Here is a 55782-nt window from a genome sequence, read left to right as displayed (position 1 = left end):
TTCTTATTGAAGGTGTATCAATAATGAGTCACGACATGTTGCATTGTTGAAACAGTTAAGAAGTGAGGGTACGTTATATATGACAGTGTTTTGGGTGTAAAGCCTGAGTAGTTTGCCGAAGACAAAGCTACCGCAGGGTCCCTGTCAGGGAGCCATAAAAAACAAGGATTTCAAAAGTTATCTGGCGAGGCAGCGAAAACGAAAAAACTGCACTTGTATTCTGTACCACCAGGCCATGGGTAGTTATTGACCAGTCTCGACAACCTGTCAAACGTTCCTTGTCAAAAAATATACCTTTTGTCCAATAGTGCTTCTGGCTGTATGCAAGTTGTTGTTTTTTTCAGCAATTTGTTTTCCGTCGGACGGTTTAAACTTTTTCTGGTACTCATAGTCGTGCTCTGGCGAAAGGGTGTGGAGATGAATTCCCCATTAGTGGGTCCGGTAATGACCGCTGGACCCTCTGCTATTGCAACGCTATAACTAATTGCCTGGGATTGGACAAGCGGGACTGCATTATGACCATTCTTGTGACTGGCGCGGCGGGGTTCATCGGGTATCACACCGTCAAACGATTGTGCCTGGAGGGGCGAGAAGTTGTCGGTATCGACAACCTTAACGGTTATTACAGCGTGGAATTGAAATACGCTCGGCTCAAACAGCTGAGCGAGTTGCACGGTTTCCGTTTTCAGACGCTGGATATTGTCGATAAACCGGCCTTGATGGCGTTATTCAAAGACGGTGAGTTCACCGAGGTCGTGCATATGGCGGCGCAAGCGGGGGTTCGTTATTCGCTGGATAACCCGGATGTGTATGCCCAATCGAATCTGGTGGGATTTCTGAACGTGCTGGAAGCCTGCCGACACTATCGGCCTGCGCATCTGATCTATGCGTCGAGCAGTTCGGTGTACGGCGCCAACAGCAAGCTCCCGTTCAGCGTCGATGACCCGGTTGATCAACCGGTTTCGCTGTACGCCGCCAGCAAGCGAGCCAATGAATTGCTTGCCCACAGCTACTGCCATCTTTACGGTCTTCGCGCCAGCGGCCTGCGTTTTTTTACCGTATACGGGCCTTGGGGACGTCCTGACATGGCTCTGTTCACGTTTACCGAAGCGATGCTCAATGGCCGCCCGATTGATATTTACAACCATGGCCAGATGGCGCGCGACTTCACCTATGTCGACGACATTGTCGAAAGCATCGCCCGCTTGCGTACAAAGCCGCCGGTCCCGGACCAGGAGGCTGATGGCGTCAACCGGATTTTCAACATCGGCCGTGGGAAACCGGTTGCGTTGCTGGAATTTGTCGAATGCCTGGAAACGGCGCTGGGCATAAAAGCTCAGCGCAACTATCTGCCGATGCAAAAGGGCGACGTCATCAAGACGTGGGCCGATGTGTCGGCGCTGGCGGACTGGGTCGGCTTCTCGCCCCACATAGAAATTGAAGCAGGCGTGAAGCAATTTGTGACGTGGTATCGCCACTTTTATCAGCGATGAGCCTTACGTTTCAACCCAACAGATTCAAGTGATCGATGGTCTCTATGACTCACCGCTATCGTACTGTGCAGCTGCCGAGCTTGCGAGGCTGCGTTCGGCTGCGCAGCAGTCGTAATCCCGGCTTGCTGGGTCTGACTGATACACCGCGAGTTGTGATTTACGACTGCTGCGCAGCCGGACGCAGCCTTCGCCAGCTGCTACAGGTCGCGGTGTGGCGCGTATTTTTCACAGCGCATCGCCCAGCAATTTTAGATACTCGGGGCTCTCGGAAATGGAATTGTGGCCCACACCCGGTATGACTCGCAGCGTGGCCACGCCTTTGGCGAAGTGCGTGTAGAGCTGCTCCGTGCTGGAGCGCGGTATGACTTCGTCGTGCTCCGCCGCGATCAACAGCGTCGGTATCGTGATGTGCGCTGCATATTTCCATGATTCAAACCGTTCCTGTAGCAGCCACTTCACCGGAAACCACGGGTACTGGCGCACGGCGAGATCTCCCAGGCTGTTGTAAGGCGTGATCAGGATCAGGCGGGAGGCCGGGCGCTGGCTGGCGAGACGCACGGCGACCCCCGAACCAAGGCTGCGCCCGACCACGGCGATGTGCGGATGAGTGTCGTAGACCTTGTCGAACAAGGTCATGGCATCGCGCTGGATGGCCTCCTCGGAAGGCGAGCCGGAGCTTCCCCCGAAGCCTCGATAGTGCAGCAAGTAGATCGCATGCTCCGGGAAGGCCTGCGCGAACCCGGGCAGGTTGCGAGAGACGTCCTCGGCATTGCCGCCGAAATAGATCAACGCCTTCGGTCCGTCGTGGGGCCTGACCGACACCCTTACCTGCGCATCCTCTACCGTCAGCTTGAGCAGCGTATCGGGCGTCTCGATGGCGCTGGGTTGCGGGAAGTAGATGAGCGCGCGCTGAAACACGAACAGCGCCGCACAGAGCGCCAGGTACGACGCTGCCAGGATGACGACGATTAACACCAGGGTTCGTGGCATTCGACTAACTTTAGTGGGCGACATTGACGGCTCTGGGCTGAGGAACCCAATCCACTGGATCGGAGCCAGAGTTTAGTTCATCGGTAGCCGGGCACGCCGATCCCGGCTACAGGGGAGGGCGCCCATGCCCATCGCTGCAAAGTGGCTCAACGTCCAGCCTGGCGAAAGAACTGCGCTGATGCTGGGCTTCGCGTTCCATTTCTGCGTGTTAGCCAGTTATTACCTGGTGCGACCACTGCGCGATGCCTTGGGCCTTGAGGGCGGTGCCGACAAACTGCAGTGGCTGTTCACGGCAACCTTCGTGGTGATGCTGCTGATGGTCCCGGTATTCGGTGCGCTGGTGTCGCGGCTGCCGGCCACGCGTTTCGTGCCGCTGATCTACCGCGTGATCGCCGTGTCGATGCTGGTGTTCGGCGTGTTGATCGCCAATCGCATTGCGCCAGTGGCCGTCGGGCGGGTGTTTTTCGTCTGGATCAGCATCTACAACCTGTTCATCGTCACTATTTTCTGGAGCGTGCTGGTCGACCGGTTTTCCAGTGAACAGGGGCGGCGGCTGTTCGGCTTCATCGCGGCAGGTGGCACCCTGGGCACGTTCATAGGGCCGTTGCTGGCGGCGACCATGGCCACGCGCCTGGGGCCGGTGGCGTTGACCGTCGCGGCCGCGCTGCTGCTGGAAGTCGCAGTGCGCTGCTATCGGGCGCTGCTGTCCCGGACGCAATCACAGTCTGGCAGCCGCTTGCTGGATGATCGGCGTATGGGCGGCAGCATGCTGGCCGGGATCACGCTGATTGTGCGCTCGCCCTATTTGCTGGGTCTGGTGCTGTTCATGCTGCTGCACACCAGCGCCGCGACCTTGTTGTATTTCGAGCAGGGACGGATTGTGGCGGGTAGCTATGCTGATGTGGCCAGTCGGACGCAGTTCTTCGCCGTCGTCGATTTGATCGTGTCGGCACTGACCTTGATCTTTCAGCTGCTGCTGACGGCACCGTTGATTCGTTTGATCGGCGTCGTTGGGGCACTGGCGGCGTTACCCCTGGCGACCATCGTGGCGTTTACCGCCATGGCCCTGGCGCCCGAGCCCGCCACCGTCGCACTGGCGCAGGGGCTGCGTCGTGCGGTCGAGTTCGCCATCGTGCGCCCGGCGCGCGAGGTGTTGTGGACCGTGGTCAGCCGCGAGGAAAAGTACAAGGCCAAGAATGTGATCGAAACCCTGGTGTACCGCGGCGGAGATGCCGCCAGTGGCTGGTTGTCGGTCGGTTTGACGGCCTTGGGCGCGGGTTTTGGTCTGGTGGCGCTGCTGATCGTGCCGTTTGCCGGGCTGTGGGGCTGGTTATGCCTGTGGCTGGCCAGGCGCCAGGAACAAGGGGCTGACCGTAAAAATGTGGAAGGGCAAATTTCATGATCCACACTGATCGGTACACGCGTCGCCAAATACTCACGCTGGCTGCCGGTGCTTCGGCGGTTTTCACCTTCGGCCCAGCCTTTGCTGCCACCACGCCGTCGAAGGAAACAGGAGGCAAGAACATGCAGACCCGCGCCATTCCTTCCAGCTCCGAGCCATTGCCCATCGTAGGGTTGGGTACCTATCGCGGTTTTGATGTCGAGCCTTCGAGTCCCGCCTACAAACAGCTGCCCGCGGTTCTGCGGGCATTGTTCGAGAAGGGCGGGACGGTGATCGACAGCTCGCCCATGTACGGCCGGGCCGAAGAGACGACCGGTGAATTACTGTCGATTCATGAGCCGCGCTCGCCTGCTTTCCTGGCCACCAAGGTCTGGACCCGTGGCCGCGAAGAAGGCATCGCGCAGATGGAGCAGTCCTTCAAACTGCTGCAAACCGACCGTATCGACCTGATGCAGATCCACAACCTGCTGGACTGGCAAATTCATCTGCCGACCTTGCGCAAATGGAAGGAAGAAGGGCGTATCCGCTACATCGGCATCACCCATTACACCGCCTCGGCGTATGAAGAAGTGGAAGCGGTGCTCAAGGCCGAGCCACTGGATTTCTTGCAGATCAACTATGCCCTGGACGATCGCGGCGTCGAGAAACGCATCCTGCCGCTGTGTCGCGAGCGTGGTGTGGCGGTGATCTGCAATCGGCCGTTCGGTGGCGGCAACCTGCTCACCCGCTTGAAGGACAAACCCTTACCGCGCTGGGCGGCGGACGTGAGGGTCAACAGCTGGGCACAAATGGCGCTGAAGTTCCTGCTGTCGCATTCAGCGGTGACCTGCGTGATTCCCGGCACCGGCAACCCGCGTTACATGGCGGACAATGCCGGCGCCGGTTTCGGGCCGATGCTGACCGGCGCACAGCGTGAGCAGTTGATCGATATCGTCGGTTAATGCCCTAGCGAAACCGTTCCGGAATGGCCTCGGCAAACGGATACATCGAGAAATAGGGCCTGGCTTCGTCGAGGACCCGCTGGACAGACGGCCGGGTCATCAACCTCTCGAAATACGCGTTCAAGTGGTGGTAATCGTCGGGGATCGGTTGCAGAGTGCTGGCATAGAACAGCGCCGGGGTCGCCGCACAATCGCCAGGAGTACGAGGCCCGCGGATGGTAGTAAAGCGTCAGCGACATCTTTGAGCTCCTCCTGAAAAGTTGCCTTCAACAGCATAGCCGCCGCCCGAGAATGTCCGGGGCGCAGTGCTAGACTTTTCAGGTGGGATGAGTCTGTTGGAGGTATGACATGACGGCTCAAACGATGGACAAAGAGCACATCGGTGTTGTGGTACGCAATTACGTGGAGGGCATGGTTTTCGCGGACGAAGCGTTGCTGCGGCAGGCTTTTCATCCTGCTTGTCGCATCATCGGTCACTATCAACAAGCGCTGGAATGGTTATCGCTGGAGGACTTCATCAGCGCGATCAAGGCCGAAGGCCCGGCGGCCAAAGAGGTCGAACCGTATTGGCAAACCGTTAGCGTCGACATAACGGGTGATGCTGCCGCTGTAAAAGTGATTGATGATTACGTCGGCATGCGGTTCACGGATTATCTGTCGTTACTGAAAATCAACGAACGCTGGATGATTGTTAACAAGGTGTATTTTTTGAACGAGTAAAGCTCGGTGGCCCGAGAGTCAAAAGACTCCCGGGCCACTGGAGGCGATCAGCGACGATCCAGCCACACCGTCTGCGCATTGCAGAACTCGCGCACCCCGAAGTGCGACAGCTCGCGGCCGAAACCGCTTTTCTTCACGCCGCCAAAGCTGACACGGGGGTCGCTGGCGCAGTAGCCATTGATGAACACGCCACCGGTTTCCAGTTCGCCGGCCATCTGTTGGGCACGTTCCACGTTGCCCGTGTAGAGGGTCGCGGCGAGGCCGAACTCGCTGTCATTCGCCAGTTCCAGTGCATGGGCTGCATCGCGCGCGGTGATGATCGAGGCCACCGGGCCAAACAGCTCCTGCTTGAACGAGGTCATCTGGTCGGTAACATCACCGAATACAGTCAGCTCGTAGAAGTTGCCCGGGCCTTCAGCCTTCTTGCCACCCAGCAACAACGTCGCACCTTCTTCCAGGGTGTCGCGCACCTGTTGATCCAGTTCATCACGCAGATCAAAGCGAGCCATCGGGCCAATGTACGTCTCGGTCGCCAGTGGATCGCCGACCACCAGTTTGCGTGTGGCCTCGACAAACTTGCGGGTGAATGCTTCGACAATGCCTTGCTCGACAATCAAGCGTTTCGCGGCTGCGCAGACTTGCCCGGTGTTTTGATAACGGCCAATCACGGCGGCGTTGACCGCTTCGTCGAGGTCGGCGTCGTTGAGCACGATGAAAGGGTCTGAACCACCCAGTTCCAATACGCATTTCTTCAATGCTGCGCCGGCCTGCGCGCCGATGGCCATGCCGGCGCGCACGCTGCCGGTGAGGGTCACTGCGGCGATGCGTGGATCAGCGATGGCTGTGGAAACACCCTCCGGCGTGACGTTGATGACCTCGAACACGCCTTCAGGGAACTCGGCTTGCTTGAAGGCTTCCAGCAGCAAGTAAGCGCTGCCCATCACGTTCGGCGCATGTTTGAGCACGTAGGTGTTGCCGGCAATCAGCGCAGGAACGGCGCCACGAAGCACCTGCCAGATCGGGAAGTTCCACGGCATCACCGCGAGAATCGGGCCGAGCGGGCGATGTTCAATGCGCGCTTTACCGCCTTCAACCAGGGTCGGCTCGGCGGTCAGCATGGCGGGGCCGTGTTCGGCGTACCACTCGCAGAGCTGCGCACATTTTTCAATTTCACCGCGTGCTTGAGTGATCGGCTTGCCCATCTCCACGGTAATCATCTTCGCCATCGCTGCAGCGTTGTCGCGCAATGCCTGAGCCAGGGTGATCAGGAGCTGCGAGCGTTGTGCAACCGCTGTGCTGCGCCAGACGCGGAACCCGGCAGCGGCGCGGGACAGTGCGGCTTGCAGCGCCGAATCGGATTCAAAAGGGTAGTGGCCGATCTGCTCGCCAGTGGCGGGGTTGATCGAAATGGCGTGGGTGATGCTGGAAACGCTGGTCATGGCATCGTCCTGCAAGGTGGGAATGCGCTCAGGTTACGGTGGCGTTTGTTTTCTGGAAACTGAATAATGCTGAGCATATCGTTCACGTTTGGAGAATGACTTGGATCTGGTTCAGCTGGAAATTTTCAAAGCAGTGGCCGAGCACGGCAGCATTAGCGTGGCTGCCCAGCACATCCATCGGGTGCCGTCGAACCTGACAACCCGAATCAAGCAGCTGGAACAGGACCTCGGCGTGGACCTGTTTATCCGCGAGAAAAGCCGCCTGCGCCTGTCGCCGGCCGGTTGGAGTTTTCTGGATTACGCCCGACGCATTCTCGACCTGGTGCAGGAAGCCCGGGCGACGATGGCCGGTGAAGAACCCCAGGGTGCTTTTGCGCTGGGGTCGCTGGAGAGCACGGCGGCGGTGCGCATCCCCGAGCTGTTGGCCGCCTATAACCAGAAACACGCCAAGGTCGAGCTCGACTTGTCCACCGGACCTTCCGGGACCATGATCGACGGCGTGCTGTCAGGCCGACTGGCCGCTGCGTTTGTCGACGGACCGGTGCTGCACCCTGCACTGGAGGGCGTGCCGGCGTTCGAGGAAGAAATGGTGCTGATCGCGCCGCTCAACCATGCACCGATCCACCGCGCGCGGGACGTCAACGGCGAAAACATCTATGCCTTCCGCTCCAATTGCTCGTACCGACACCACTTCGAAAGCTGGTTCAGCAAGGACGCGGCGGTGCCCGGTAAGATCTTCGAAATGGAGTCCTATCACGGCATGCTGGCCTGCGTCAGCGCCGGTGCCGGCCTGGCGCTGATGCCGCGCAGCATGCTCGAAAGCATGCCGGGCTGCACCACGGTCAGCGTCTGGCCGTTGTCGCAATCCTTCCGGTATTTACGCACCTGGTTGGTGTGGCGCAGAGGCACGGTGTCGCAGAGCCTGACTATGTTTGTGAGGTTGCTGGAAGAGCGGGGCGTGGTGCAGCAAGAAGCCTGAATCCCAAGAACATCACAAATTGAACGTGGGAGCGGGCTTGCTCGCGAATGCGGTGTGTCAGTCGACATCGATGCTGAATGATCCACCGCATTCGCGAGCAAGCCCGCTCCCACAGTGGTTTTCATTTCGACGTCAGTCGGTGTTCTGTTCAGCCTGCCCGGCAAACCATTGCATAACCTGCGCGCACGCCGGATGAGACGCTGCCGACGGTTGCAGGTACAGCGAATAGACGCCCCGCGTCTTCAACGGATCCCCGAACGGAACGACCAACACACCGCGATCAATCGATTCCTGCGCCAGGGTCAAGTCGGTCACCGCCACCCCAAGCCCGCGCGCCGCAGCATCAAGCGCCAATTCATCGAGGTTGAAGGGAATGTGCCGATAGTCCCCCAGCGGCTTGCCGTCATTGGCGGCCAGCCACTCAATCCAGGCTTGTTGGTCGGCCGAACGGTGCAGCAGCGGGAACCGCACCAGATCCTCCATCGACGCCAGCGGCTGGGTGGCGCTGGCCAGGCCGGGCGCACACACCGGCACCAGCGCTTCCTCGAACAGGGTCAGGCAAGCGGGGTCGCTGGACGGTTCGGGCAGGTAGAGAATGTAGGCGTCGCTGTCGCTGGCCGGCTCGACGATCTCGGTCGCCACGGTTTCGATAGACAAGGAAACGTCCGGGTGAGAGCGATAGAAATCGCTCAGTTTCGGCAGCAACCAGCGCACCGCCAACGAGACGTGCATGCGAATACGGAACGGGCGTTTTTGCGGAGACAGCCGATCCTCAAGGGCTTTCAGTTGTTCGAGGATATCGCGCGCGCTGGCCAGCACCTGCTCGCCTTCCGAGGTCAGGCGAATGCTGCGGCTGCTGCGGACGAACATCGGCACGCCGAAATGACTTTCCAGCTGCTGTATTTGCCTGCTGACGGCGCTTTGTGTCAGGCAGAGCTTATGCGCCGCTTGGGTGAAACTGCCGGAATCAGCAACTTCCACCAATGCCTGCATGGCTTGAAGCGAAGGGACGTGACGAATCTTATCCATGCGTTTTATGAATGGCTCAATGAATTTATAACGTTGGTTCTAACACCGAGGACCTAATAGATTCTAGCGCTAGCAGCCGCCATCACACATTGCCTATGCAATTACCGCATGTGCCGGCTAGCAGAACGACAGTCTAGGCAGGTGACGCATGAATAATGAATGTGGCTGGATCGCGCAAGCCGGGAGTGCCCCGGCGCGTGATCGTCTGATCGGCGCGCAACAGGCCGATTGGCTGATCATCGGTGCCGGCATTACCGGCCTGAGTGCCGCCCATGCGCTGGCGCAAATGCACCCGCAGGCGCGCATCGTGGTGGTCGACAGGCAGCGCGCGGCGCAGGGCGCTTCGGCGCGTAATTCCGGATTTGTGGTGGCCCACGAACACCCCGCCAACGATGAATTGATCGGCAAGTCCGGGTTTGCCGGCTTTGAGGTGGACACGACGATTTCACGTGCCGCCAGTGCGGAAGTGCGCAAGGTAATTGCCCGTCATGGCATCGAGTGCGACTTCCGGGACTCGGGCTATTTCTTTGCCGTCAGCGATCCCGGCAAGTTGACCCACATTGACGAGAAGCTGCAAACCTTGCGGACACTCGGCGCGTCCGCGGAGTTTTTCGAAGGTGAGCAACTGAATCAAAAACTTGGCACCCGGCATTACCGCGCCGCGATCTGGTGCGGCAAGGGCAACGCGTTGCTGCAACCGGCGAAGTACGTGAAGGGTTTGCTGGAGGCGCTGCCGGAGGCGGTCACCGTCTACGAAAACACCGACATCACCGGCCTCGAACGTTTGGGTAAAGGGCGTCTGCGGGCCAACGGCATCGATGGCAGCATCGAGGCGAAGCAAGTGTTGATCTGCCTCAACGCCTTCGTGCCTCGCGCCGGCATTCAGGACAGCGGCACCTTTGCCATGGAACTCAGTGCCAGCCTTACGCGGCCGTTGAGTGACGAAGAATTTCGCAACATCGGCAGTGTCGAGCCTTGGGGCGTGCTGTCCACCCGTCCGCTGGGCGCCACGGTGCGGCTGACGCCCGATCGTCGGGTGATGATCCGCAACACGGCGGAGTACCGCTCGCGGGATTTGTCCGGTCATGAACTGGCGATCCGTCGCCAGCACCATGTCGTGGGTTTGCAGCGGCGTTTCCCGTGGCTGACCGAGCAGGATATCCAGTACACCTGGACCGGACACCTGAGCGCCTCGCGCTCCGGGCAGCCGTTTTTTTCCAGGGCGGAAGAGGGCGTGTATGCCGTGGCCGGCTGCAATGGCTCGGGCGTGGCGCGCGGCACTCTTTGGGGGCGACTGCTCGCTGAACTGGCATCGGGTGTTGGCTCGCCGCTGCTCGATTCGGTGATGGACAGAGCCCAACCCGGCTGGCTCCCGCCGCGACCCCTGCTCGACATTGGCGCGATGTTTCGGATGCGCGTCGAAGCCGTCCGGGCCAAGACAGAAATCTAGATTCCGGTTATCACAAAAGAACAAAAAGGTGATTGAACATGCAAGTCAATACGATTTCCCTGATGGTTGCGCTCACGGCGTTTTCGGCGGCCACTCAAGCGGCCGAAGAGGTCAATATTTCCAACTGGAACGGCTACATCGCCGACGACACCTTGAGCAACTTCACCAAGGAAACCGGAATCAAGGCGACGTACGACATCCACGACAGCAACGAAGTCCTGGAATCTAAACTGATGACCGGCAACACCGGTTATGACGTGGTCAGCCCTTCGAACCATTTTCTGTCGCGACTGATCAAGGCTGGCGCGATTCAGAAGCTGGACAAAAGCCAACTGCCCAACTGGAAAAACCTTGATCCGGCGCTGATGAAAAAGCTCGAGGTCAATGACCCGGGCAATCAGTACGGCTATCCGTACATGTGGGGCACGGCCGGTATTGGCTACAACGTCGAGAAAATCAAAGCGATCTTCGGCACCACCGACGTCACCCACTCCTGGAGCCTGATTTTTGATGAGAACAACATCAAGAAGTTGAGTGAATGCGGCGTGGCGATTATCGACAACCCGACGCAAATCCTGCCGATCACCCTCAATTACCTGGGGCTGCCGCCCCACAGTCACGAGCCGGCGGATTACAAGAAAGCCGAGCAGGCGTTGCTCAAGATCAGACCTTACATCCAGTATTTCCACGCCTCCAAGTACGTCAGCGACCTGGCCAACGGTAATATTTGCGCGGTGATCGGCTTCAACGGTGATGTGGTGCAAGCGGCGGCCAGTGCCAAGGAAGCCAAGAACGGCATCGAGATTGCCTATTCGATTCCGGACGAAGGCTCGACCCTGTGGCTCGACATGGTGGTCATGCCCAAGAGCGCGCCCCACGAGAAGGACGGCTACGCCTACATGAACTACCTGTTGAAGCCTGACGTCATCGCCAACATCAGCAACAGCATCCATTACGCCAACCCGAACCTGGCGGCGGACACGCTGGTCAATCCGGCGGTGAAGCAGTACCTGGCGATTTACCCGCCGAAAAACGTGATGGATAAGTTGTTCACCGTCGAGGACCTGCCTGCCGCGATTGCCCGGCTTAGCACACGTCTGTGGACCAAGTTGAAAACCAACACCTGACGGAACGGTATCCGGGTTCCGTGGCTGGAACCCGGGCTTTACCGCGTCATGCTCGCTTCGGCAGTTTCCAGTTCGGCCGAATGAAGTGACAGGTGTAACCGGTCGGCAGTCGTTCGAGGTAATCCTGATGCTCCGGCTCTGCCTCCCAGAACGGGCCGGCGGGTACGATTTCAGTCACGACCCGGCCGGGCCAGAGTTTGGAGGCATCCACATCGGCTGCGGTGTCTTCGGCTACTGCTTGCTGCTCTTCGTTCAGATAGAAAATCGCCGAACGGTAGCTGAGGCCGATGTCATTACCCTGACGATTGGTCGTCGACGGGTCGTGGATCTGGAAGAAAAACTCAAGGATCTGACGGTAGCTGGTGATGGCCGGATCAAACACGACCTCGATCGCTTCGGCGTGAGTGCCATGGTTGCGGTAAGTCGCATTGGGCACATCGCCGCCGGAGTAGCCGACGCGCGTCGACAGCACGCCTTTTTGTTTTCTTATCAGATCCTGCATGCCCCAGAAGCAGCCACCCGCCAGGATTGCGGTTTCAGTTTGCGTGGTCATAGCGCTTACTCCTCAGTGTTCATTGATTTGATCAGGTTGTTGCGCAGGGTCACGATCGTCTTCTGCAGTAGCGTGAACTCGTCTTGCGTCAGGCCTGTCGCGGCGGCGAGGCCGTTTTCCGGTTGGTCTTCGCGCAACGCCTTGCCTTGTTTCGTCAGGTTGATGCGCACCTGGCGCTCGTCTTCAGGATCGCGCTGGCGTTGCAGGAAGCCCATCGCTTCCAGTTTCTTCAGGATCGGCGTGAGCGTGTTCGATTCAAGAAACAGCTTTTCACCGAGGCTGCCGACGGTCTGATTATCCTGCTCCCACAGCGCAACGATGGTGATGTATTGGGTGTAGGTCAGCCCCAGGTGTTCGAGGATCGGCTTGTACGCCTTGCCGAACGCGAGGTTGGTTGAATAGACCGCAAAACACAGGAAGTCGGAGAGCTTCAGGTCTTCGGGTACCGCTTTGTCGGTGGATTTCATGTGTCGCCTCGTTCGTCAAAGACGGCTTTGTCGTCTGCGTGAAATATACCTCGCGTGCGATGGTGTCGTAAGTGCTCTAAGCCGGTGCGTGATAAACGGCAAGGGCGGGTTAGACGTTGGGTGTCGAACCCACCGCGCCGTGCATCATGCCGTGAGGACGTTCAAGTCCACGTCGATGTTGCTTCGCGTTGCCTTCGAGTACGGGCAGATCTGGTCGGCGGTGTGCGCCAGTGTCTTCGCAATGTCATCTGCCAGGCCGGGCACGCGCAGGTCAAACGCATGCCCCGGCAAACAGTTGCTCGGCGGCCGGGTGCGGCTGGGTGGCAGCGAACACGTGCGCAGGCTGGGCATTGCCGGGCGACGAGATGGCGATGTCGAGGCTGCCGATATGGCCGCGCGAAGTGGTCCCAGTGCTGCTCATGGTGGTGTGGTTTTGCCGAAGGCCGGGACTTTTTCGATCTTGCTCATGGGGTGAATCCTCAAAGGTGCATTAGGGCTTGTTTATATATTGTATGCGCTTGTATCGCATGCGATGTAACTAATATTCTCGCAGTCGCCAATCCACATCAAGGGGGAATGGGGACTTGGCGACGAATGGTCGAATGACGGGGGAGGTGGCTTTGGCTCCCGATTCTGCGCAACGAAAAAGCCCGCACAGGGCGGGCTTCAGAATCGAGTAGGTGGCCAGCGCTGGTCTCTGGCTTACAAGGTTTATCAGGCTTCTGACAGAACAGTTTTGTGCTGTCCTGCTTCACACGGCATAAGGGCTGGACCTCACCTCGGAGATCTTTCTAACCGTGTACCCTTAGGAGCGCGCCCCACGCTTCCTCGCTATCCGCTTGCGCATCAGTCTGCGTCTTCACCTACAGCATTTAGAATAGCAAAGGCTGCGCAGCGCAAGCCGTGCTTTTTAGACCGATTTCGTCCTTCCGGAAAAGTGGCAGGATGGAAAACTGCTATCGGGTACAGCCTGGGCCGCAGTAGGTGACCGGATCAGATCAGATTGATCGTGACGTCGATGTTGCCACGGGTCGCTTTGGAGTACGGGCAGGTCTGGTGTGCGGCATCGACCAATGCCCGGGCAACAACAGGATCCAGGCCCGGAAGGCTGACATTGAGGCGTGCCTGGAGGAAAAATGCGTTTTCGGTCTTGCCTAGATCCACTTCGGTATCTACGGCGACATTGGCGGGCACACTCACCTTTAGCGCGGCGGCCGCTTTACCGATCGCGCCGATAAAACAGGCCGACCAGCCTGCGGCCAGAAGCTGTTCGGGATTGGTGCCAGTGCTTGAGGAGCCAGGCGGGGAAAGCTTGATGTCCAGACGTCCGTCCGAACTCTTCGACGCGCCTTCGCGGCCGCCGGTGGTATGGGTCTTGCCGGTATAAAGCACGGTGTCGATTTCATTGATCATGACGGGGTTCCTGCTAAAGGTTGGGGGCCTCACCCGTTCTGCCGCTGGTTTTATGGACGAAGGGGTGAGGTCCCCACTTTTTCACCTTTATGTAGTGCCTGTGTGTCCTGATCCGGTGGTTGTGTAACGCTGTGTAAGATTGCCAGTGAAAATACACACCGATACAAAACCGTTACGCCTGCCAGTTTTCTCTATGAGCCGGTGCACCCAGAGGCGAACGGGTTGCACCGCCATCGACGTCAATTTCTGCGCCCACGACGTTTGAAGAGTCGCTGGAGGCGAGGAACAAGGCGACGGTGGCGACTTCATGAGCTTCACTGATGCGACCGAGCGGGATGGTGGTCTTCAGTTTTTCCTCCAGCGCATCCATTCCAACCTTGGCGGCGTGAGGGTTCCAGACCGGTGTGCGTGCAGCCCCGGGAGTAATCTGATTGACGCGAATGCCACGCGGGGCAAATTCTGCGGCCATCACTCGTGCCGTCATGGTCGACGCAAAGGATCGTCAGCCGATCCGGAAACTGCAATTGGTTTCAACGGACGGACGACGTCTCAAACCAGAAGACATCGTGACCAAACTGGGTGTACCGCACTGACGTACGCCCGCGGTTGTATCCGAACGTATCTCCGATGCTGGTAGTTACCTGCGCATACAAATTCATGCTTTTCTCGACACCTGCGCGATACACAGCGACCTCCTAATGAAGCCACCGCAACCGCGGCATTCATTGGAGAATTGCGATGTCCCGTATCAAATCCCGTCACACCGCAGGCCTGCTCGGCGTCGCCCTGGCTGCCGCCGTTTCATTCAACGCATTCGCGGCTGAAGAAGCAAAAGCTCCCCCGCAAGCCACTCCGGCAAAAAGCTGGCAGACAGGCCTTCACCGCACCGACCTGGTACGCCAGGACCTCGACATTTCCAACGGTGAGGTGATTCAGGTTCGTGTCGATTTCGACCCGGGCGTCGTATCTCCCAAGCATTCGCATCCTGGCGTAGAAGTCGCTTACGTCATCTCGGGCACATTTGAGTATCAGCTCGAAGGGCGGGCGCCGGTCACGCTCAAAGCCGGCGACTCGTTGTACATCCCCGCGGGCACTGCGCATGTCGCGAAGAACGTCGGTGACGGCAAAGCCTCGGAGCTGGCGACCTACCTCGTGAAAAAAGACACGCCGCTGTTGATCCTGGAAAAATAAGCGATAGCCGCCCGATGCAGTGCATCGGGCGTCATCGTTAAACAGCGCCTTCAGATTCCGACGGTTTCCCCTGGCCAACCGGCCTGGCGCAATGCCTTGAGCAGTGTTTTTGGGTCCAGGCCCGGCACCGTGTGGCCGTTACCTTCAGTCGTTTCAGCGGCCAGCAGAGCGTTGATGATTGCTTCCTCCACCGCTTCAGTCGCGGCCAAAAACAACTCGCTGATGTGGTCGTTGTTGACCATGCTCAAGTTGTCGCAGGTCGGCGCACCTTTGCCTTCATAAGCGGCCGGTGGCACGTGTTGGTTGCCGGTGGCGAAGGCGATGAAGATGTCGCCGCTGTGGTCTTCGTTGCCGCCACCGGTACGGGCGAGTCCGAGGCTGGCACGCTGTGCGAGGCGCGTGCATTGATGCGGCAGCAGCGGCGCATCGGTGGCCAGGCAAACGACGATCGAGCCCATCCCAGGATAAGGCAGCGATGCCCTGAGAAACGGTGAGTCAGCCTGTTCCATATAGCGCCCGACCGGGTAACCATCAACGCGCAGCTCATTGCGAATGCCATGATTGGCCTGGACGATGGCGCCGACGGTCCAGCCGCCCTGAGCCTTGCTCAATTGGCGCGAGGACGTGCCGATGCCACCCTTGAATTCGTGACAGATCATCCCGCTGCCGCCGCCCACCGCGCCTTCCGTCACCGGTCCGCCTGCGGCATTGCGCTGGGCCTCGGCCACATGTTCGGGCTTCACATGAAAACCGTTGATGTCGCTGAGCAGGCCGTCGAAGGTTTCCAGCACCACCGGCATGTTCCAGTAAAGTCGCCCGTCATCGGGCTGGGACTCGCGATCCAAAGCAATCAGCGCATCGCGCACCACTCCCAGGCTGTGGGTGTTGGTGAAGGCGATTGGGCTGGTCAGCAAGCCGGCTTCACGAATCCACTCAAGCCCCGTGGCGTCGCCGTTACCGTTGAGCACATGGACACCGGCAAAACACGGTTGCTGATTGGTAGACCCGGCACGCGGTTCGATCAGGGTCACGCCGGTGAAGATGTCGCGGCCACTGGCGGTGCGGCCGCGCACATTGCTGTGGCCGACGCGCACGCCGGGCACATCGGTGATGGCGTTGAGGGGGCCGGGTAGCAATTGGCCGAACTGGATATTCAAATCGCGTGCACGTGGTTTCATCGTTTCTCTCATCTTCAATTCGTGGCAGAAAAAAGGGGGCGCTATTCCGGCAGGTGCAATACCTGTGGGAGCGGGCTTGCTCGCGAAGGCTGTGTGTCAGGCAAAGTAGTGTCGACTGACACTCAGCCTTCGCGAGCAAGCCCGCTCCCACAGGGTTTTTGCATTCAGTTCATTGACCGTTCTTCACCTTGCTCCAGATCCGCGTGCGCACCCGCTCAGTGGCAGGCGGCAAGGGCTGAAGGGTGAACAAAGTAGCCAACGCTTCGGCCGACGGATAAACCGCCGGGTTGTTGCGGGTGGCTTCGGCCACCAGCGGTGTCGCGCTGCGGTTGCCGTTGGGGTAGGACAAATGATCACTGACCGGGGCGATAACTTCGGGGCGCATCAGGTAGTCGATGAAGGCCAGGCCTTGCTTCGGATGCGGTGCGTCCTTGAGCAACACCAGCGTATCGAACCAGACCGGCGCACCTTCCTTCGGCAGGCTGTAAGCGATCTTCACGCCGTTGTTGGCCTGCTCGGCATTTTTCTTGGCTTCGAGCATCGCGCCGGACCAACCCACTGCCACGCAGATGTTGCCGTTGGCCAGGTCGCTGATGAACTTGGAGGAGTTGAAGTAGGCAATGTGCGGGCGCAGTTTGAGCAGCAGCGCTTCGGCCTTTTTGTAGTCCTCGGGATTGGTGCTGTTCGGTGGCAAGCCCAGGTAGTGCAGGGCGACCGGCAGCATTTCCGCCGGCGAGTCAAGCATCGCCACGCCGCACTGGCCGAGCTTGGCCAGGTTCTCTGCGTTGAACACCAGGTCCCAGGAATCCACCGGCGCCTTGTCGCCCAACGCGGCACGCACCTTGTCGATGTTGTAGCCAATGCCGTTGGTGCCCCACAGGTACGGCACGGCGTACTGGTTGCCTGGATCGTTGTTGGCCAGTTTCGCCAGCAGATCGGTGTCCATGTTCTTGAAATCCGGCATCTGTGCGCGGGGCAGTGGCGCCAAGGCACCGGCCTTGATCAGCGTCGGCAGGCTGAAGTTGCTCGCCACCACCACGTCGTACCCACTGCGGCTGGTCAGCAGTTTGCCTTCCAGCACTTCGGCGCTGTCGAAGGTGTCGTAAACCGGCTCGATACCCGTGTCGCGCTTGAAGTCGTGCAGGGTGGTGGGGCCGATGTAGTCATACCAGTTGTAAACATGAACCGTGGGCCCCTCGGCAGCCACCGCCGACAGTGAAACGCACAAGCAGGCGCTCAGTCCAAGATTGATCTGTTGACGGGGACGACTCATGATGCGGCACTCCTGGCCTGCTGCAGGCCGGTGATGAACAGGTGCTTGCAGCGTATCGGCAGGCGGGGTGCTCACCCATTCCCATCATGGGTTACTCGAAAGGGGTAGTGCGTGGACGCGTTGTTGAAAGAGTTGCCGGTGCACCAGGGGCTGGCGCGGGTATTTGGCGCGTTGGGTCAGGACGGTTTCTGGCGCGCGCTGGTCGACACACTGCGGCTGCTGGTGCCGCTGGACAATGCGTTGGTCGCGGTGATGAGGGCGGGGCGGGTGCCACGCTTGCTGATCGACTTCGACTCAAAAGGTGGCGCTACCGAGCATGAAGAACTGGCGGACTACAGCGCCGGCATGTACCTGCTCGATCCGTTTTACCAGGCGGCTTGCGCCGGCATTGCCGATGGCTTGCACAACCTCGATTCGCTGGCCCCCGACCAGTTTCAGCAGAGCGAGTATTACCTGAGCTACTTTCGCTCGGTGGTGGGCGGTGACGAATTGCAGTTCATGGTCAACATCGACGGCGCCGTACTCGGTTTGTCGCTGGGGCGCTCGACGCGGTTCACCCTCGAAGAGCAAGGCAGTCTGCTGTGTGTGCGGGATTGGGTGCTGTCGGCGATGCGCCGACACTTGCAATTGATGCCGCCGGAAGGTCCGGCCGCGGAACCTGTGGCCGGCGACTTGGCGACTCTTTTGGATCGCTTCGACGTGCGCTTGTCAGTGCGGGAAGTCGAAACGGCGCGACTGATTCTCCAGGGCTTTTCCAGCAAAGCCATTGCCCAGCAAATGGGCATCTCCCCGGAGACGGTGAAGGTGCATCGGCGCAATCTCTATCACAAGCTCAACGTGAACGGTCACGGCGAGCTGTTTGCGCTGGTGTTGCAGCCGCGATAACCGGCTCACCCCAATCCCCCTGTAGGAGCGAGCCTGCTCGCGAAAGCGGTGCATCAGGCAAAAAAGTTGTGCTCTGACACTCCGCCTTCGCGAGCAAGCCCGCTCCCACATAAAGCAGGGATCAATTTCCGAGTTTGAACACCAACGCCTTCAACCCGCATTCAACATCGGCATCCGGAAACTCCGGCGGATTCTCCAGCCGTTGCTCAAACCGCAAACCCGGCGCTTCACGCATCACACCGTCGATGAGGAAGTCCGCCCCGAACGCCGGATCGTTCATGCACGCCAGCACCGTCCCCTCGGGGCTGAGCAACTCCGGCAGCCGACGCAACACGCGCTGATAATCCTTGGTCAGCAGAAAACTGCCTTTCTGAAAGGACGGCGGATCGATGATCACCAAGTCGTAAGGCCCCTTGCCGATCACCTTGCCCCAGGACTTGAACAGGTCGTGGCCAAGAAAACTCACCTTGCTCATGTCATGGCCATTGAGCCGATGGTTGTCGCGACCACGGTTCAGGGCCGGGCTGGACATGTCCAGATTGACCACGTGCTCGGCGTCACCCTCGATGGCGGCAACCGAAAAGCCGCAGGTGTAGGCGAACAGATTCAACACGCGCTTGCCATCGGCATTCGCCCGCACCCAGTCGCGGCCATAGCGCATGTCGAGGAACAACCCGGTGTTCTGCTTGCGGCCCAGGTCCACGCGATAGCGCAGGCCGCCCTCGGTGATGGTCATGTCCTCGATCACTTCCCCGATCAGCCATTCGGTAGTGCTTTGCAGCAGATAACGATGCTGCAGCGCCAGGGTGTGTGCGCCAGATTGCGTCCACTCGGGTGACCGGGTGATGTCCATCAGCCGCTGTTTTAACGCATCCAGCTGCGCCGCTTCAGGTTCCTTGAACAGCGACACCAGCACCACGCCTTGCAGCCAGTCGACGGTCAATTGCTCCAGCCCCGGCCAGCAACGGCCCCGGCCATGGAACAACCGACGGGTTTCGGCGGGTGCATCGGCCAGGGCTGTCAGCAAATGGTCGTGAAGGATGGAGAGGGCATCAGCGTTCATCGGGCAGGGGCCAGCAATTGGATGGGGGCGGCATTTTAAACACAATTGTGGGTTGGTGGACGGCCGCGATGGTCGGCATGTACTCACAATATTGAAGACGCTTGTATCAAAAATGAATTTCCGTCGAGTCCGCTGCTCATACCTGTAAGCGGCGGATTTGAGCCCGCGAAATCATTAGGCAATCAGGGAGTGGCAAAGTCATGTGTCCAATATCGATGGCGGGTGAGCGGCTCCCTGGCGGGTTGATTCTTGTGGTTGAAGATGACCCGCTGATTCTGGAGTTTCTCTGCGAAATTCTTCAGGAGGAAGGTTTCAAGGTTGAACCGCATGTCAGTGCGGACGCCGCATCGAAGTATCTTGAATCGCACGCGAACGAAGTGGGTCTGTTGCTCACGGACATCACCATGCCCGGAAAGCGTAACGGCGCTGACCTGGCCAATGAGTTTGGCGATCGCTGGCCAGACAAACCGATCATGATCATGTCCGGTTTTGAAACCCCCGAATCTTCCGGGGTGCGTCATACCGTGTCTTTTATCAAGAAACCCTGGGCGTTGGGGCAACTGCTGGACTGTGTCGATGGGGCGTTCAAGTCGCGACGGTCGCTGTAGGTCGTGTACATTGACGGACCTGCCTGACACTCGAAGGAAGCCTGTCCTTGTCTGCCAATGACTCCGTTTTTAAGACGCCGTATCGCGCGTTCCTGTTCGACATGGACGGTACTGTCCTCAACTCCATCGCCGCCGCCGAGCGGATCTGGACCACCTGGGCCTTGCGCCACGGGGTAGATGTCGAGTCTTTTTTGCCGACCATTCACGGCGCGCGCGCCATCGACACCATCAACCGTCTGGCGTTGCCCGGGGTGGATGCCGAGGCACAAGCGCAGTGGGTTACCGAGGCGGAAATCGAGGACGTGGAGGGAATTGTCGAGGTGTTTGGCGCGGCGAATTTCCTTAGGTCTTTGCCAGCCAATCAATGGGCAATCGTTACCTCCGCGCCGAGGGCGCTGGCGTTGCGCAGGATGGCGGCGGCGGGGATTCCCGAGCCGGGTGTCATGGTCACGGCCGAAGCTGTCAGTGCCGGCAAACCTGATCCTGCGGGCTATCGGCTGGCGGCTCAGCTGTTAGGTTTTGCGGTGACTGAATGCCTGATCTTTGAAGATGCCACTGTAGGGATCCTTGCGGCAGAGGCGGCTGGGGCGGACCTTGTGATAATTACTTCGACGCATGACCATCCGATTCAGACGGCGCATGCCACGCTGGCGAGTTACGACTCGGTTGTCTGTCGTGCAGATGTTGACGGTCTCCTCCTGATCGAAACCTGATTTGTAGGAGCGAGCGGTGCGGCGATCCGACTTGCCCGCGAAGACGTTGGCACTAGCAATAACTGTCTCATGATCGACCGCGATGGCCCCTTCGCGGGCAAGCCTCGCTCCAGGTCGCACATGAGTAATCTCAGTACAAACCGGGAATCAACCGCCAGCTACGAGCGCAGTACGCCTCATACTCACCCCCGAACTGTGCCCTTAACAGCGCTTCTTCCGAGTGAATCCGGGCCATCAGCGGAATCACCGTCAGCGCCGCCAGCAACAGCCCAACCCCAGAACGAAACGCTAGCGCCCAGCCCACAGCAATGACCAACATCCCCAGGTAACTGGGGTTGCGCAAGCTGCGATAAATCCCGTCGGTGACCAGACTGTGGCCCGGCTGAATCGCCACCAATCCGCTAAAACGCTTGCCCAGCACAAACACTGGCCACATCCGTAGCGCGCCGCCGACGATGAACAGCAAAGCCCCCAGCCAGCGCACTCCTTCGCCACCGAAGGTCCAGTAGTCGATGCGGTCGGTGTAGGCTGGCAGATACCCGCTCAACAGTCCGATGACGCCGAACGCCGGCAACACCCAACGGTTGGCCCGGTCTTCACGTTCCCCGGAACTCAGGTTGACCTCGGTAAAAAGCGAGGCAACGGCCATTACCAACGTTGCGACAGCAACGACCACCAGCGGTGCCTGCGCGAAAAACGCCGCAAACCCGCCCAGCCCCCACACCGCGAGGCCAAGGTAGGCGAGGGTGGAGACGATGGCGAAAAACGCCAGCCTGGCCGAGATTTTCATGAGCACCCATTCCCGCTTTTAACCGATGTCCTCAGTGTAGATGGTCATGCTGATCCGTCGGTTTGGGCTAGCCTCACTGAACGGTTCAGTCGGGTGAAAGGAGGGGCGTATGGACCATTCGATGTTGGCCTGCGGAGAAGCCTTGGGAAGAGGTCGTCGGTTGATGGCGATTGTGATGCTCCTGGCCGTCATCGGGGGCGGCGTCGTCGCTTGCTCGACGCCCTCGATCGAGCCCTACTCTGCGCTTGAACTGCGGTCTTCAGCGCCAGCCGCCGGCGCTCTGACAGCGCGCTTCATGGGCGTGTCGACCCTGATGCTCAGCGATGGCAACACATCGATCATGACCGATGGCTTCTTTTCCCGTCCGGGATTCTTGAGGGTGGCGCTGGGCTGGATCGGGCCGGACAGGAGCCGCATTGATACGGCATTGCACGCTGCAGGCAACCCGACATTGGCCGCGGTGATGGTGGCGCACGCGCATTACGATCATGCACTGGACTCCGCCGTGGTCGCCTTGCGCACGGGGGCGGTGTTGGTAGGGTCCGCCTCGGTCGCCAATATCGGATCAGGTGAAGGACTTCCACCCGAGCGAATCGAGACTGTCGAAAACAAACAATCCTTCGAGTTCGGCAAGTTCAAGGTGCAAGTCTTCCCGTCGCCACACTCTCTTGGCGCAAGATATCCAGGGACCATCGACGTGCCGCTAAAACAACCCGCCAGAGCCAGTGAGTACAAGGAAGGCGGCAACTACTCTTACTTGATCGAACAGTCCAATGGATTACGGATTCTCATCCACCCCAGCGCCAATTTCACACAAGGCATGTTCAAGAACGTGAAGGCAGACGTTGTATTTCTGGGCATCGGTTTCCTCGGCAAACAAGACCTGCAATTCGCCAGGGATTACTGGCACGAAGTGGTGCAAGTCACCGGCGCGCGGCTAGTGATTCCGATCCACTGGGATGATTTTTTCGAGCCCCTCGACAAGGGGTTACACCCCATGCCCAAGTGGATGGACAAGTTCGATATCGCGATGCAACGTTTGATGCCTATGGCCCTGGCCGATGGCGTGGCCCTGAGGCTGATGCCACTGTATAAAGCAATCGATCTGAAGGCAGCGCTTCCCGCGCGCTAACGCTCACTCCGTCATCTGCGTCCTGGCATTGCGCCGAATCACCTGCGGTGGCTGGCCGAACGCCCTAAGGAAGGCTTCGCGCATGCGACGGCGGTCGGTGAAGCCAGCCTCGGCAGCGATCTGATCGAGGGTCAGGCGCCCGCGTTCGAGCATCTGCCGCGCCGCTTCCAGGCGCAGGTTTTCGATGGCCTTGGCCGGGGACTGCCCGGTCTCGGCGCGAAAGGTCCGGCTGAATTGCCGTGGGCTGAGGCGCGCCACTTCCGCCAGTTGTTCCACTGACAACGCGGATGTCAGGTGTTCCCGGGCGTAGCCGAGGACGGTCTGAATGCGGTCGGATTTGGGCTCCAGTTCCAGCAATGCCGAATGCTGCGACTGGCCACCTGCGCGGCGCTGGTACATCACCAGTTTCTGCGCGACGGAACGGGCCAGTTCGGCGCCATGGTCTTTTTCGACCATGGCCAGCGCCAGGTCGATGCCCGCGGTCATGCCGGCGGAGGTCCAGATGGAACCGTCGATCACGTAAATACGGTCTTCTTCCACTTTGATCGATGGAAACCGTGCTTGCAGGTCCCGCGCATACGCCCAATGCGTGGTGGCCCGCCGCCCGTCGAGCAGACCGGCCTGGGCCAGCACGAACGCCCCAGAACAAATCGACGCCGTGCGCCGTGCGGTCTTCACGCTGTCGCGCAGGTAAGCAAGCACACCTTCTGGCGCCTGCTCGAGGATCGAATCGCCGCCGACCACGATTACCGTGTCGAACACCCGCTCACCGAACGCCTGAGTGCCGACACTCAAACCACCGGAAGCCCGCAGGGAGCGACCATCCTCAGAGATCACGCTGACCTCATAAAGCGCTTCACCGGCGCTGAAGTTGGCGTACTCGAACACCGGCATGGCCGCCAGCGCCATGGACTGGAAACCCTCGAAAACCACGAACGCCACGGTAGTCATGATCAAGTCCTCAAAAAGCCGTGTCCTGAAAACGTACTTTAAACGTCATTTGAGACGAGCGTGAGTCAATTTATAACTGTTCACACCCGGCGACCTTATCGCCTCACTGTGAAGGAAATTGAACATGGCTCTCTCATCCAAAGGCACCGCACTGATCACTGGCGCCTCTTCGGGCATTGGCGCGGTGTATGCCGACCGTCTCGCCCGGCAGGGTTACGACCTGATTCTGGTCGCCCGCAGCCAGGGCAAACTTAACGCGCTGGCCAACCACCTGAGCAACGAAACCGGCCGCGCCGTGGAAGTGGTCGCCGCGGACCTCAAAGACAAGGCCGGCCTGCTGCGGGTTGAAAGCATTCTGCGCAATGACGCCAGCATCACCTTGCTGGTCAACAACGCCGGCGTCGGCGGTGTGATGCCGTTGCTCGGCAGCCCGGTGGACAACATGGAAGACATGATCACCCTCAACGTCACCGCGCTGATGCGACTGTCCTATGCCGTGGTGCCCGGCTTCGTCGCACGGGGCGCCGGCACCGTGATCAACATTTCCTCCATCGTCGCAATCGCTCCGCAAATCCTCAACGGCGTTTACGGCGGGACCAAGGCATTCGTTCTGGGCCTGAGCCAATCGATGCACCACGAGTTGGCCGATAAAGGCATTCGCGTCCAGGCAGTGTTGCCCGGCGCCACCGCCACCGACTTCTGGAGCGAGGCCGGCAACCCGGTGGAAAATCTGCCGCAAGAGATCGTGATGTCCGCTGAGGAGATGGTCGATGCCGCGTTGGCAGGGCTGGTGAAAGGGGAAGTGGTGACCATCCCGGGCCTGCACGAGGGCGACAAATGGGATACCTACGAAGCCCAACGCCAGGTGCTGTCAGGGTCGTTCGGCCACTCATCGGCGGCACCGCGCTATCAGTAAGACGCAAACCGTGGGGCAGGGTGAACTAAGCTTGGATAAGGATCGTTCATCACCGGCGCGTCGAAACCTCGACACGCCGGTGCTGCCAAAGGGAGCTCGCGATGCTTCACATCAGAACGCCTTTGATTCTGCACCCAGGCCTGTCAACGCCTACCCGGCGCATCTGGCTCAAACTGGAAAACCTGCAACCCAGCGGCTCGTTCAAATTGCGCGGCATGGGCCTTTTGTGCAGTCAGGCAAAGGCACAGGGCAAGCGCAAAGTCGTCTGTCCTTCCGGCGGTAACGCCGGTTTTGCCACCGCCGTGGCCGCCGCAGCCCTCGGGTTGAAAGCCTGCATTGTGGTGCCGCACACCACCCCGGAGTCCACCCGCGCCAGGATCAGGAAAACCGGTGCCGAGGTGATCGTTCACGGCAAGGTATGGGACGAGGCCAATCTACGGGCGAAAGAGCTTTCACAGGGTGCGGATACCGAATACGTGCCGGCCTTCGATCATCCCGTGTTGTGGGAAGGGCACAGCACCCTGATTGATGAAGTCCTCGAGGATTGCCCTCAAGTCGATGCGCTGGTGACGTCGGTGGGCGGTGGTGGTTTGTTGGCGGGCATCCTGACCGGATTGATGCGGCACCATCGCATGGACTGTCGGATCATCACGTGCGAAACCCGTGGCGCGGCGTCCTTCGCGGCCGCCATCGAGGCCGGGCATCCCGTAAGGTTGGCGCGCATCGACACCGTCGCGACATCGCTGGGGGCTGCACAAGTGGCCGCGTGGCCGGTGCAGCACATCCTCGAATTTCCTCACGAATGTGTGGTGCTCAGTGATGACGAGGCGATCATGGGCGTGGTGCGTTACGCCAACGACTTGCGCCAGTTGGTCGAACCGGCGTGCGGTGTTTCACTGGCGGTGGCGTACCTGGACCATCCAGCGATTGCCGAGGCACATGACGTGGTGATTGTGGTGTGTGGCGGGGTCAGCATCAGCGCGCAGTTGGTGGCCGGGTGGGCGCGCTTATCCGCAGGGTGAAGCAAGGCAGGGCCGCAAACTATCCTAATGTCGCGAACCCCACCTCAACCCTCATTGGCCGGCAGCTACGCTTTCGTGAATCAGGATCGCTCTGGCCAGCTCTTCGTCGCTTGCTTTGAGTCCGGGATTTGCCTGGCGAATCTGATTCAATACCGACTCCAGGTACACACCGCGAATCGTACCGCCACTGGCCACGAAGCTGGAGGCGTCATCACGGGCCGGAATCGACAGTTTGTTGTCCTTGAACGTCGAGTACAGCGATGCGGAAACCCCGGCAGAGGTGGCGACATCACCTGCATCCACTTTGGCCATCGCGGAGCCGAAGGGTAAACACAACATGAATGAGGAAATGATAATCAGACGGCGCATAGCAATGTCCTCTGAAGCGTGAAGCAAAAAAGGAAGTACCTCATTATTTAGGATGCCCGGCGAACGTCAGAAGTTCCCTGTTGGCGCTCACCCGCGCCCCGATACCGTTCAAAATTGCAGCGTTGCCCCAGTGGTCAGCCACTGATCACGTTCCCCCGTCAGGTGGCGCCCCACCACCAGATCGACATCGATGCGCTCACCGATATGCAGCCTCGGCCCGGCTTGCCACGCCTGTTCGCCGCCTTGTTGGCCGTAGCGTTCAGCGATCAGCGTCAGGGAGCGGGCCAGGTCGTATTCGACGCCGGTTCCCCAGGTCCAGCGATGGTTTTGCTCGCCATCGTCATAGGCGTGGGTCCAGCCGGCATTGAGGTTCAGGCGCAGGGTTTCGAGCGGTTGGTAGGTGAATGGCAGGTTCAGGTCGGCGCCATCGAAGGGGTGGGTCCGATTGAAGGCAAAGTGCGCCGAACCTGCCAGCGCCATCTCAAGGCCAAGGTCTTCCCGTGAGAATATTTGCGACTTGAATTGTGGGCTTAGCTGAGTTTCCGAATCCCCTTCATCGCGACTGTGCTGCACGGCGGCGCCGAGTTGCACGTTGGGCAGGCCTTTGAATGTGCAGTCCTGTGACATCACGCTGGTGCTGGATGAATGGTGCCGGCCGTTTTGGTACCAGGCGTCGATGTTGCATTCACCGGGTGCGTTGATTCCGGTGTCATCCACCGCATACGCACCGCCGGCAGCGTTGGCGCTGGAGATGATGCTGAGCAGCGCGATCAGGCCCAGGGTGAGGCTGACGAACAACAGATTTCGCCGCAGAGTCCGGCGTTGGGAGGGCGGCAGACTGCGCACGAAGGACGTAAACAGGCGAGTTGGTTTTTGCATGTAATTTACCTCGAAGTCTTTTGATGGCGAGCAGCGAGTCAGCCTTGATGCGGTCATGTAGCAGCTGCCGAGCCTGCGAGGCTGCGTTCGGCTGCGCAGCAGTCGTAAAACCAGAGATTGCGGTTCATCAGCCAGACAGCGTCGAATGGACTCACGACTGCTTCGCAGCCGAACGCAGCCTCGCGCTGCTCGGCAACTGCTACAGGACCGCGTTGTGACGTGGGGCTCAGCCCCGACCCTCTACCGATAAGGTTTGCAATCCGGCCGCCCGGGCCTGGGCGACCAGTTCTTCGGTGTCTTCGCCGCCGGGCAGGGCGATCACCATGTCCGGTCGGCTGTCGGCGTAATGGCGACCCGCGCAGATCAAGAGGCGCATGACGGGTTTTCCTTGGCCAGATCGGTGCTTTCGACCGCTTGCTCACCGGCACGCTCCAGCAGCGGATAGCCCAGGGCTGCGATGTGGTGATGCACGCGGCGGTAATCGCGCAGGACCCGCTGGAAGATGTCGCCGGACTCCGCCCAGGTATTTTTGTCTTCCTGCAACTTGCGAAAGTGCGCGCGGCTGGCATGCGCTTCGAGCCTTCTGACGGTCTCCTTGCGATGGATCAAATGGTGCGCGGTGGGAATGTCCTCGCGCAGGAACACGGTGATCGCCAGGCTCAGGCTTTCCAGCAGCGCGTCGTGCAGCGGGGCGATGTTTCCCAGCTCGAACGCCGAGAATTGTTCGCCACGGCGCAACCGGCGCATGGCCAACTGCGACAGGCTGCTGGAAAGAATGTCCGCGGCATGTTCCAGGTTGATCACGAACATCAGGATTTCCTGGGAACGATCGGCATCGCTGTCACTGATGCCTTCCTTGCCGATGTCCGCCAGATAAGCCCGAATGGCCGCGCCCAGCAGGTCCAGTGATTGATCGATGCGCCGCACTTCATCGGCACAGGCGGGCGCCGAGGTGTGGAACAACTGCACCAGTCGGTCGAGCATCGTCGAGAGCATGTCGGCCATGCGCAACGCTTCGCGGGCAGCGTTGGACAGGCCGATGTTGGCCACTTCCAGACCCGCTTCGTCGAGGTAGTGCGGCATGCCCGGATCAACATCCCGCTCAGGCGCCGGCAGTAGATGGGTGAGCCATTTGGCGAGCACATCGGTCAGGCCGATGAACACCAGCGCCAGCAGCAGATTGAAGCCGCTGTGCAGGGACACCACCAGCAACGAGGGCGCAAGCTTCAGCTCGGCAAGCAGTCCGGCGAATGGCAACACCACCAGGGCACCGACCGCACGCACCAGCAGATTGCCCAGCGGCAGACGTCGGCCGACGCTCGAACCGGCATTGATGACCGAAGGCAGCGCACCGCCAATGTTCACGCCCAGTACCAGCGCGACGAGCGTGGTTGCCGACAGCAGGCCGGTGGCGGCCAGCGAGACGATCAGCAACACCACGGCCACGCTGGAATGGCACAGCCACGTGAGAATCAGCGCCACCAGCAACGCAATCAACAGATCGCCGTCCAGGCTCTGCATGATCAATTGGAAGACTGGCGCGCCTTCGACTTCCGCCAGCGTTGAACCGAGCATGCGCAGGGCCAGGAGCATCAGCCCCAGACCGATCAGCGCACAGCCAACGCTTTCGTAGCGCGAGTCATCGCGCAGACGGAATACCATCAAACCCGCTAGCAAGACGATAGGGGTGAGGATTGAAACGTCGACGCTGAGCAGTTGCACCACCAGGGTCGAACCGATATTGGCGCCGAGCATCACCGCCAGCGCGGGCGCCAGACCCAAGGTGCCGGCGGCTGTAAACGACGTCGCCATCAGGCTGACGGCAGTGCTGCTTTGCAGGATGCCGGTGATGCCGATACCCGACAACAAGGCCATCCAGCGGTTGTTCAAGTTGTGGCCCAGCCACTGGCGAAGCGGCGTGCCGAAGCCGCGCAACAACGCCGAAGAAATCATGTGAGTGCCCCACAGCAAGAGTGCTATGGAGCCTGCGAGGTTGATCAGTAGAGTAGTTCCCGACATGAGGACTCTCCCTTCTTCTGTAGGGTTAAACACATTTCCCTGTGGGAGCGGGCTTGCTCGCGAAAGCGGACTGTCAGCCAACATCAATGTTGATTGATCCACCGCTTTCGCGAGCAGGCTCACTCCTACAATGGAATTGTGGTGTTCAGGTGATTTGGGTTGCCCCCTCACTTGGGGGCTCAGGCCATCAGAACCACTGCTTGAAGCGGCGGATGTAGATCGTCTTCATGACTTGCGCGAACACGCAGTAGCTGAGCAGGGTGCCCACCAGCCAAGGGAAGTACGCCCACGGCAGCGGTTGCAGGCCGACCAAAGTGCCCAGTGGCGAGAACGGAATGTAGATCCCCAAGGCCATCACCAATCCAGTCATCAGGATCACCGGCAACGCCGCCGTGCTCTGGAAGAACGGAATCTTCTGGGTGCGCAACATGTGCACCACCAACGTCTGCGACAGCAGCCCTTCGATAAACCAGCCGGACTGGAACAGGCTCTGCATTTCCACACTGTTGGCGGCAAACACGTACCACATCAGGGCGAAGGTGGTGATGTCGAAGACGGACGAGGTCGGCCCGATCCACAGCATGAAACGGCCAATGTTCTTGGCGTCCCACTTGCGTGGTTTGCGCAGGAACTCCTTGTCCATCTTGTCCCACGGCAGCGACAGCTGAGAGATGTCGTACATGAGGTTTTGCAGCAACAGGTGAATCGACAGCATCGGCAGGAATGGAATGAACGCACTGGCCACCAGCACCGAGAACACGTTGCCGAAGTTGGAACTGGCAGTCATGTTCAGGTACTTCATGATATTGCCAAAGGTTTCGCGGCCCTTGAGCACGCCTTCTTCCAGCACCATCAGGCTCTTTTCCAGCAGAATGATGTCGGCCGATTCCTTGGCGATGTCGGTGCCGCTGTCCACCGAAATGCCGACATCGGCATCGCGCAGGGCAGGGGCGTCGTTGATGCCATCGCCAAGGAAACCCACGGTGTGACCGTTGGCCTGCAGCGCCTTGAGCACCCGGGACTTTTGCAGCGGCGTCAGCTTGGCGAACACCGTGCGTTCTTCAACCCGTAGCTTGAGCGTGGTGTCGTCCATGTTCTCGATGTCTGGCCCGAGCAGCGGCGTGCCGGGCTCCAGCCCGACTTCGCGGCAGATCTTGCAGGTCACCACGGCGTTGTCACCGGTCAGCACCTTGACCGTCACGCCCATGTCGCGCAGCGCGGCAATCGCTGGTCCCGCCGTTTCCTTCGGTGGATCGAGAAAGGTCAGGAAGCCGCGAATCACCAGCTCGCGTTCATCCGCGGTGTTGTACTGGTTTTTGCTCTGCGCTTTCGGAATGTCGCGGGTGGCGACCAGCAGCACCCGGAAACCGTCCTCGTTGTACTCGTTGGCCAGGGCCAGCAGATCTTTGCGGCGCTGTTCATCAAGAGCCACGACCGTGCCGTTTTCATGAATGTGGCTGGCGATGGTCAGCATTTCCTCGACCGCGCCTTTGCACACCATCAGGTGATCGTCGCGGCTGTCCTTGACGATGATCGACAGGCGCCGACGGACGAAATCGAACGGCAACTCATCGACCTTGCTGTAGGCAAATGGAACCCGGCTGACTTTTTGGAAAAGCAGCGGGTTGCTATTGGCGAACTGCACCACGGCCTGGTCCATCAGGTTTTTCAGACCGCTCTGGTGATGGCTGTTGAGCCACGCCAGTTCGAGGATCGTGTCGTCGCGCCGGCCGTTGCTGTCAACGTGGTGCTCAAGAATGATCTTGTCCTGCGTCAGCGTGCCGGTCTTGTCGGTGCACAGCACGTCCATCGAACCGAAGTTCTGGATCGCGTTGAGGCGCTTGACCACTACTTTGCGCTTGGCCATGGCCATCGCGCCTTTGGCCAGGTTGGCGCTGACAATCATCGGCAGCATTTCCGGGGTCAGTCCGACCGCAACCGCCAGGGCAAACAGGAATGCGTCGCTCCAGTCGCCTTTCGAGAATCCGTTGAGCAGGAACACGATCGGCACCATGACCAGCATGAAGCGGATCAACAACCAGCTGACGCTGTTCACCCCGCGGTCGAACGCCGTTTGCACCCGCGAGCCGACAATGGCTTTGGCGAGCGAGCCGAAGTAGGTGCGCGGGCCGGTCGCGACCACCACCGCTTTGGCGGTGCCGCTGACCACGTTGGTGCCCATGAAGCAGATGTTCGGCAGGTCCAGCAGGTTGGATTGATCGGCTGCGCCGTGGGTTGCCGACTTCTGCGCGACGTCGCCCAGGGTGTCGTACTTCTCGACGGGCAAGGCTTCACCGGTCAGCACCGCCTGGCTGATGAACAGGTCGCGGGATTCGATCAGGCGGATGTCCGCCGGGATCATGTCGCCCGCGCTGAGCTGGACGATGTCGCCGGCCACCAGTTCGCGCATCGGCACTTCGCGCAGCACCGGGCCGTTGCCATTTTGTCCGCGTCGCAGCACGGTCGCCGTGGTGCGCACCATGGCTTTGAGGGCTTCAGCGGATTTGGCCGAGCGGTATTCCTGCCAGAACCGCAGCAGGCTGCTCAGGGTGACCATGGTCATGATAATGATGACCTTGGTCAGGTCCGCATCGTCGCCTTCGCCCTGGCTGATTGGCAGCCAGTAGTCGGTGAAGAAACTGATGCCGGCCAGGGTCAGCAGGACATAGATGAAGGGATTGTTCAGGGCTTTGAGCAGTTGGACGATGGCGTGAGGCGGCTTGTCGTGGGCGACTTCGTTGAAGCCTGCGTGCGCCAGTCGGCCTTCGGCCTCAAGTTCAGTCAAACCCTCAGGGGTGGCGTTGAGATTGGCGAGGGTCACGGCCAGGCCGTTTTGTGCTTCCCGGGCGGCACGCATCGACAGTTTGGCGTTGTCGCTGCTGGCGCCTTTGGCGCGGATATCCGGAGTTTTTACAGTCGTCATTGTGTGTGCTCCTGCCGCCGTCTTGCGGCACGACACACAGCCGACTCATCTATTCATAGGCGAGCGAATGTATGTCGAGTCGCAAACAGGCGATCAATATCGAAAGTGTTGTTTTCTTGTGTTTTAACGTTCGCTGCGTATCAATGAAAAGTTGATACGCAGCGAACCGTCTACTGGCTTCGTCCATAACTAACTCCAACAATTTTATGTTCTAAAAGGCAATAAGAAGTTGCCGAATTCCCTATTAAGGAAAACGTTCAGGGAAGGACTTTGGAGTGCCTTCAGATCAACTGAAGGTGCGGGCCCGGAGGATCAGACCGAACATTCGCGCGATGCGCCGACTCGGTGGTTCCTGGCTGTCGTCGAAGCTCCAGCGTTGCTGAAGCCGACCCGTCATCGGGCAGACGCGCCAGTTGGCACGAGGGTGTGCCTTGGCAGGGGAAGAAGGGGTGGAAAACGGGGCGCTGACCCGAGTCGTCAATAGACGCTCACGGCACAGCTTGACCCGCATGGTCGATGCAAAGGCGCGTACGCCCGGCATTACGGTGGTTTTGAAGTTCATAACATGCCTCTGGACCGGACGGACGCCGGTGAGGCAAGTTACGGTGGAGCATCAAGCTCTAGCGCAGCTCACCCGACCGAAAAGTCGAGTCCCGTCATTTACTGGGTTATGTGCCAGGTTCCGCGAATTCGCAGTGTCCCGACAGCGACTAGATACTGTGTCCATTGGATTCTTTTGTGAGTTGAAAAAAGGCCTTCGTCGAAGGCCCGGGCAATTTACTCAGGGAGGTGGGTGAAGTCAACCTTCAATGTCCGCTAAATGCCGAGTTGAATGGAAAAAACATTGGATTCGAATATTGAAGTTAGAACGTGTTCAGCTAAATGACAGTTAGTGACACGCCTCGGTGATTAACGGGAGAATCGATTGCGATAATCCCTCGTCGAGATTCCAAGGTTGCGCTGAAAGGTAAAACGCATGCGTTCTTCATCACCAAACCCGCATTGCCGGGCAATTTGATCAATGTTGCGCTCGGACTCTTCCAGCAGGCGTCGGGCGGCTTCCAGTCGCAGCACTTCCACCGATTTGGCCGGGGTGCGGCCGGTCTTGAGTTTGTAGACCCCGGCAAAATTTCGCGGGCTCATCTGCATCTTTTCGGTCAGCGCTTCAACGGTGAGCTTTTCGCTGCTCAGGCTTTGCGCGATCCATAGGTGCAAATCGTCGAAGGCGGCACCGTCCTCGGTCGCGATTGCAGCAATTGGCTGTACTGGGCCTGGCCGCCGGGGCGCTTGAGAAACACCACCAGTTCCCGGGCGACCTCCAGCGCCACTTCACGGCCGCAGTCGGCTTCCACCATCGCCAGCGCCAAGTCGATGCCGGCGCTGACACCCGCCGACGTCCACACCGAACCTTGCTGGATGAAGATCGCATTTGTGGCGGGTAGTACCGATGCCCCTGCGCGAGGTCATGCTTGAGCAACCATGGCCCTTCTTGTCAGTCAGGGTCACAACACCGCCTGCTGTGCCGGGCAGAAATGGGGACGCGTCTATTTATCTGTCCGCTGCGCCGCGCAGCGGCCCCAAAAAAGGGACCGCTGCACATCCGAACGTCAATTACCCGTTCACCACAGCAAGAGAAACCTACTTCGGCAGATCGATTTTATCCAACACCCGATTGGCCGTGATCTCCGCCATCATGATGCTGTTGGAAATACCCAGCAGCGCGTAGCGGGATTCTCCGTCCAGATGATCCACCAACTGGTGGACCATCACATCGACCGAGGCCAGGATTTCGACCAGATAAACCGCCAGGGTTTCGGCCGTGGCCTCGGGGTCTACGGAAAACAGGGTGCTGCGTGTTCGTTGGGTGGCTTTGATGTCGGCGTTCGATGGGAAGTGGAAGTCGAGCGCTCGCTCGGCGGCCTCGTTGAGTTTTTTTGAATCGGGTTCGTATGGCGAGGCCGGATCGGTGTCCGGTGGGTTGGGCGTTACTTTGAACATAGGTGCAAACTCCTGAAATGGAGCCGCAACCACATCGCGACTAAACGAATGGTGGCGGCTGTGCGCAGGTTAGTCGACCGGGGGAGTTAGCAAAACCGGCGCGCCCGAGGGCGCCCTGCGCACAACCACCATTAAGCACAGGACTGAAATGCCTGACTGAATGACGCGCTATGCATACTAACAACCACGGGCGACTAAACCCGATCACTGATGGGCAGTGACGGGGATCAAGTTACCGAGCGACCCTTAGGCGCACAAGCCGGCGGATTCTGGCGCAGCCGTAGGCAACGGCGCAAGGTTTTGTAGCTTTCAGGAAGTATCTTTGAGGGTGTTTAAACATGCGCTGCTTCACGGTTAAACAGGCGTGCGCGATAGGTAGCTGGATGTGTTCATACACAACATTCTGTGGCGAGGGAGCTTGCTCCTGCCGACCGATCCGCGCCCGGGCGCAGCAGGCGCCAAGCCATCCGACGCGATCATCCTGAAAGTGCGCGGTTGCAGGTTTTGGGGCCGCTACGCGACCCAACGGGGGTGAACCCCCTCGCCACAGGGTTTTGTGTACTCTTCACTTTTTGTTCGTTCCCATGCTCCAGCGTGGGAATGCTCTCAACTGCCACAGGAATTCGGTCAGGCCAGGGCTGCTTCCGGACAGTGCATGGCATTCGACGCCAGCAAATCGGCAATCTCATCCTCGGAAAAGTCGAAATCACGCAACACTGATCGCGAGTGTTGGCCATTCTCCGGGGCCGGCGCATACGGCGTTTGTGCCGCCTCCAGGCTGTTGACCGGAAACCCCGGCACCCGCACCACGCCGTGCTGCGGGTGGTGCAATTCCACCAGCATGCCGTTGCTGGCGATCTGCGGATGGGCCAGTACATCGTTGTAATCGCTGATCTTCGAACAAAGGATGTCGGCCTCGCGCAGCACCTCAAGCCAATGGGCAACGGGCCGGGTGAGGAACACGTCGGTCAGTGCTGCGCACATGGCTTCACGGTGAACCACCCGTTGCGCCGAGCTGGCGAAACGCGGGTCGTCGATCCACTCCGGATGCCCGAGCACACCGCACAGAGTGGGCCAGCGATTGCCGTTGTACGCGGCGACCATCAGCCAGCCATCCGCCGCCTCGAAGGCTTCGTTCGGCGCGGAGTAGGGCGCGGCGCTGCCGATGCGGGTCGGCAGTTTGCCGTCGCACAGGAAGCTGGCCAGGGAGGCCTGTTGCAGCGCCAGTGCCGAGTTCATCAGGCTGACGTCGAGGTGACCGCCCAATCCGTCCTTTTCCCGGGCATGCAGCTTGGCCAGCACGGCCATGCACGCCATGTAGCCGGTGACTACATCGACCACCGGCGCTTGCACCTTGGACGGCGCCGAGTTTGGCGTGCCGATCAGGCTCATCAGGCCGGAATCGGCTTGCAGAATGCCGTCGACGCCAGCGCGGTCGGCATACGGACCTTGCTGACCATAGGCGGAAATCGAGCAGTAGATCAGGTCCGGTGACCATGAACACCGTGTTCAGGCGGCTGACCGCCTCTGGAGCCAAGGCCAGAATGCGTGCCTGGTTGGCCAGTTGGTTGGCCCGGTTGCCGATGTCCAGCGCGGTGGCACAGGCCAGGATCAACCACCAAAAACCTGCGGCACCGCCCACATACAAGACGATGAAAGCCAGCAGCACCGCGCCGGTTCCCAGATAACTCAGCTTGATGCCGTAGTGTTGCGTGAGTCGTCCAAGCCATGAGGCGGCGACAATTCCAACGATGGCCGAAAGCCCGAACAACCCGGCCTGTCCACTGGAATAGTGATAAGGCTCAAGCGCCAGCAGCGAAGCCATGGATCCCCAGAACACGTTCAACGCACCGAAAATCAAGCCTCCGCTCACTGAAGATCGACGCAAAGTCGGATGATCGCGCACCAGTTTCCACATCGATTTCATCAGGTCCAAATAGGGCAGTGTGCTGGACGGTGCGCTCACGGGCATGCGGATCAGGATCGCGATAAACAGCAGCACATTCATCGCGGCGGCGGCGAAAAACATGCCGCGCCAGCCGATCCAGGTGCTGACGGCCCCGCTCAGGACCCGCGCCAACAGACCGCCCGCCGACAAACCACTGACCATCATGCCCAGCACGCTCCCGCGTTGCTCCGGGTGCGCGAGGGCGGTGGCGGCGGGAATGATGATCTGCGCACTGACGGCGGTCAGGTCTGTGGAATCAAATCCTGGCCGCAATCGAGCACCAACCGCGCACCGCCCAGTTCACTGGTGCCCACGTCAAGCGCAAACCCATGCAGGCTGACAATCGCCGCAACGATCGAAAGCCCCAACCCAAACCCGCTTTTCTGATTCCCACCCTCGGCACGGTAAAAGCGTTGGAACACCGCTTCGCGTTCGCTTTCTGGAATGCCGGGCCCTGAATCGAGTACTTCGATTCGCGTGCGCCCACCGTCATTGACCCCCCGCAAAATCACCTCGCCACCCGGCGGTGTAAATTTGATCGAGTTGCTCAACAGGTTCGCCAGGGCTTCAAACAACAGCGCCCGATCACCGTTCAACATCGGCAACGAGGCCGGTAATTGCAGCTTGAACACCAATTCACCTTCCTCAGCCAGCGGCAGGTAAAAGTCATGCAGCTCCTGCAGCAACGGCACCGGATCCAGCTGCACAAAACCGGACCGCCGCTGGCGATCCTCCAGCTCGGAAATCCGCAGTAACCCACGAAACCGCGCCATCAAGGTATCCGCTTCACCGAGCACTGAATCCAGCTGCACGGCCAACGTCGAACCGTCGTCCGCCTGCTGCTGGATCCGGTACAACTGCGCCCGCAAGCGGGTCAGCGGTGTGCGCAGGTCATGGGCGATGTTGTCGCACACACCCTTGACCTCGTTCATCAGGCGTTCGATGCGTTCTAGCATGGCGTTGACGATGGCGGCGAGCATGTCCAGCTCATCGCGGCGGTTGGACAGCGGCAAACGCCGGGTCAGGTCACCGGCGACGATAGCCTCGGCGCTGGCCTGAATCGCACGAATCCGCCTCAACGGGCGTCGCCGCAACAGATGCCAACCGGCGATGCCGGGCAGGATGGTCAGCGTCACGCCCCAGAACAACGCGTGCAGAATGATGCGGGTCACGGCAAACAACGAACCGTTATCGCGCACCAGCACCAGCCAGCGACCGTCCTTTGTCTGGGTCGCGACCGCATCGCAGCTGTCGGCGGGCAGGCTGGGGTCGTCAGACTCGACGCAGTCACCGAGCATGTGAATCTTGCCATCCAGTGGCAGGCCTTCGGGCATGTGGCGCAGGGCACCGCTAAGGTAGCGGTGCTGCGAATCGAACAGGCCATAGGCGTCGATGCCGCGAATGTCGAAGGTCATGCTGACGGCGAGGGCATCGGCCAATTGTTCGCCCTGAAAGTGCGAAAACAGATGCTGACGCTGCATCAGCGAGTGCTTGGCCAAGTTGTCCAGGTAAGCGGACACCTCGTAGTACATGACCCCCATCAGGATCCCGCTCCAGATCACGAACAGTGAACTGTAGAGTGCGAGCAAGCGGCTGCTGGAAGAACGCCAGCCGTTAGAGGGGTTCAGCAATGACATAACCCGAGCCTCGCACGGTCCGAATCAGTGGGACTTTGCCAGGCGGGTCGATCTTTTTGCGCAGCCGGCCGATGTGCACATCGATCAGGTTGGTGCCGGGGTCGAAGTGATAACCCCAGACCTCTTCGAAAATCATCATCCGCGACAGAATCTGCCCGGTGTTGCGCATCAGGAATTCCAGCAACTTGTACTCGGTCGGCAACAGCGTCAGCAACTGATCGTCGCGGCTGGCTTCGTGGCTGATCAGGTTCAGTTCAAGATCGGCGACCCGCAGCGTGGTCGCCTGGGCGGTCACGGTGTTCTGGCGACGCAACAGCACCTCGACCCGGGCGGCCATTTCATCGGTGGCAAACGGCTTGGTCAGGTAATCATCACCACCAGCCCGCAATCCCCGCACCCGCTCATCGACGTCGGAGAGGGCGCTGATCATCAGAATCGGCGTGGCCACGCCCATGGTCCGCAGGGTGGTGACAATGGCCAGGCCATCGAGCTCCGGCAGCATGCGATCGAGGGTGATCAGGTCGTAACCACCGCTGACCGCACGCTCCAGGCCTTCGCGGCCATTGTTGACCCAATCGACGTCGAGGCCGTGGCTACTGAGTTCGGCGACGATTTCCCGGGCGGTCACGGCGTCGTCTTCGATGGTCAAGATGCGGGTCATAGGGCTGGCCTGATAGTCAGTTCATGGCGGAGTGTGGGGGCATTTTGCCAAGAATTTCTGGCGGCTAAATAAATTAACTTTCATGTTGCTTGATGAGCCTGTCAGGAGCATTGATATCATCCGGCCACAATTCAAACAGGAAGTAGCTCTGTGCGCTCTTTGATTCGCCGCGGCGGGATGCCGATTGTTCTGTTGTTGCTGTGCATCGCCAGCGCATCCGCCTGGGCCGGCAATACACCGTGTTCTGGAAAAAAGGGCGGGATTGATCGCTGCGACGGCGATCTGTTCCTGTGTAATGACGGCTCGATCAGCGCTTCGAAGAAAAGTTGCTCTGGGACCTATGTCGGCCAAAGCCAGGCCCGTCCGCAAACGTTGCTGCAGAGTGACGATGGCTGCACCTGCGGCACCGGTTCGTTCTGCACCGGCCCTAGGGGTGGCGTGTATTGCCTGACCCCAAGCGGCAACAAGAGCTACAAGCGCAAGTAGTTCGTACGCAATGCATAAAACCCGCTGCAATTGCCGGTTCCTTGCAAATTGCATGGAAATTGGAAGTTCAAAATTTATAATCATTTGAAATGAAACGATTTATTTAAAGTTGGCGACTGGCACGGTGACTGCACTTACTCCTTTGAAGGTTGTGACACCATCTTTCCTGCCTGGAGCGATACAACAATGAATAGATCCTCTGATGGTTTCTATCCTGCCGCAGAAGAATCAACCACGCTCTCGGGTGTGTCCTGGGGAGCGATCTTCGCCGGAGCCGCTGCGGCGGCGGCCTTGTCGCTGATTCTGGTGCTGCTGGGTTTTGGTCTGGGATTCTCGGCTGTTTCACCGTGGGCCAACGAGGGCGTGAGTGCCAAGGGCCTGGGTATTTCAACGATTGTCTGGCTGGCCGTTACGCAAATCTTGGCGTCCGGACTCGGGGGCTACATCGCCGGTCGCCTGCGGGTGAAGTGGGCAAACATGCACGGTGATGAAGTCTATTTCCGTGACACGGCCCATGGTTTTCTGGCCTGGTGCGTGGCAACGCTGGTCACCTCGACGCTCGTCGTCGGCTCGGTCAGCAGCATTGTCAGCGGGGGTGTTCAAGCCGGGGCGAGTGTTGTCGGTGGGGCTGCGAGTGCCGCGACTCAAGCCGCTGGCACCGCTGCGGGCAATGCCAACAGCGACCAATATGGCTACTTCGTCGACACTCTGTTCCGCGATGACCGTCCGGCTGCCGTCAGCGATGACGCCGCCCGTAGCACCGTGACTCGCATCTTCATCCGCTCCCTGAGCAACGACGGTCAACTGGCTGCCGAGGACCGGACTTACTTGGCGCAAATGGTTGCTCAACGTACCAACCTGACCCAGGCGGATGCGGAGCGCCGTGTCGATGAAGTCTACGCCCGCACCCAAAAAGCCGCGGCCGACGCCAAGCTGGCTGCGCAGCAAGCCGCTGACACCGCCGCCAAAGTCGCTGCCTGGACTGCGCTTTGGATGTTCATTGCGCTGCTGATCGGTGCGTTTTTCGCCAGCCTCGCCGCTACCTTCGGCGGTCGTCGCCGGGATGCCGTGGTGTATCTGGAATCCGACGATTACGTGGCCACTACCACTACGCTGCCACCCGTTCGCTAACCCAGGAGAATTACTATGCGCTCATTACTGCTGTTCTTTCTTGGCGTGCCAATCCCGATCATCATCCTGATCGCCCTGTTCATGAATTGATTAGCTGAGGCTCATGCCTCTGCCGCTTCCGCCTCTGGTGGAAGCGGCTTTTTGCTTTCTGGCGTCCAATAAAGCGATGATGAACCCCTGTGGGAGCGAACTTGTGTGGCGAGGGGATTTATCCCCGTTGGGCTGCGAAGCAGTCGTGAATCCATTGCACGCGGTGTATCTAACACACTGCGGTTTTAGATTCAGGGGCCGCTTCGCAGCCCAACGGGGATAAATCCCCTCGCCACACAAGTCCGCTCCCACACTTATTTTGCATTTGGCTTAAAAAGGGGAGAAGTACGTTGGACAAAAAGGAAATCAAACGGCAACTGGTGGCCATGCTCGACGCCGGGCGCTCCAAAACCGAGACGTTCAAGGCTTTCTCCGGTGGGGCGGTGAAGGATCGGGTGCTGGCTTACTGGATCGGTGCCACTGCGGATCCGGCACTGCTGGAAAAACACTCACTCAAGGTCAACATTCTGATCGCGTTGACGTGCGTTCAGGCACTGCTGGGCGCGGTCACAGGGTTTTTCCTGGGCTCTATGATCGGCCCCGGTGCCGTGGTGTTCTTCACCCTGTTTGCGGCGTTGGTACCGCTGGCGTTTGCCTGGGGTTTCTACAAGAGCGTGGCGCAGGCCTACACCATTTACGTGATTCTGACCGTCAGTCAGATCTCGCGGATGTTCCAGGGCTATGAAGAAGACCCGGTGATGACCGGGGTTGGCGTCGCAATCACCTTGGGCATGGTGTTTTTTGCCGCGTGGGTAAAAAACCTGTTGTTCCCTGACCTGGGCTTCGTTGGCTCGAAAAAGGTCAAGGGCGAGTACGTGTTCTCCAACTGATCGACGGGTTGGGGTTCGGTGCCTTTCACTGGCCTGGATCAATATTCTCTTCTGCAATATCTCCTACCGTAAAAGATCCAAGCCCCTTCTGCGGCTTCGACTACATTGCTTTGACGTGCACTTGTTGCGCTGTCGAAGTACCGGTGCGAGCTTTTAGCCGTTGGCCCGCAAGGTGTAGTGCAGCAAGGAGCTGTGGAACCTCACCTGAACTCATCATGGATGAACATCGTAATGCCACGCTTAGACAGAACGTTTGATATCCAGCCGCTGCCGCAGGCGGATATGACTGTGCACATCAATAATCAGCCGGTCAGCGCCGCCATCGGCGAAACCGTCCTCTCGGTCATTCAATCCCTTGGCCTGCGCCAGGTGGCCCGCAACGATCACGACCAAATCAGCGGCGCCTATTGCGGCATGGGCGTGTGCCAATGCTGCCTGGTGAAAATCAATGGCCGGCACAAACGTCGTGCCTGCCAGACCGTCGTGCGTGATGGCATGAAGGTCGAAACCCAGGTCAACCGCGTCGTTGAGCAGGAGGGGGTATGAGCCTGCTTCCGGTGATCGTCGGCGGTGGACCGGCGGGGATGGCTGCGGCCATTGAACTGGCCCGACACGGCGTGCGTTGCACGTTGCTTGAAGAGGCTTCGCGGCTGGGTGGCGTGGTCTATCGGGGACCGTTGCGCGATGGCGTGCAACTCGACTATCTGGGACCTCGATATTCGGAAGTGTTGGCCAAGTTGCATGGCGAGTTTGAGGCACACTCGGCGCTGATTGACGTGCGCCTGAACCACCGCGTGATCGGCGCCGAAGGCACGCGCGCGTTGGTGGTGCTGGACGCCGACGAACATTTGCAGGAAATCGAGTATCCGCAACTGGTGCTCGCGGCCGGTTGCCATGAACGCAGCGTGCCGTTTCCCGGCTGGACCTTGCCCGGCGTGATCCTGCTGGGCGGCCTGCAATTGCAAATCAAGAGCGGAGTGGTCAAGCCTCAGGGCCCCGTGGTGATAGCCGGCACCGGACCTTTATTGCCGCTGGTGGCCTGTCAGCTGCACGCGTCCGGTGTGACCGTCGCGGGTGTTTATGAGGCGTGCGCATTCGGCAAAATCGCTCGGGAAAGCCTGTCGCTGCTGAACAAGCCGCAGCTGTTCCTTGATGGCTTGAGCATGCTCGCGTTCCTGAAACTGCATGGCATCCCGATGCATTACGGCTGGGGCGTGGTGGCGGCGCAGGGCGACGGTGAACTGAGTTCCGTGACCGTGGCACCGTATTCCAGCACCTGGGTGCCGGACCTGAGCCGTGCCGAGCAGATCGCGGCGCAAACCCTGGCGGTCGGCTACGGTTTCATCCCGCGCACCCAACTCAGTCAGCAAATGGGCCTGAACCACGGCTTCAGCAACGACGGTTACCTGCGGGCGAGTGCCAATATCTGGCAGCTAAGCAGCGAGCCTCACGTTCACCTGGCCGGCGACATGGGCGGGATTCGCGGTGGCGAAGCGGCGATGCTCGCGGGGCGTATCGCGGCCGTGTCGATCCTGTTGCAACGGGGCGTGCTGGACGCAGAACTAGCCTTGGTACGGCGCAACCGCTATTTGTCGAAACTCAAGGCCATCGTGCGCTTTCGCGCCGCGGTCGACCGCTACACCGAACGCGGCGCCGGGCAAACCGCGCTGCCGGCCGCCGACACGGTGATCTGCCGCTGTGAACACGCGACTCGCGCCGATATCGACCGGGCGCTGGAGCAGGGCGTGCAAGACTTGGCCAGCCTGAAAATGCGCACCCGCGTGAGCATGGGCGATTGTCAGGGACGCATGTGCGTCGGCTATTGCACCGACCGCTTGCGCGAAGTCACGGGGCGGCAAGACGTTGGCTGGTTACGGCCGCGCTTCCCGATCGATCCGATTCCCTTTTCTGCGTTCCACTCTGTCGGCATGGAGGCCACAAATCATGAGTAAGTTCTATGACGTGGTCATCGCCGGTGGCGGTGTGATCGGGGCGTCCTGCGCCTATCAGTTGTCCAAGCGCAAAAACCTCAAGGTCGCGTTGATCGACTGCAAGCGCCCGGGCAACGCAACCCGTGCTTCAGCCGGTGGCCTGTGGGCGATCGGCGAGTCGGTAGGGCTGGGCTGCGGGGTGATTTTCTTTCGCATGATGTCGGTCAACCGCAAGCGCGAGGCCCAGGGCTCGGCGGTGGTGGTGGATTCCAGCACGCCGCACATCCTGCCGCAGTCGTTCTTCGATTTTGCCTTGCAGTCCAACGCCATGTATCCGGCGCTGCACCAGGAGTTGAAAGACAACCACGGGATGGATTTCAAGTTCGAACAGACCGGTCTGAAATTCGTGATCTACGACGATGAAGACCGCCTCTACGCCGAGCATATCGTCGCCTGCATTCCACACCTGGCGGATCAAGTGCGCTGGCTCGACCAAGCGGCGCTGCGCGAGGCCGAGCCAAGCGTCAGCCATGAGGCGAGCGGGGCGCTGGAGTTTCTCTGCGACCATCAGGTCAGCCCGTTTCGACTGGCCGATGCCTACACCGAAGGCGCGCGGCAGAACGGCGTAGACATGTACTTCAACACCAATGTCACCGGGGTTTTGCACCATGGTTCCCGCGTCAGCGGCGTGCAGACGGCCGAGGCCGGGGTGTTTCACTGCAACACGCTGATCAACGCGGCGGGTGCCTGGGCGGCCGATTTGAGTGAGCAGGCCACCGGGATCCGGATACCGGTGAAACCGGTCAAGGGGCAGATTCTGCTGACCGAGCGCCTGCCGAAAATCCTCAACGGTTGCCTGACCACCAGCGATTGTTATGTGGCGCAGAAGGACAATGGCGAGATCCTGATTGGTAGCACGACGGAGGACAAAGGCTTCGACGTGACCACCACCTACCCGGAAATTGCCGGGTTGGTGCAGGGTGCGGTGCGGTGTCTTCCTGAGTTGGCGGACGTGAACCTCAAACGGACCTGGGCCGGGCTGCGGCCGGGGTCGCCGGATGAGTTGCCGATTCTCGGGCCAATGAACGGGGTGGAGGGTTATCTCAATGCCTGTGGGCATTTCCGCACGGGGATTTTGACGTCGGCGATTACCGGGGTGTTGCTGGATAAGCTGGTGAATGGAGAGGCGTTGCCGCTGGATATCACACCGTTTTTGGCGGATCGGTTTGCGGTGGACGTTGAATTGAGAAAGCTGGCCTGACATTACACCGCGTTATCGTTCTTCGCGGGCAAGCCTCGCTCCTACAGGTTCTGCGCTAATCCTGTAGGAGCGAGGCTTGCCCGCGAAGGCGGCATCACTATCACCAAATGACTTAAACCTTACCGGCTTCGCGCTCCTCCATCTGATCCGCCTCAAACAACCGCGCCAATTCCCCCCGGGCTTCCTGAGCGGTTTGCAGCACCTTCGCTGCATCGTCATAAACCGCATGCTGAGCCTCCAGCACCTGTTCATCGTGATGCTTGAAACGCTTGATCCGCGCATCGGCCTGTGCCTGGGTCAGCCCTAGCCCGACCAGGGTGCGGCGGCTCATTTCCAGACTCGAATAATAGGTCTCCCGAATCGCCTCGGCGCCAATATCCACCAACCGGTGCACATGCTGACGGTTACGTGCCCGTGCGATGATTTTGATGTGCGGATAAAGCTTGTGCACCACCTCGGCAGTCTTGATGTTGGTGTCCGGGTCATCGGTGGCGATGACAAAATATTCCGCCTGCTCGACCTTGGCCGCGCTGAGGATTTCCGGACGCATCGGGTCGCCGTAGAACACCGGCACGCCGCCGAAGCTGCGGGACAGCTCGATGGTTTCCACGGAGGTGTCCAGCGCCACGAACTTGATGTTTTGTGCCCGCAGAATCCGCGCCACGATCTGTCCCATCCGGCCCATGCCGGCGATCACCACGCGCGGTGCGTCGGTGTCGATTTCGCGGAATTTCTCCGGCACCACCACGGGCTGCACCCTCGGCGAATACAGGCGTGCGCACAGCAGCAACAACAGCGGCGTGACCGCCATGGACAAGGTGATGGTCAGCACCAGCAAGTCGTACAAACGCGGCTCAAACAAACCCTGGTCGCGACCAATCTTGAACACCACAAACGCAAATTCACCACCGGCCGCCAGCACGATGCCGAGGCGAATTGCGCTGACTTTGCCCAACCCGCCGGCCAATCGGCCGACCACAAACAACAGCGGCAGTTTGATTGCGATCAGCAGCAGGGTCAGCCCCAACACCGCGATCGGCGCGCTGACCAGCAGGCTCAGGTTGGCGCCCATGCCGACGCTGATGAAGAACAACCCCAGCAGCAAGCCCTTGAACGGCTCGATCTGCGCTTCCAGTTCGTGACGGTATTCAGAGTCCGCCAGCAGCAGTCCGGCAAGGAACGCCCCGAGCGCCATCGACACACCGACCAGGTCCATCAGCCACGCCGTGCCAATCACCACTAGCAACGCGGTGGCAGTGGACACCTCGGGCAAACCGGACTTGGCGACCACGCGAAACACCGGGCGCAGCAGATACCGTCCGCCGATCACCACCACCGCAATGCTGCCCAACACCCGCAAGCCGTGATTCAAATCTTCGGCCGCCGTGGTGGTGTGATCGCCGCCCGCCAGCAGCGGCACCATGGCAATCAACGGGATCGCGGCGATGTCCTGGAACAGCAGAATCGCAAACGCCAAGCGTCCGTGAGGGCTGGTCAGCTCCTTGCGCTCGGCCAGGCTTTGCAGGCCAAACGCGGTGGATGACAGCGCCAGGCCTAGGCCGAGCACGATGGCGCTGTTCAACGACTGGCCGAAGACAAACAACGCCAGCACGCCGATCACCGAACCGGTCAGCAGCACCTGCGCCAGACCGACGCCGAAGACCGATTTGCGCATCACCCACAAACGTCGTGGCGACAGTTCCAGGCCGATGATGAACAGCAGCAACACCACGCCGAGTTCGGAAATATGGCTGACGCTTTGCGGATTGCCGATCAAGCCCAGCACAGACGGACCGATGATGACCCCGGCAAACAGGTAACCCAGCACCGCCCCCAGCTGCAGACGTTTGGCCAAGGGCACGGTGAGCACCGCCGCGAACAGAAAAACGACAGCGGCTTGCAACAGGTTGCCTTCATGGGGCATGGCTTACTCCAGAACTCGGTACGGCGGAGTGCCAAGGATAAAGGGTGGGGCTTCAGGCGTCAGCCATGAACATCAACTCTTGTTGCCTGATATACCGCCTTCGCGAGCAAGCCCGCTCCCACATTGGATCTCCAGTGCTACGTAGATCCAATGTGGGAGCGGGCTTGCTCGCGAAGGCGTCCGAATGGGCAACCAATGAGTCAGATAAACCCCTCGATATGCGCCATCCCCCGAGCCACATACTCGTCCTTCTCACCCACCGGCGCGAAATGGTGCAACACCTCTCGCGCCGCTTCAGTGCTTTTGAGCCGAGCCAGCAGCCACACCGCCAAATACTGCGCCGACAGACATCCCCCCGCCGTGGCGATATTGCCATTGGCATAGAACGCCTGATTCACGACATTGACGCCAGCCGCCTGCACCCACGGCTTGCTGATGGCGTCGGTGCAGGCCGGTGCGTCACCCAACAAGCCGAGCTTGCCCAGCAGAAAGGTGCCGGAACATTGCGCCGCCAGCAACTGACGGGTTGAGTCGAAGCGCAGTTGATCCATGATCGCCGGGTCGGCAGCCACTTCACGGGTCTTCCTGCCACTGCCCACCAACACCGCGTCAGCCTGACAGGCTTGCGCCAGATCGATGTGCGCGTCGATGGTCAAACCGTTCATCGACGTGACGCGCGGCGTCGGCGAGGCGATGCTCACGCAAGGAGATACGGCTGAGCATGCCGAAGGCGATCAGGGAGTCGAGTTCGTTGAAGCCGTCGAAGGTCAGAATGGCGATGTGCATGGCTAATCCTGCTGGTTTTTGCCAAGCGTACGCCCGGCGAATGCGCCGTTCCCCGTACATTCCGCGGCAGAATCATCGCAACAGTAAGGAATGATTCCACACGGGAGCAGTCGGAGTTCAGGTGCCACGAATTTACTGGAGGTTCATCGATGAACAACAAGACCCTTATCGCCAGCCTTGCCCTCGTCGCAGGCCTCGCCGGTATCAACCCCATCGTTCAGGCGGATGATCCCCCCGCAAAAACCGTCCAGCCCGGGATTAACAACTCCCGCCAACTGGTGGTCGGCGACCGCGCCCCGGACATTTACCAGCGCAGCGAAAAAGCGATCGGCAACTGGAAAGCGAAAGGCTTGAAAGCGCCGAAGGAACAGTCGCAGTGGGTGCAGATCAATGACAAGTACATGATGGTGATGGTGACCAACGGGACGATTGTGGATATCACGCCGATAGAGCGATAGTTCCAGTGTGAAGGTTCCTCATGCACTGCGTTTGTACGTGTCGTATGACGGGGTGCATCGGCTCATTTTAGGTAGTAACGGTTGAGCGTGGAAGAACGCGGTTTACGTACTGACAATACTTGAGTTTTATTCGGTAATAGTAATATCCTTTGAGATGATGGCAGAATGATTCTCTGTCGAAATAGTCAATGGATAGTTATGACGATAAATTTTGGATTTTCAGTAAAAAATTATAAGTGTTTCAAGTTGCGGGGTGCTAGTTTTTATTCGATAAAGCCAATTAACTTGCTGGTCGGAAGAAATAATGTTGGGAAGTCGACTTTTCTTGAGATTTTAGATGCGCTCTGTAACGCTGAAGGGTTAAGTGGCACGGCATTTCACGAGGTTGAGCTTTTTGAAACCCTTGAGCCTGATATTTTCAATGGCTTGAATTTTGATGAGTCATATTATGAGGATGAAGAGCCGCCTCCAACTATAAGTCATGATCATTTGTCAGGTGCGCTAGTGAGTTATATCCAGCGCCCAGACCAGGTTCGGTTCAAGGAGGTTGGTTGTGAAGTTTCCGATTTTGAGGCGAGTGTTCTAGCGACAAGATATTCGAATGATGATTTTCGCAATAAATTCGAAGGGTTTATAGCTGATAATGCACAGATTTTACCAAAGAAGCATGTCAGGTTGTTGGCAGATAGGGATATCGTGCCGGAGTATGGTGAAGATGATTTGGAGTTTACGGGGAACGGTGTAGGTGCCACTCGAATAATTCATTCATTGTCTCATTATTCTGATAGCAATAGAGAGTTGGTTGCCAAGACTTTACTTGAGTCTCTGAATCAGATCTTTAGATCCGACACCCAGTTTGTTGAAATTACCACGAAGTACCATAAGGTGGGTGGTTTATGGGAGATTTATCTTTCAGAAAAAGATGGAAGACTGTATCCGCTCTCTCAGTCAGGCAGCGGGCTGAAAACAATTATTCTGGTTTTGTTAAATCTGTTAGTACGTCCCGCTATTGAAGATAGATCTGTCAAGGATTACATTTTTTCGTTTGAGGAGCTGGAGAATAATCTGCATCCGACATTGCAGCGAAAACTGTTCCAATACCTAGAGCATTTCGCAGTTCAGCATGATTGCCATATTTTTATAACAACGCATTCTAACATTGCCATTGACTCTTATAGTAACTCCCCTCATGCGCAAATCAATCATATTCAGAAAGAGGCCGGCGAGGTCGTAGGCACTCTGGTAAATAGCAGTGTACATAGTTACGGGATGATCGCGGATCTTGGGAATAAGGCCAGTGATTTGTTTCAGTCAAATGGGCTTATTTGGGTAGAGGGGCCGTCAGATCGAGTTTATTTGAAGAAATTTATAGATATTTGGAGTGGCGGTACGTTACGCGAAGGCGTCCATTATCAATTTGCTTTTTTTGGGGGGAGTTTATTGTCACACTTGGACATGTCACCGCCTGAGGGGACTATCGACGAAGTATTGAGTGTTCTGAGAATTAATAAAAATGCAGTGCTCGTTTGCGATGGAGACCAACGAAGTGAAAGTGCTCCGCTCAAGGCTCGGGTCATTAAAGCGGTCGAATCGCTCAAGATGTCGGGGAATTATTCGTGGGTCACTAAGTGTCGCGAAATTGAGAATTACGTCCCTAAAGAAGCATTTCAAAAAGTAAATTCTTTGGGAGAGGTGGAGGCTATTGGTTCTTATGAGTCATTTGTTGAATATTTGCAGCACTACAATGTTACCCGGTCACCCGTATATCGAGACAAGGTCAATAATGCAGAGCTTTATGCGAAAGAGTTTACCAAGGAAAATTTAAGTTTTCGGGAAGAGCTTGACGTTGAGGTGACAAAAATCTGCGAATTGATCAAGGGCTGGAATTTTATGTAGTTGCCATGTACTTGGTAGTTCCAGTACGAGTTATCAGTATTTATTAGTCACGGATCGGTGTTTTCAATCAGCCACTGCTAGGGTAAAACGCTCAATGCGTCACACGTGCGTCACACGCGGGTCGATGCATTGAGCTCGTCGGTATCGGTTCGATCAACCGCATTCCTTACGGGCAACGCAAGGACTGAACGGGTCATTCGACCCTGCTAGAACTCACCGTCTGATCGCCCAACCGATACTGATTATTCCCGCTGCGTTTCGCCTCATACATCGCCAGATCCGCAATGTGAATCAACCGGTCCATGCTTGGCGCGTGGTCCGGGAACACCGCCACGCCTAGGCTGGTGCCGATGTGGCGCTGGTCGTTGCCGATGGTGATTGGTGGTGATAGTTCGACGAAGATTTTCTGGCAGATGGTACGCGCCTCGTCTTGGAGGCTGACGCCTTGGGGCAGGCCCTGAAGAATGACCACGAACTCGTCGCCGCCGATCCGGGCGACGGTGTCGGTTGAACGCAGGATTTTCTTCAACCGCGTAGCGGTAGTGACCAGCACGCGGTCGCCGGCCGCATGACCGTAATGATCGTTGATCGCCTTGAACCCGTTGAGGTCGACAAACACCAACGCCACCCGCGTGGCGCTGACGCGAGCCTGTTCCAACGCTTCGCAGAGGCGTTCTTCAAGCACCAAGCGATTGGGCAGACCGGTCAGCGGGTCATAATGGGCCAGGTGTTGCAGATAACTGGCCGAGGCTTTTTCTTCGGTGATGTCACGCACGACGCCCATCATCTTGACGGTGGCGTCATGGTCGTTCTTGACCACGTTGCCGGTTTCCCGCAGCCAGCGAATGCTGCCGTCGGGCCAGATAACACGGTATTCCTCGTCATGGTTTTCACCGGTTTCCAGACAGCGCAGTTCTCCGGCCCGGACTTTGACCCGATCGTCCGGGTGCACGCAGGCGCAAAATAGAGCGTAGGAGGGCGTCACCTCGCCGATCTTGAAGCCGAACATTCCATAGATCGCGTCCGACCAGTAGAGCTTGTCGGTGTCGACATCCCAGTCCCAAGTGCCGATGCGGGCGAAGTATTGGCTGCGTTTGAAACGCTCGGCATCGCCGTCCTGGCGAATGTGCAGGCCTTCGGACAGGCTGGCGATCAATGCGCGATGCATGGCCAACTGCTTTTGCAGCGAACGCACGCGGCAAATCAGCGCGACGATCAGGGCAAGCATCACTGAGCCGATGGCTGAGCTGGTCCAGACGTCATTCATTCAGAAATTGCCATCGTGTCGTTTTGATCCGTGAGCCTTGGTGTTGGTTATCTTAGTTGAGGTTAATGCTGAAAACCGTTCCGAATGGGTTGCCAATGGCGCACATTTCTGGGAAAACGGCGCCCATTACGCCCTGTTGGGTGAGTGAACAATAGAGTGAACGTGATGAATGATGAATTGCAGGTAATCGATCTCGAAGTCGGCGACGGCAAAGCAGCCGTCAAAGGCGCGCTGATCACCACCCAATATCGCGGCTGGCTGGAGGACGGCACCGAATTCGATTCTTCCTACAGTCGTGGCAAACCTTTCCAGTGCGTGATTGGCACGGGGAGGGTGATCAAGGGCTGGGATCAGGGGATTATGGGGATGCAGGTTGGCGGCAAGCGCAAGTTGTTGGTGCCGGCGCATTTGGCGTATGGCGAGCGGACGATGGGTGCGATCACGCCGAATTCGAACCTGATTTTTGAGATTGAATTGCTGGAAGTGCTGACGCGGGATGATTGATTCGTAAGTTGAAGTTGGCTTCGTGGCGAGGGTAAGCCCCTCGCCACAAGAGTCGCGTGTTCGAACTCCCGCTGGATCAGGTGAACGCTTCAATATCGTCAAGCGTGTCCGCAACAATTCCTTCAAGGCTTGGGAATTTTTCCTTCACATTTTCGAGTTCCGACAGAACCGTTTCCTTATCCAGTTCGCCATGACGGCGAGCGAGATGACCAAGAGCCGTGATGGCCGATGCTGCAACTGATTCGGACTCACTTGCGAGGTATTTAAGGCAAGTGTGCAGAGCCCAGATGTTGTCTGCTTCATTCAGCCCGATGGAAACCAATGCTGCAGTGATATTCGTATCGATGCCGCTAGCAAGAAGCTTCGTCGCTTCATCATGGCTCATGGATGGATCTTGATAGAGAAGGCTCACTACATGATTCCTGGAATAATCGCTTGGATTGCCGCCGTGGGATTGCGAAGCAGCCCCAGCCTGCGAACGAGATACTTGAGGCAAACCTACTCCCGCACGCCTATAAAAAGGTCCAGGTCAGTCGGTAGTTGCTCATTGAGAGCTACAGCGATTTGTTGGACTTGCTCGCCGTTTAGTAGCCATTCCCCATCAGCGCTTTCATCAAGGCTTTTCCAGTCTAGAACATCCATTACCGCGGCTTCAAACTCAGGTCGAACTGTAAGCTCGTATTTTAAAGAGTCATCCTCGTTATCACCTTTGAAAAATCCGCTAATCCATAAAAACATAATCTGCCTCATAATCTATTTTTGGGTGGTTCTGCCTGGTTTTGCGGGATCTATCTGTTCACCGGTTTCGTGGTTGAACTCGCCAAGATGCTTACCTTGTTTGTCATAAATCTCTATCGCACCTGTCTTACTGTCCCATTCATATATTCGTCCCTTTCGGTCCTTCCATCGACTGCGCTTACCCCCGCCACCTTGAACACTGCTTTTCGATTTAACAGGAACGGTATCTGGAAACGCAGGTAATGCCAGCGGCGGCCTGTGGTACTTGATATCACCACCAATAGCTGGTCTTGAAAACACAACATACAGGGGCTGCACACCGGAGTCAGCCGGGAAAACCAGAATGAAGTCTTTGTATTCAGGTGGGTAAATCGGGTTGACGATGATGCAATCTGCTTGTTCAGTAGGCGGATAAATCCAGATATGCGGGGCTTGTGGGGCACCTTCTAGCGGCGGGATTCCCGAAGTGGTGGACGGTTCAACGGCTGGTGTCCATATCAGAGTTGCACCATCACCAAAATCCGCCACTTGCTGAGTGCCTTGCGCAACGAAATGCACAACAGGAATCAACTCCCAATCGCTGCGCTTCTGGGTGTTGTATCCGTATCCTTTTATGGTGCCGTCGGCCTGCTGTTCGACATGCAGTCGGACACGTGTACGGACTTCTTTGAGCGACTTGAGCTGTTCTTCTGTGTACAGGGAACTGTCCCCCAGACTGGACGGCCAGAGTAGGGCAACCATCCCCACCAATGCGCCGGCAGCAACACCACCCGTTACTGCACCGACACCACCGGCAGCACTTGTCGCGTTGCCAGCAGTGCCAACCTGTCCCAAAAGAAGCTTGCCCATTCCAGCGGGGAACGCGCTACCACTGATTTTTTTTAGAGGGATGTTTCCCGCTGCATTCCTTTCACGGCCGCCCAGTAAAGAGAATTGTCCGTAGTCGGCCAATTTCTCGACCGGGACAAACCCGGATGGGTTGTCATGGTTGATTACGCCGTCGGGGAGGTTGCAACTTTTGGCGAACACACAACCCATGTAGCCGGGATGATCCGGTTGTTGAGCTTGCCCGATGAAACGGTCTTCATACGCCTGTTGTCGGGCCAACATGTCGTCATATGTTTTTTGCCTGGCCTCCCGCTCCGCCAATTCGGTGGCGGTCAGGTAGCGGCTTGTGACGTGATGTCCGTCACCGGACGGAGGGTTTTGAACCCGAGGTATGTCTGTTTTGCGCGCCATGAGCGTCCTTGTTCATCCTTTTGAAAGCGAAGCGGACGCTATATCAGTGGGCATTTGATAGATGTAGGACGTTTCTGAAAATTGTGTTCGAACCTGATTTTTGAGATTGAATTGCTGGAAGTGCTGACGCGGGATGATTGATTGGCGCGTGGGTTGAAATGGCACATGCGGCGAGGGAGCAAGCCCCTCGCCGCAATTAAACAGTTTTCCCCACTACTCCCGCACCCCTATGAAGAGATCCAGGTCCGTCGGTAGCTGCACATCGATCGCCATGGCGATTTGTCGGATTTGCGTGGCGGTCAGTAAACAGTCCCCGTAGGCGCTTTCTTCAAGATTTTTCCAGCCGAGTACACGCATCATTGCGTCTTCAAACTCAGGCAGAACGGTCAGTTCGTACTTTAAGTCGTCACCCTCTTGATCACCTTTTGAAAATCCACTGATCCAAAAAACATAATGGGCCTCCTGATTTTTGCCCGGATAGTCCTGCGGAGTGTTGTGGGCGAGGTGCCCGTCGCCTGACGATGGGTTTTGAATCGGAGGTATGTTTGTTTTGCTAGCCATGAGCGTCCTTGTTTCAACTTTTGAAAGCGATGCGGACGCTATCTCAACGGGCATTAAATGGATGTAGGCATTTTCTGAATGTTGAGTTGTTGTTGAAAAAGGTACGGCTCGCTACGTCCGTGGCGCTGAAACGGGCGGGCCAAAGGCTTTCCGGTTTTTTTGTGGTGAGGGAGAAACCCCCTCACCACAGATCCCCGCTAGCCTTTCGGATCGATGTTATCCAGCGCCCGGTTTACGGCGAGTTCACCCAGCATGACGACCTGCGCAATCCCCAGCGCCTTGTTGCGATGCGGGCCTTCCAGCAGGTCGGCGAAGTCGCTGAGCATGACGCTCGCGGAGGCCATGGATTCGCAGGCATTGGCCAGCAGGCTTTCGCTGTCCATGTCGGGGGCGACCATGAACATGGTGCTGGGTTTGCGTGGGGTTTTGGCTTCTTTGAGGGCGGCGGGATTGAGGTAGTGATCGAGGGCGCGCTCGGCGGCTTCGTGGAATTTTTTTGAATCGAGGGATTCGTAGGGGGAGGCCGGGTCTGTATCGGTTTCTGATCCCGGGGGATTTGGCGTTTCTTTAATCATAATGATGCTCCTTGGTCCGTTAGGAGCTGCCAACATCACTTGCAGATGATGGGGTGGCAGCTATGCGCGGGTCTGCAAGACCGGGGAACCAGGAACCCGGCAGACCCGAAAGTCTCCCGCGCAAAGCCGCCATCAAAGCGGACACAAAAAAGTGTCCTTTTGGCAATGCTATGCGATTGGTCCGTCGGGCTTGCAGACCCGATCACTGATGAGCAGTGACAGGGATCAAGTTACCGACGAGCCCCAAGGCACACAAGCCGGCGGATTCTGGCGCAGTTGTAGGCAATGGCGCAAGGTGATGTAGCCTCCTGCGACAGTTACAAATGATGTAGTGATTTAGCCACCGCTCCCCCCCCGCAATGACTGACGGTCAGTCCTGAAACGTCTCCCTATACGCATACAATCCCGGCGTTCCACCCGTCATCACAAACAGCACATTGTCCCCGCGCTGAAAGCGTCCTTGCCTGAGATCACCCAGCAACCCGGCAAACGCTTTTCCGGAATACACCGGATCAATCAGCACGCCTTCAGCGCGAGCCATCAAGCGCACCGCGTCCAGCATGGCAGAGGTCGGCAGACCATAACCGTCGCCCAGCTGACTGCCATCAATGGCAATCTCTGAAGCCTGAACAACCGCGTTGCTGCCCAACAACGTCAGCGCATCCTGAGTCAATCGCACGGTTCGGTTCGCTGACGTGTCCCGATCAGACAAGACCGAATACGACTTGACGATCGACGTCCCCCGCCCCAGCAATTGAAAGCCTGCAGCCAGCCCGGCGTGAGTGCCTGCGCTGCCATTGGGCACGACAACTTGCTTGAAGATGAGGCCAAGCTCCGTTTCCTGCTGCGCGATCTCCGCTGCACAGCGCGCATAACCGAGGCTGCCCAGCGGCGTTGAGCCTCCCGTCGGTATCACCACAACCTTGCGTCCGGCTTCTCGAAGTTGCGCGGCGCGTTTCTCGGCTTCGGCGAGTGAGTCGCTGCCACCCGCAAGCACCCGTATGTCAGCGCCAAACAACTGGTCGAGCAGGACGTTGCCGTTCAGCTCGTAGTCCACTTCGGCTTTTGGTACCGACCGAGTCAAAATCAGTTCGCAGGCGATGCCCAGGCGGGCACACACGGCGGCCGTAAGGCGCGCATGGTTGGACTGGAGGCCGCCGATGGTGATGACCGTGTCGACCCCAGCCGCGAGCGCCGCGCCGAGATGAAATTCGAGTTTGCGCAGTTTGTTGCCGCCACCGCCAATCAACATGTGATCATCACGCTTGAGAAACAGGCCGATGCCTTGTGCCTTCAAACCCAGCAGCTGTTCCAGGCGTTCGGCCCGCTGAATCGGCGTGGGACCTTGCAGCAGGTCTGCCCGTGCAAAAGAACTCAGTGACTTGTACAGTAGGGTTTGCATCAATGGCGCCTCGTTATGCATTTTATTAAAGTGACTCTAGGGACAAAGTCCCGGGTGATAAACGCATCGCCGGTTATTACTCTTTTAACCTGATGTATTGAATGCAAGGCAGGGTGATGAGCAAACTCAGGCAAATGGTCGACTTTATTGCGGATCGACTGGGGGTGACAGGGTAGCGGTGCGTCGTTTGTTATGCCGCCATCGCGAGCAGGCTCACTCCCACATGGGATCTGAGTCGTACATTACCTTTGTATTCGACGCATATTCCCTGTGAGAGCGAGCTTGCTCCAGGCGGCGTTCCGACGATGAACGATGACGCGGTCTTACGGCCAGCCCTTTCAAGGTGTTTTCCCTTTATGGGCTTTGAGCACTCGATCGGTCGACACATGAGCATTCGCAGCCTTTCCCTCCAGCCACTCCTTGGGCTTGGCGATTTTGGGGCCGCGTATGCTTTTGGCAACCTGTTTGGGCTTGATATTCCTTGCCAGCGTCAACAAGCGCTGTGCCAGCGTTTCTGTGGTCGATTGAAGTGACAGATAATCCG

General features: G+C 58.6%; 53 protein-coding genes and 6 pseudogenes. 23 read left to right on the top strand and 36 right to left on the bottom strand.

The features are described 5' to 3' along the window. Nucleotides 1-515: 515 nt before the first annotated feature. Nucleotides 516-1493, top strand: coding sequence for an NAD-dependent epimerase (locus tag EYC95_RS18775; RefSeq protein WP_131061696.1), 978 nt, complete (start codon nucleotides 516-518; stop codon nucleotides 1491-1493). A gap of 225 nt (nucleotides 1494-1718) precedes the next feature. Here the strand turns inward: EYC95_RS18775 and EYC95_RS18770 are convergent, their stop codons facing one another. Beyond that, nucleotides 1719-2483 (bottom strand): alpha/beta hydrolase, encoded by a 765-nt coding sequence (locus tag EYC95_RS18770; protein WP_256656971.1) that lies wholly within the window; start codon nucleotides 2481-2483, stop codon nucleotides 1719-1721. A gap of 124 nt (nucleotides 2484-2607) precedes the next feature. Between EYC95_RS18770 and EYC95_RS18765 the strand changes: the two genes are divergently transcribed. Together EYC95_RS18765 and EYC95_RS18760 are read left to right on the top strand one after the other, a co-directional pair. Next, nucleotides 2608-3885: an NTP/NDP exchange transporter gene (locus tag EYC95_RS18765; RefSeq protein ID WP_131061694.1), complete on the top strand. Its 1278-nt coding sequence runs from the start codon at nucleotides 2608-2610 to the stop codon at nucleotides 3883-3885. Continuing rightward, entirely contained in the window at nucleotides 3882-4826 is a 945-nt protein-coding gene (locus EYC95_RS18760; RefSeq protein ID WP_131061693.1) for an aldo/keto reductase, read from the top strand. Before EYC95_RS18765 ends, EYC95_RS18760 begins: the two co-directional genes overlap by 4 nt. A gap of 4 nt (nucleotides 4827-4830) precedes the next feature. Here EYC95_RS18760 and EYC95_RS30665 read toward each other — a convergent pair. Next, a pseudogene (locus tag EYC95_RS30665) lies at nucleotides 4831-5019 on the bottom strand (glutathione S-transferase family protein); the annotation flags it as partial. Between the two features lie 155 nt (nucleotides 5020-5174). Between EYC95_RS30665 and EYC95_RS18750 the strand changes: the two are divergent. Then, nucleotides 5175-5546, top strand: a complete 372-nt coding sequence (locus EYC95_RS18750) for a nuclear transport factor 2 family protein (RefSeq protein WP_131061692.1) — start codon at nucleotides 5175-5177, stop codon at nucleotides 5544-5546. A 47-nt stretch (nucleotides 5547-5593) separates the two neighbouring features. Here the strand turns inward: EYC95_RS18750 and EYC95_RS18745 are convergent, their stop codons facing one another. Next, entirely contained in the window at nucleotides 5594-6985 is a 1392-nt protein-coding gene (locus EYC95_RS18745; protein WP_131061691.1) for an aldehyde dehydrogenase family protein, read from the bottom strand. 100 nt (nucleotides 6986-7085) lie between these two features. Between EYC95_RS18745 and EYC95_RS18740 the strand changes: the two genes are divergently transcribed. Then, nucleotides 7086-7964, top strand: coding sequence for a LysR family transcriptional regulator (locus tag EYC95_RS18740; RefSeq protein ID WP_131061690.1), 879 nt, complete (start codon nucleotides 7086-7088; stop codon nucleotides 7962-7964). 132 nt (nucleotides 7965-8096) lie between these two features. On the opposite strand, the gene EYC95_RS18730 is transcribed toward EYC95_RS18740, so the two are convergent. After that, on the bottom strand, nucleotides 8097-8993 hold the full coding sequence (locus tag EYC95_RS18730; RefSeq protein ID WP_131061689.1) for a LysR substrate-binding domain-containing protein: 897 nt from the start codon (nucleotides 8991-8993) through the stop codon (nucleotides 8097-8099). A 148-nt stretch (nucleotides 8994-9141) separates the two neighbouring features. Here EYC95_RS18730 and EYC95_RS18725 point away from each other — a divergent pair, with 148 nt between their 5' ends. Both EYC95_RS18725 and EYC95_RS18720 read left to right on the top strand, forming a co-directional pair. Continuing rightward, a complete protein-coding gene (locus tag EYC95_RS18725) occupies nucleotides 9142-10443 on the top strand; it encodes an FAD-binding oxidoreductase (protein ID WP_131061688.1) in 1302 nt (433 codons plus the stop codon). A gap of 38 nt (nucleotides 10444-10481) precedes the next feature. After that, entirely contained in the window at nucleotides 10482-11570 is a 1089-nt protein-coding gene (locus tag EYC95_RS18720) for a polyamine ABC transporter substrate-binding protein (RefSeq protein ID WP_131061687.1), read from the top strand. Between the two features lie 46 nt (nucleotides 11571-11616). Here the strand turns inward: EYC95_RS18720 and msrA are convergent, their stop codons facing one another. The 5 genes and pseudogenes from msrA to EYC95_RS18695 all read right to left on the bottom strand — a co-directional run bounded on the left by msrA (nucleotide 11617) and on the right by EYC95_RS18695 (nucleotide 14472). Next, nucleotides 11617-12123 carry a peptide-methionine (S)-S-oxide reductase MsrA gene (msrA, locus tag EYC95_RS18715; protein ID WP_131061686.1) on the bottom strand — a complete coding sequence of 169 codons (507 nt, stop codon included), beginning with the start codon at nucleotides 12121-12123 and terminating at the stop codon, nucleotides 11617-11619. Between the two features lie 5 nt (nucleotides 12124-12128). Further along, entirely contained in the window at nucleotides 12129-12590 is a 462-nt protein-coding gene (locus EYC95_RS18710; protein WP_131061685.1) for a MarR family winged helix-turn-helix transcriptional regulator, read from the bottom strand. 144 nt (nucleotides 12591-12734) lie between these two features. Continuing rightward, nucleotides 12735-13058: pseudogene (locus EYC95_RS18705) on the bottom strand (peroxiredoxin). Between the two features lie 525 nt (nucleotides 13059-13583). Further along, a complete protein-coding gene (locus tag EYC95_RS18700; protein ID WP_131061684.1) occupies nucleotides 13584-14003 on the bottom strand; it encodes an organic hydroperoxide resistance protein in 420 nt (139 codons plus the stop codon). Nucleotides 14004-14175: 172 nt separating this feature from the next. Next, complete coding sequence (locus tag EYC95_RS18695; protein ID WP_256656970.1) at nucleotides 14176-14472, bottom strand: SDR family oxidoreductase; 297 nt, start codon at nucleotides 14470-14472, stop codon at nucleotides 14176-14178. A gap of 269 nt (nucleotides 14473-14741) precedes the next feature. Between EYC95_RS18695 and EYC95_RS18685 the strand changes: the two genes are divergently transcribed. After that, entirely contained in the window at nucleotides 14742-15194 is a 453-nt protein-coding gene (locus EYC95_RS18685; RefSeq protein ID WP_131061683.1) for a cupin domain-containing protein, read from the top strand. 50 nt (nucleotides 15195-15244) lie between these two features. On the opposite strand, the gene EYC95_RS18680 is transcribed toward EYC95_RS18685, so the two are convergent. Next, complete coding sequence (locus EYC95_RS18680) at nucleotides 15245-16372, bottom strand: P1 family peptidase (RefSeq protein ID WP_131061682.1); 1128 nt, start codon at nucleotides 16370-16372, stop codon at nucleotides 15245-15247. Nucleotides 16373-16541: 169 nt separating this feature from the next. Then, nucleotides 16542-17645 carry a polyamine ABC transporter substrate-binding protein gene (locus tag EYC95_RS18670; RefSeq protein WP_131061680.1) on the bottom strand — a complete coding sequence of 368 codons (1104 nt, stop codon included), beginning with the start codon at nucleotides 17643-17645 and terminating at the stop codon, nucleotides 16542-16544. A gap of 111 nt (nucleotides 17646-17756) precedes the next feature. Here EYC95_RS18670 and EYC95_RS18665 point away from each other — a divergent pair, with 111 nt between their 5' ends. Further along, on the top strand, nucleotides 17757-18530 hold the full coding sequence (locus tag EYC95_RS18665; RefSeq protein WP_131061679.1) for a helix-turn-helix transcriptional regulator: 774 nt from the start codon (nucleotides 17757-17759) through the stop codon (nucleotides 18528-18530). A 121-nt stretch (nucleotides 18531-18651) separates the two neighbouring features. Here the strand turns inward: EYC95_RS18665 and EYC95_RS18660 are convergent, their stop codons facing one another. Then, nucleotides 18652-19593, bottom strand: coding sequence for a class I SAM-dependent methyltransferase (locus EYC95_RS18660; RefSeq protein WP_131061678.1), 942 nt, complete (start codon nucleotides 19591-19593; stop codon nucleotides 18652-18654). 200 nt (nucleotides 19594-19793) lie between these two features. Here EYC95_RS18660 and EYC95_RS18655 point away from each other — a divergent pair, with 200 nt between their 5' ends. Next, nucleotides 19794-20201, top strand: coding sequence for a response regulator (locus EYC95_RS18655; RefSeq protein ID WP_131061677.1), 408 nt, complete (start codon nucleotides 19794-19796; stop codon nucleotides 20199-20201). 47 nt (nucleotides 20202-20248) lie between these two features. Then, nucleotides 20249-20914, top strand: coding sequence for an HAD-IA family hydrolase (locus EYC95_RS18650; protein ID WP_131061676.1), 666 nt, complete (start codon nucleotides 20249-20251; stop codon nucleotides 20912-20914). 130 nt (nucleotides 20915-21044) lie between these two features. Here EYC95_RS18650 and EYC95_RS18645 read toward each other — a convergent pair whose 3' ends face one another. Continuing rightward, complete coding sequence (locus tag EYC95_RS18645; protein WP_131061675.1) at nucleotides 21045-21704, bottom strand: isoprenylcysteine carboxylmethyltransferase family protein; 660 nt, start codon at nucleotides 21702-21704, stop codon at nucleotides 21045-21047. A gap of 109 nt (nucleotides 21705-21813) precedes the next feature. Between EYC95_RS18645 and EYC95_RS18640 the strand changes: the two genes are divergently transcribed. Further along, entirely contained in the window at nucleotides 21814-22836 is a 1023-nt protein-coding gene (locus EYC95_RS18640; protein ID WP_131061674.1) for an MBL fold metallo-hydrolase, read from the top strand. A gap of 3 nt (nucleotides 22837-22839) precedes the next feature. Here EYC95_RS18640 and EYC95_RS18635 read toward each other — a convergent pair whose 3' ends face one another. Beyond that, on the bottom strand, nucleotides 22840-23787 hold the full coding sequence (locus EYC95_RS18635; protein WP_131061673.1) for a GlxA family transcriptional regulator: 948 nt from the start codon (nucleotides 23785-23787) through the stop codon (nucleotides 22840-22842). A gap of 124 nt (nucleotides 23788-23911) precedes the next feature. Between EYC95_RS18635 and EYC95_RS18630 the strand changes: the two genes are divergently transcribed. Both EYC95_RS18630 and EYC95_RS18625 read left to right on the top strand, forming a co-directional pair. Beyond that, entirely contained in the window at nucleotides 23912-24703 is a 792-nt protein-coding gene (locus tag EYC95_RS18630; protein ID WP_131061672.1) for an SDR family oxidoreductase, read from the top strand. Between the two features lie 101 nt (nucleotides 24704-24804). Next, the gene (locus EYC95_RS18625; protein ID WP_131061671.1) at nucleotides 24805-25725 is read left to right on the top strand and encodes a pyridoxal-phosphate dependent enzyme; all 921 of its coding nucleotides are present in this window, start codon (nucleotides 24805-24807) and stop codon (nucleotides 25723-25725) included. A gap of 51 nt (nucleotides 25726-25776) precedes the next feature. Here the strand turns inward: EYC95_RS18625 and EYC95_RS18620 are convergent, their stop codons facing one another. The 12 genes and pseudogenes from EYC95_RS18620 to EYC95_RS18570 form a co-directional block, all read right to left on the bottom strand. Beyond that, the gene (locus EYC95_RS18620) at nucleotides 25777-26094 is read right to left on the bottom strand and encodes a DUF2388 domain-containing protein (RefSeq protein WP_131061670.1); all 318 of its coding nucleotides are present in this window, start codon (nucleotides 26092-26094) and stop codon (nucleotides 25777-25779) included. A 108-nt stretch (nucleotides 26095-26202) separates the two neighbouring features. Continuing rightward, a complete protein-coding gene (locus tag EYC95_RS18615) occupies nucleotides 26203-26973 on the bottom strand; it encodes a hypothetical protein (RefSeq protein ID WP_131061669.1) in 771 nt (256 codons plus the stop codon). A 226-nt stretch (nucleotides 26974-27199) separates the two neighbouring features. Next, nucleotides 27200-27349 carry a hypothetical protein gene (locus EYC95_RS30180; RefSeq protein WP_165557478.1) on the bottom strand — a complete coding sequence of 50 codons (150 nt, stop codon included), beginning with the start codon at nucleotides 27347-27349 and terminating at the stop codon, nucleotides 27200-27202. Beyond that, a complete protein-coding gene (locus EYC95_RS18610) occupies nucleotides 27337-28992 on the bottom strand; it encodes a Na/Pi cotransporter family protein (protein WP_131061668.1) in 1656 nt (551 codons plus the stop codon). The genes EYC95_RS30180 and EYC95_RS18610 overlap by 13 nt, the downstream gene beginning before the upstream one ends. A 187-nt stretch (nucleotides 28993-29179) precedes the next feature. Continuing rightward, nucleotides 29180-31915: a magnesium-translocating P-type ATPase gene (gene mgtA / locus EYC95_RS18605; protein WP_131061667.1), complete on the bottom strand. Its 2736-nt coding sequence runs from the start codon at nucleotides 31913-31915 to the stop codon at nucleotides 29180-29182. 286 nt (nucleotides 31916-32201) lie between these two features. Beyond that, nucleotides 32202-32477, bottom strand: a complete 276-nt coding sequence (locus tag EYC95_RS18600) for a hypothetical protein (RefSeq protein WP_131061666.1) — start codon at nucleotides 32475-32477, stop codon at nucleotides 32202-32204. Nucleotides 32478-32824: 347 nt separating this feature from the next. Continuing rightward, nucleotides 32825-33345, bottom strand: a pseudogene (locus EYC95_RS18595) (GlxA family transcriptional regulator); the annotation flags it as partial. 208 nt (nucleotides 33346-33553) lie between these two features. Then, nucleotides 33554-33913, bottom strand: a complete 360-nt coding sequence (locus EYC95_RS18590) for a DUF6124 family protein (RefSeq protein ID WP_131061665.1) — start codon at nucleotides 33911-33913, stop codon at nucleotides 33554-33556. A 627-nt stretch (nucleotides 33914-34540) separates the two neighbouring features. Continuing rightward, entirely contained in the window at nucleotides 34541-35383 is an 843-nt protein-coding gene (locus tag EYC95_RS30375; protein ID WP_256656974.1) for a CaiB/BaiF CoA-transferase family protein, read from the bottom strand. A 40-nt stretch (nucleotides 35384-35423) separates the two neighbouring features. After that, nucleotides 35424-36134, bottom strand: a pseudogene (locus EYC95_RS18580) (MFS transporter); the annotation flags it as partial. Beyond that, complete coding sequence (locus tag EYC95_RS18575; protein ID WP_131061663.1) at nucleotides 36104-37498, bottom strand: HAMP domain-containing sensor histidine kinase; 1395 nt, start codon at nucleotides 37496-37498, stop codon at nucleotides 36104-36106. The gene EYC95_RS18575 and the pseudogene EYC95_RS18580, both read right to left, overlap by 31 nt. Continuing rightward, nucleotides 37476-38159 (bottom strand): response regulator transcription factor, encoded by a 684-nt coding sequence (locus EYC95_RS18570; protein WP_131061662.1) that lies wholly within the window; start codon nucleotides 38157-38159, stop codon nucleotides 37476-37478. Before EYC95_RS18570 ends, EYC95_RS18575 begins: the two co-directional genes overlap by 23 nt. 177 nt (nucleotides 38160-38336) lie before the next feature. Here EYC95_RS18570 and EYC95_RS18565 point away from each other — a divergent pair, with 177 nt between their 5' ends. From EYC95_RS18565 to hcnC, 6 genes are all read left to right on the top strand, one after another. Then, nucleotides 38337-38645: a hypothetical protein gene (locus EYC95_RS18565; protein WP_178083843.1), complete on the top strand. Its 309-nt coding sequence runs from the start codon at nucleotides 38337-38339 to the stop codon at nucleotides 38643-38645. A gap of 186 nt (nucleotides 38646-38831) precedes the next feature. After that, a complete protein-coding gene (locus EYC95_RS18560) occupies nucleotides 38832-39776 on the top strand; it encodes a hypothetical protein (protein WP_131061660.1) in 945 nt (314 codons plus the stop codon). Between the two features lie 380 nt (nucleotides 39777-40156). After that, nucleotides 40157-40696 (top strand): hypothetical protein, encoded by a 540-nt coding sequence (locus tag EYC95_RS18555; protein ID WP_131061659.1) that lies wholly within the window; start codon nucleotides 40157-40159, stop codon nucleotides 40694-40696. A gap of 231 nt (nucleotides 40697-40927) precedes the next feature. After that, entirely contained in the window at nucleotides 40928-41242 is a 315-nt protein-coding gene (gene hcnA / locus EYC95_RS18550; protein WP_131061658.1) for a cyanide-forming glycine dehydrogenase subunit HcnA, read from the top strand. After that, nucleotides 41239-42648 carry a cyanide-forming glycine dehydrogenase subunit HcnB gene (hcnB, locus tag EYC95_RS18545; RefSeq protein ID WP_131061657.1) on the top strand — a complete coding sequence of 470 codons (1410 nt, stop codon included), beginning with the start codon at nucleotides 41239-41241 and terminating at the stop codon, nucleotides 42646-42648. The genes hcnA and hcnB overlap by 4 nt, the downstream gene beginning before the upstream one ends. Next, nucleotides 42641-43888, top strand: a complete 1248-nt coding sequence (hcnC, locus tag EYC95_RS18540) for a cyanide-forming glycine dehydrogenase subunit HcnC (protein ID WP_131061656.1) — start codon at nucleotides 42641-42643, stop codon at nucleotides 43886-43888. Before hcnB ends, hcnC begins: the two co-directional genes overlap by 8 nt. 112 nt (nucleotides 43889-44000) lie before the next feature. On the opposite strand, the gene EYC95_RS18535 is transcribed toward hcnC, so the two are convergent. Then, nucleotides 44001-45812, bottom strand: coding sequence for a monovalent cation:proton antiporter-2 (CPA2) family protein (locus EYC95_RS18535; protein WP_131061655.1), 1812 nt, complete (start codon nucleotides 45810-45812; stop codon nucleotides 44001-44003). Nucleotides 45813-46012: 200 nt separating this feature from the next. Then, nucleotides 46013-46598: pseudogene (locus tag EYC95_RS18525) on the bottom strand (DJ-1/PfpI family protein). 149 nt (nucleotides 46599-46747) lie between these two features. Here EYC95_RS18525 and EYC95_RS18520 point away from each other — a divergent pair. After that, nucleotides 46748-47056 carry an RcnB family protein gene (locus tag EYC95_RS18520; RefSeq protein WP_131061653.1) on the top strand — a complete coding sequence of 103 codons (309 nt, stop codon included), beginning with the start codon at nucleotides 46748-46750 and terminating at the stop codon, nucleotides 47054-47056. Between the two features lie 198 nt (nucleotides 47057-47254). Then, nucleotides 47255-48952: an ATP-dependent endonuclease gene (locus EYC95_RS18515; protein WP_165557477.1), complete on the top strand. Its 1698-nt coding sequence runs from the start codon at nucleotides 47255-47257 to the stop codon at nucleotides 48950-48952. Between the two features lie 193 nt (nucleotides 48953-49145). On the opposite strand, the gene EYC95_RS18510 is transcribed toward EYC95_RS18515, so the two are convergent. After that, nucleotides 49146-50219, bottom strand: coding sequence for a sensor domain-containing diguanylate cyclase (locus tag EYC95_RS18510; RefSeq protein ID WP_131061651.1), 1074 nt, complete (start codon nucleotides 50217-50219; stop codon nucleotides 49146-49148). A 165-nt stretch (nucleotides 50220-50384) separates the two neighbouring features. Between EYC95_RS18510 and EYC95_RS18505 the strand changes: the two genes are divergently transcribed. After that, nucleotides 50385-50723 (top strand): FKBP-type peptidyl-prolyl cis-trans isomerase, encoded by a 339-nt coding sequence (locus tag EYC95_RS18505; RefSeq protein ID WP_007895103.1) that lies wholly within the window; start codon nucleotides 50385-50387, stop codon nucleotides 50721-50723. Between the two features lie 76 nt (nucleotides 50724-50799). On the opposite strand, the gene EYC95_RS18500 is transcribed toward EYC95_RS18505, so the two are convergent. The 7 genes and pseudogenes from EYC95_RS18500 to EYC95_RS18470 form a co-directional block, all read right to left on the bottom strand. Then, nucleotides 50800-51135, bottom strand: a complete 336-nt coding sequence (locus EYC95_RS18500; RefSeq protein ID WP_165557476.1) for a hypothetical protein — start codon at nucleotides 51133-51135, stop codon at nucleotides 50800-50802. Nucleotides 51136-51221: 86 nt separating this feature from the next. Further along, nucleotides 51222-51461 (bottom strand): pyocin S6 family toxin immunity protein, encoded by a 240-nt coding sequence (locus EYC95_RS18495; RefSeq protein ID WP_131061650.1) that lies wholly within the window; start codon nucleotides 51459-51461, stop codon nucleotides 51222-51224. A gap of 15 nt (nucleotides 51462-51476) precedes the next feature. Next, nucleotides 51477-52700, bottom strand: coding sequence for an S-type pyocin domain-containing protein (locus EYC95_RS18490; RefSeq protein WP_131061649.1), 1224 nt, complete (start codon nucleotides 52698-52700; stop codon nucleotides 51477-51479). A gap of 213 nt (nucleotides 52701-52913) precedes the next feature. Next, nucleotides 52914-53261 (bottom strand): pyocin S6 family toxin immunity protein, encoded by a 348-nt coding sequence (locus EYC95_RS18485; protein WP_305955869.1) that lies wholly within the window; start codon nucleotides 53259-53261, stop codon nucleotides 52914-52916. 197 nt (nucleotides 53262-53458) lie between these two features. Then, on the bottom strand, nucleotides 53459-53836 hold the full coding sequence (locus EYC95_RS18480; protein ID WP_131061648.1) for a DUF6124 family protein: 378 nt from the start codon (nucleotides 53834-53836) through the stop codon (nucleotides 53459-53461). Between the two features lie 370 nt (nucleotides 53837-54206). Next, on the bottom strand, nucleotides 54207-55238 hold the full coding sequence (locus EYC95_RS18475; protein WP_131061647.1) for a D-cysteine desulfhydrase family protein: 1032 nt from the start codon (nucleotides 55236-55238) through the stop codon (nucleotides 54207-54209). A 338-nt stretch (nucleotides 55239-55576) separates the two neighbouring features. Further along, nucleotides 55577-55782: pseudogene (locus tag EYC95_RS18470) on the bottom strand (IS4 family transposase); the annotation flags it as partial.

It is taken from the genome of Pseudomonas sp. BGI-2 (assembly GCF_004310295.1).
GTDB lineage: Bacteria > Pseudomonadota > Gammaproteobacteria > Pseudomonadales > Pseudomonadaceae > Aquipseudomonas.
The sequence above is the reverse complement of the archived record's forward strand: the minus strand, read 5'-3'. Positions and strand labels throughout refer to the sequence as shown.

What these genes read in the sequence shown, in the direction of transcription:
- EYC95_RS18775 (WP_131061696.1), top strand. Translation starts at nt 516, where the DNA reads ATGACCATTCTTGTGACTGGCGCGGCGGGGTTCATCGGGTATCACACC.
- EYC95_RS18770 (WP_256656971.1), bottom strand. Translation starts at nt 2,483, where the DNA reads ATGCCACGAACCCTGGTGTTAATCGTCGTCATCCTGGCAGCGTCGTAC.
- EYC95_RS18765 (WP_131061694.1), top strand. Translation starts at nt 2,608, where the DNA reads ATGCCCATCGCTGCAAAGTGGCTCAACGTCCAGCCTGGCGAAAGAACT.
- EYC95_RS18760 (WP_131061693.1), top strand. Translation starts at nt 3,882, where the DNA reads ATGATCCACACTGATCGGTACACGCGTCGCCAAATACTCACGCTGGCT.
- EYC95_RS18750 (WP_131061692.1), top strand. Translation starts at nt 5,175, where the DNA reads ATGACGGCTCAAACGATGGACAAAGAGCACATCGGTGTTGTGGTACGC.
- EYC95_RS18745 (WP_131061691.1), bottom strand. Translation starts at nt 6,985, where the DNA reads ATGACCAGCGTTTCCAGCATCACCCACGCCATTTCGATCAACCCCGCC.
- EYC95_RS18730 (WP_131061689.1), bottom strand. Translation starts at nt 8,993, where the DNA reads ATGGATAAGATTCGTCACGTCCCTTCGCTTCAAGCCATGCAGGCATTG.
- EYC95_RS18725 (WP_131061688.1), top strand. Translation starts at nt 9,142, where the DNA reads ATGAATAATGAATGTGGCTGGATCGCGCAAGCCGGGAGTGCCCCGGCG.
- EYC95_RS18720 (WP_131061687.1), top strand. Translation starts at nt 10,482, where the DNA reads ATGCAAGTCAATACGATTTCCCTGATGGTTGCGCTCACGGCGTTTTCG.
- msrA (WP_131061686.1), bottom strand. Translation starts at nt 12,123, where the DNA reads ATGACCACGCAAACTGAAACCGCAATCCTGGCGGGTGGCTGCTTCTGG.
- EYC95_RS18710 (WP_131061685.1), bottom strand. Translation starts at nt 12,590, where the DNA reads ATGAAATCCACCGACAAAGCGGTACCCGAAGACCTGAAGCTCTCCGAC.
- EYC95_RS18700 (WP_131061684.1), bottom strand. Translation starts at nt 14,003, where the DNA reads ATGATCAATGAAATCGACACCGTGCTTTATACCGGCAAGACCCATACC.
- EYC95_RS18695 (WP_256656970.1), bottom strand. Translation starts at nt 14,472, where the DNA reads ATGGCCGCAGAATTTGCCCCGCGTGGCATTCGCGTCAATCAGATTACT.
- EYC95_RS18685 (WP_131061683.1), top strand. Translation starts at nt 14,742, where the DNA reads ATGTCCCGTATCAAATCCCGTCACACCGCAGGCCTGCTCGGCGTCGCC.
- EYC95_RS18680 (WP_131061682.1), bottom strand. Translation starts at nt 16,372, where the DNA reads ATGAAACCACGTGCACGCGATTTGAATATCCAGTTCGGCCAATTGCTA.
- EYC95_RS18670 (WP_131061680.1), bottom strand. Translation starts at nt 17,645, where the DNA reads ATGAGTCGTCCCCGTCAACAGATCAATCTTGGACTGAGCGCCTGCTTG.
- EYC95_RS18660 (WP_131061678.1), bottom strand. Translation starts at nt 19,593, where the DNA reads ATGAACGCTGATGCCCTCTCCATCCTTCACGACCATTTGCTGACAGCC.
- EYC95_RS18655 (WP_131061677.1), top strand. Translation starts at nt 19,794, where the DNA reads ATGTGTCCAATATCGATGGCGGGTGAGCGGCTCCCTGGCGGGTTGATT.
- EYC95_RS18645 (WP_131061675.1), bottom strand. Translation starts at nt 21,704, where the DNA reads ATGAAAATCTCGGCCAGGCTGGCGTTTTTCGCCATCGTCTCCACCCTC.
- EYC95_RS18640 (WP_131061674.1), top strand. Translation starts at nt 21,814, where the DNA reads ATGGACCATTCGATGTTGGCCTGCGGAGAAGCCTTGGGAAGAGGTCGT.
- EYC95_RS18635 (WP_131061673.1), bottom strand. Translation starts at nt 23,787, where the DNA reads ATGACTACCGTGGCGTTCGTGGTTTTCGAGGGTTTCCAGTCCATGGCG.
- EYC95_RS18630 (WP_131061672.1), top strand. Translation starts at nt 23,912, where the DNA reads ATGGCTCTCTCATCCAAAGGCACCGCACTGATCACTGGCGCCTCTTCG.
- EYC95_RS18625 (WP_131061671.1), top strand. Translation starts at nt 24,805, where the DNA reads ATGCTTCACATCAGAACGCCTTTGATTCTGCACCCAGGCCTGTCAACG.
- EYC95_RS18620 (WP_131061670.1), bottom strand. Translation starts at nt 26,094, where the DNA reads ATGCGCCGTCTGATTATCATTTCCTCATTCATGTTGTGTTTACCCTTC.
- EYC95_RS18615 (WP_131061669.1), bottom strand. Translation starts at nt 26,973, where the DNA reads ATGCAAAAACCAACTCGCCTGTTTACGTCCTTCGTGCGCAGTCTGCCG.
- EYC95_RS30180 (WP_165557478.1), bottom strand. Translation starts at nt 27,349, where the DNA reads ATGCGCCTCTTGATCTGCGCGGGTCGCCATTACGCCGACAGCCGACCG.
- EYC95_RS18610 (WP_131061668.1), bottom strand. Translation starts at nt 28,992, where the DNA reads ATGTCGGGAACTACTCTACTGATCAACCTCGCAGGCTCCATAGCACTC.
- mgtA (WP_131061667.1), bottom strand. Translation starts at nt 31,915, where the DNA reads ATGACGACTGTAAAAACTCCGGATATCCGCGCCAAAGGCGCCAGCAGC.
- EYC95_RS18600 (WP_131061666.1), bottom strand. Translation starts at nt 32,477, where the DNA reads ATGAACTTCAAAACCACCGTAATGCCGGGCGTACGCGCCTTTGCATCG.
- EYC95_RS18590 (WP_131061665.1), bottom strand. Translation starts at nt 33,913, where the DNA reads ATGTTCAAAGTAACGCCCAACCCACCGGACACCGATCCGGCCTCGCCA.
- EYC95_RS18575 (WP_131061663.1), bottom strand. Translation starts at nt 37,498, where the DNA reads ATGTCATTGCTGAACCCCTCTAACGGCTGGCGTTCTTCCAGCAGCCGC.
- EYC95_RS18570 (WP_131061662.1), bottom strand. Translation starts at nt 38,159, where the DNA reads ATGACCCGCATCTTGACCATCGAAGACGACGCCGTGACCGCCCGGGAA.
- EYC95_RS18565 (WP_178083843.1), top strand. Translation starts at nt 38,337, where the DNA reads ATGCCGATTGTTCTGTTGTTGCTGTGCATCGCCAGCGCATCCGCCTGG.
- EYC95_RS18560 (WP_131061660.1), top strand. Translation starts at nt 38,832, where the DNA reads ATGAATAGATCCTCTGATGGTTTCTATCCTGCCGCAGAAGAATCAACC.
- hcnA (WP_131061658.1), top strand. Translation starts at nt 40,928, where the DNA reads ATGCCACGCTTAGACAGAACGTTTGATATCCAGCCGCTGCCGCAGGCG.
- hcnB (WP_131061657.1), top strand. Translation starts at nt 41,239, where the DNA reads ATGAGCCTGCTTCCGGTGATCGTCGGCGGTGGACCGGCGGGGATGGCT.
- hcnC (WP_131061656.1), top strand. Translation starts at nt 42,641, where the DNA reads ATGAGTAAGTTCTATGACGTGGTCATCGCCGGTGGCGGTGTGATCGGG.
- EYC95_RS18535 (WP_131061655.1), bottom strand. Translation starts at nt 45,812, where the DNA reads ATGCCCCATGAAGGCAACCTGTTGCAAGCCGCTGTCGTTTTTCTGTTC.
- EYC95_RS18520 (WP_131061653.1), top strand. Translation starts at nt 46,748, where the DNA reads ATGAACAACAAGACCCTTATCGCCAGCCTTGCCCTCGTCGCAGGCCTC.
- EYC95_RS18515 (WP_165557477.1), top strand. Translation starts at nt 47,255, where the DNA reads ATGACGATAAATTTTGGATTTTCAGTAAAAAATTATAAGTGTTTCAAG.
- EYC95_RS18510 (WP_131061651.1), bottom strand. Translation starts at nt 50,219, where the DNA reads ATGAATGACGTCTGGACCAGCTCAGCCATCGGCTCAGTGATGCTTGCC.
- EYC95_RS18505 (WP_007895103.1), top strand. Translation starts at nt 50,385, where the DNA reads ATGAATGATGAATTGCAGGTAATCGATCTCGAAGTCGGCGACGGCAAA.
- EYC95_RS18495 (WP_131061650.1), bottom strand. Translation starts at nt 51,461, where the DNA reads ATGTTTTTATGGATTAGCGGATTTTTCAAAGGTGATAACGAGGATGAC.
- EYC95_RS18490 (WP_131061649.1), bottom strand. Translation starts at nt 52,700, where the DNA reads ATGGCGCGCAAAACAGACATACCTCGGGTTCAAAACCCTCCGTCCGGT.
- EYC95_RS18485 (WP_305955869.1), bottom strand. Translation starts at nt 53,261, where the DNA reads ATGGCTAGCAAAACAAACATACCTCCGATTCAAAACCCATCGTCAGGC.
- EYC95_RS18480 (WP_131061648.1), bottom strand. Translation starts at nt 53,836, where the DNA reads ATGATTAAAGAAACGCCAAATCCCCCGGGATCAGAAACCGATACAGAC.
- EYC95_RS18475 (WP_131061647.1), bottom strand. Translation starts at nt 55,238, where the DNA reads ATGCAAACCCTACTGTACAAGTCACTGAGTTCTTTTGCACGGGCAGAC.